The sequence below is a fragment of the Acidithiobacillus albertensis genome, assembly GCF_001931655.1.
Classification (GTDB): domain Bacteria; phylum Pseudomonadota; class Gammaproteobacteria; order Acidithiobacillales; family Acidithiobacillaceae; genus Acidithiobacillus; species Acidithiobacillus thiooxidans.
In genome coordinates this window covers 2,533,984-2,591,654 of sequence record NZ_MOAD01000001.1, presented here as the reverse complement: position 1 = coordinate 2,591,654, position 57,671 = coordinate 2,533,984, and the positions used below count along the sequence as shown (strand labels likewise).

General features: G+C 54.1%; 49 protein-coding genes and 2 riboswitches (1 of these 51 running past the window's edge). Of the genes, 11 read left to right on the top strand and 38 right to left on the bottom strand.

The features are described from left to right. Positions 1-358, bottom strand: partial view of a thioredoxin fold domain-containing protein gene (locus BLW97_RS13320; RefSeq protein WP_226860562.1) — the beginning only. It extends 491 nt beyond the left edge of the window; only the first 358 of its 849 coding nucleotides appear in the window; it begins with the start codon at positions 356-358; the stop codon falls past the left edge of the window. A gap of 154 nt (positions 359-512) precedes the next feature. Then, positions 513-1,211, bottom strand: coding sequence for a DUF4337 domain-containing protein (locus BLW97_RS13315; RefSeq protein WP_242947811.1), 699 nt, complete (start codon positions 1,209-1,211; stop codon positions 513-515). Here BLW97_RS13315 and msrA point away from each other — a divergent pair. Together msrA and msrB are read left to right on the top strand one after the other, a co-directional pair. After that, positions 1,204-1,797: a peptide-methionine (S)-S-oxide reductase MsrA gene (gene msrA, locus BLW97_RS13310; RefSeq protein ID WP_075323400.1), complete on the top strand. Its 594-nt coding sequence runs from the start codon at positions 1,204-1,206 to the stop codon at positions 1,795-1,797. The two genes, BLW97_RS13315 and msrA, sit on opposite strands and share 8 nt — an antisense overlap. Before the next feature lie 3 nt (positions 1,798-1,800). Continuing rightward, positions 1,801-2,229 carry a peptide-methionine (R)-S-oxide reductase MsrB gene (msrB, locus tag BLW97_RS13305; RefSeq protein WP_075323399.1) on the top strand — a complete coding sequence of 143 codons (429 nt, stop codon included), beginning with the start codon at positions 1,801-1,803 and terminating at the stop codon, positions 2,227-2,229. A 46-nt stretch (positions 2,230-2,275) separates the two neighbouring features. Here msrB and BLW97_RS13300 read toward each other — a convergent pair whose 3' ends face one another. From BLW97_RS13300 to BLW97_RS13250, 11 genes are all read right to left on the bottom strand, one after another. Further along, positions 2,276-5,392, bottom strand: coding sequence for an EAL domain-containing protein (locus tag BLW97_RS13300; protein WP_075323398.1), 3,117 nt, complete (start codon positions 5,390-5,392; stop codon positions 2,276-2,278). Between the two features lie 70 nt (positions 5,393-5,462). Then, on the bottom strand, positions 5,463-7,427 hold the full coding sequence (recD, locus tag BLW97_RS13295) for an exodeoxyribonuclease V subunit alpha (RefSeq protein WP_075323397.1): 1,965 nt from the start codon (positions 7,425-7,427) through the stop codon (positions 5,463-5,465). Continuing rightward, on the bottom strand, positions 7,424-11,017 hold the full coding sequence (gene recB / locus BLW97_RS13290; RefSeq protein WP_075323396.1) for an exodeoxyribonuclease V subunit beta: 3,594 nt from the start codon (positions 11,015-11,017) through the stop codon (positions 7,424-7,426). The genes recD and recB overlap by 4 nt, the downstream gene beginning before the upstream one ends. Continuing rightward, positions 11,014-14,475 (bottom strand): exodeoxyribonuclease V subunit gamma, encoded by a 3,462-nt coding sequence (recC, locus tag BLW97_RS13285; RefSeq protein ID WP_075323679.1) that lies wholly within the window; start codon positions 14,473-14,475, stop codon positions 11,014-11,016. The genes recB and recC overlap by 4 nt, the downstream gene beginning before the upstream one ends. After that, positions 14,468-15,274, bottom strand: coding sequence for an HvfC family RiPP maturation protein (locus BLW97_RS13280; RefSeq protein ID WP_075323395.1), 807 nt, complete (start codon positions 15,272-15,274; stop codon positions 14,468-14,470). Before BLW97_RS13280 ends, recC begins: the two co-directional genes overlap by 8 nt. Next, entirely contained in the window at positions 15,261-16,109 is an 849-nt protein-coding gene (locus BLW97_RS13275) for an MbnB/TglH/ChrH family RiPP precursor modification enzyme (protein ID WP_075323394.1), read from the bottom strand. Before BLW97_RS13275 ends, BLW97_RS13280 begins: the two co-directional genes overlap by 14 nt. A gap of 65 nt (positions 16,110-16,174) precedes the next feature. Beyond that, positions 16,175-16,519: a hypothetical protein gene (locus BLW97_RS13270; protein WP_024893067.1), complete on the bottom strand. Its 345-nt coding sequence runs from the start codon at positions 16,517-16,519 to the stop codon at positions 16,175-16,177. Positions 16,520-16,597: 78 nt separating this feature from the next. Beyond that, entirely contained in the window at positions 16,598-17,005 is a 408-nt protein-coding gene (locus tag BLW97_RS13265) for a hypothetical protein (RefSeq protein WP_075323393.1), read from the bottom strand. 31 nt (positions 17,006-17,036) lie between these two features. Further along, positions 17,037-17,582, bottom strand: a complete 546-nt coding sequence (locus BLW97_RS13260; protein ID WP_024893069.1) for a Slp family lipoprotein — start codon at positions 17,580-17,582, stop codon at positions 17,037-17,039. 91 nt (positions 17,583-17,673) lie between these two features. Then, complete coding sequence (locus BLW97_RS13255; protein WP_010639367.1) at positions 17,674-18,042, bottom strand: hypothetical protein; 369 nt, start codon at positions 18,040-18,042, stop codon at positions 17,674-17,676. Between the two features lie 91 nt (positions 18,043-18,133). Further along, entirely contained in the window at positions 18,134-19,051 is a 918-nt protein-coding gene (locus BLW97_RS13250) for a LysR family transcriptional regulator (RefSeq protein WP_075323392.1), read from the bottom strand. A gap of 116 nt (positions 19,052-19,167) precedes the next feature. Here BLW97_RS13250 and BLW97_RS13245 point away from each other — a divergent pair, with 116 nt between their 5' ends. After that, positions 19,168-20,034, top strand: coding sequence for a pirin family protein (locus BLW97_RS13245; protein WP_075323391.1), 867 nt, complete (start codon positions 19,168-19,170; stop codon positions 20,032-20,034). 3 nt (positions 20,035-20,037) lie between these two features. Here the strand turns inward: BLW97_RS13245 and BLW97_RS13240 are convergent, their stop codons facing one another. The 19 genes from BLW97_RS13240 to BLW97_RS13145 all read right to left on the bottom strand — a co-directional run bounded on the left by BLW97_RS13240 (position 20,038) and on the right by BLW97_RS13145 (position 40,321). After that, positions 20,038-20,616 (bottom strand): TMEM175 family protein, encoded by a 579-nt coding sequence (locus BLW97_RS13240; RefSeq protein ID WP_075323390.1) that lies wholly within the window; start codon positions 20,614-20,616, stop codon positions 20,038-20,040. 73 nt (positions 20,617-20,689) lie between these two features. Further along, a complete protein-coding gene (locus BLW97_RS13235) occupies positions 20,690-21,943 on the bottom strand; it encodes an SAM-dependent methyltransferase (RefSeq protein ID WP_075323389.1) in 1,254 nt (417 codons plus the stop codon). Positions 21,944-22,082: 139 nt separating this feature from the next. After that, positions 22,083-24,197, bottom strand: coding sequence for a proton-conducting transporter transmembrane domain-containing protein (locus tag BLW97_RS13230; protein ID WP_075323388.1), 2,115 nt, complete (start codon positions 24,195-24,197; stop codon positions 22,083-22,085). Beyond that, positions 24,197-24,934 (bottom strand): NADH-quinone oxidoreductase subunit NuoB, encoded by a 738-nt coding sequence (nuoB, locus tag BLW97_RS13225; protein WP_065974847.1) that lies wholly within the window; start codon positions 24,932-24,934, stop codon positions 24,197-24,199. Before nuoB ends, BLW97_RS13230 begins: the two co-directional genes overlap by 1 nt. Then, positions 24,934-26,505: an NADH-quinone oxidoreductase subunit D-related protein gene (locus BLW97_RS13220; RefSeq protein ID WP_075323387.1), complete on the bottom strand. Its 1,572-nt coding sequence runs from the start codon at positions 26,503-26,505 to the stop codon at positions 24,934-24,936. The genes nuoB and BLW97_RS13220 overlap by 1 nt, the downstream gene beginning before the upstream one ends. Next, positions 26,502-27,986: a proton-conducting transporter transmembrane domain-containing protein gene (locus tag BLW97_RS13215; protein ID WP_024893076.1), complete on the bottom strand. Its 1,485-nt coding sequence runs from the start codon at positions 27,984-27,986 to the stop codon at positions 26,502-26,504. The genes BLW97_RS13220 and BLW97_RS13215 overlap by 4 nt, the downstream gene beginning before the upstream one ends. Next, positions 27,976-28,656, bottom strand: a complete 681-nt coding sequence (locus BLW97_RS19135; protein ID WP_024893077.1) for a hypothetical protein — start codon at positions 28,654-28,656, stop codon at positions 27,976-27,978. Before BLW97_RS19135 ends, BLW97_RS13215 begins: the two co-directional genes overlap by 11 nt. Continuing rightward, entirely contained in the window at positions 28,653-29,615 is a 963-nt protein-coding gene (locus BLW97_RS13205) for a respiratory chain complex I subunit 1 family protein (protein ID WP_075323386.1), read from the bottom strand. The genes BLW97_RS19135 and BLW97_RS13205 overlap by 4 nt, the downstream gene beginning before the upstream one ends. Then, entirely contained in the window at positions 29,612-29,845 is a 234-nt protein-coding gene (locus tag BLW97_RS13200; protein ID WP_010639347.1) for a hypothetical protein, read from the bottom strand. Before BLW97_RS13200 ends, BLW97_RS13205 begins: the two co-directional genes overlap by 4 nt. Before the next feature lie 354 nt (positions 29,846-30,199). Next, positions 30,200-30,262: riboswitch (Fluoride riboswitch) on the bottom strand. A gap of 68 nt (positions 30,263-30,330) precedes the next feature. Further along, positions 30,331-30,717 carry a HEAT repeat domain-containing protein gene (locus tag BLW97_RS13190; protein ID WP_065974852.1) on the bottom strand — a complete coding sequence of 129 codons (387 nt, stop codon included), beginning with the start codon at positions 30,715-30,717 and terminating at the stop codon, positions 30,331-30,333. Continuing rightward, positions 30,714-31,031, bottom strand: a complete 318-nt coding sequence (locus BLW97_RS13185; protein ID WP_031571589.1) for a DUF190 domain-containing protein — start codon at positions 31,029-31,031, stop codon at positions 30,714-30,716. The genes BLW97_RS13190 and BLW97_RS13185 overlap by 4 nt, the downstream gene beginning before the upstream one ends. A 14-nt stretch (positions 31,032-31,045) precedes the next feature. Next, complete coding sequence (crcB, locus tag BLW97_RS13180; RefSeq protein ID WP_065974853.1) at positions 31,046-31,423, bottom strand: fluoride efflux transporter CrcB; 378 nt, start codon at positions 31,421-31,423, stop codon at positions 31,046-31,048. A gap of 17 nt (positions 31,424-31,440) precedes the next feature. Next, positions 31,441-33,405 carry a proton-conducting transporter transmembrane domain-containing protein gene (locus tag BLW97_RS13175; RefSeq protein WP_075323385.1) on the bottom strand — a complete coding sequence of 655 codons (1,965 nt, stop codon included), beginning with the start codon at positions 33,403-33,405 and terminating at the stop codon, positions 31,441-31,443. Beyond that, positions 33,395-34,186, bottom strand: a complete 792-nt coding sequence (locus tag BLW97_RS13170) for an NADH-quinone oxidoreductase subunit B family protein (protein WP_010639337.1) — start codon at positions 34,184-34,186, stop codon at positions 33,395-33,397. The genes BLW97_RS13175 and BLW97_RS13170 overlap by 11 nt, the downstream gene beginning before the upstream one ends. Positions 34,187-34,195: 9 nt before the next feature. Continuing rightward, complete coding sequence (locus BLW97_RS13165) at positions 34,196-35,689, bottom strand: hydrogenase large subunit (protein ID WP_024893082.1); 1,494 nt, start codon at positions 35,687-35,689, stop codon at positions 34,196-34,198. Beyond that, the gene (locus tag BLW97_RS13160; protein WP_010639333.1) at positions 35,686-37,149 is read right to left on the bottom strand and encodes a proton-conducting transporter transmembrane domain-containing protein; all 1,464 of its coding nucleotides are present in this window, start codon (positions 37,147-37,149) and stop codon (positions 35,686-35,688) included. The genes BLW97_RS13165 and BLW97_RS13160 overlap by 4 nt, the downstream gene beginning before the upstream one ends. Before the next feature lie 3 nt (positions 37,150-37,152). Further along, complete coding sequence (locus BLW97_RS13155) at positions 37,153-37,833, bottom strand: hydrogenase (RefSeq protein WP_010639331.1); 681 nt, start codon at positions 37,831-37,833, stop codon at positions 37,153-37,155. A 9-nt stretch (positions 37,834-37,842) separates the two neighbouring features. After that, positions 37,843-38,784, bottom strand: coding sequence for a respiratory chain complex I subunit 1 family protein (locus tag BLW97_RS13150; protein ID WP_010639329.1), 942 nt, complete (start codon positions 38,782-38,784; stop codon positions 37,843-37,845). A 52-nt stretch (positions 38,785-38,836) separates the two neighbouring features. Next, a riboswitch (Fluoride riboswitch) is annotated at positions 38,837-38,900 on the bottom strand. A 263-nt stretch (positions 38,901-39,163) separates the two neighbouring features. Then, entirely contained in the window at positions 39,164-40,321 is a 1,158-nt protein-coding gene (locus tag BLW97_RS13145; RefSeq protein WP_010637571.1) for a serine hydrolase domain-containing protein, read from the bottom strand. Between the two features lie 230 nt (positions 40,322-40,551). Between BLW97_RS13145 and BLW97_RS13140 the strand changes: the two genes are divergently transcribed. After that, positions 40,552-41,622 carry a linear amide C-N hydrolase gene (locus BLW97_RS13140; RefSeq protein WP_226831536.1) on the top strand — a complete coding sequence of 357 codons (1,071 nt, stop codon included), beginning with the start codon at positions 40,552-40,554 and terminating at the stop codon, positions 41,620-41,622. Positions 41,623-41,650: 28 nt separating this feature from the next. Here BLW97_RS13140 and BLW97_RS13135 read toward each other — a convergent pair whose 3' ends face one another. From BLW97_RS13135 to BLW97_RS13115, 5 genes are all read right to left on the bottom strand, one after another. Further along, a complete protein-coding gene (locus BLW97_RS13135) occupies positions 41,651-42,871 on the bottom strand; it encodes a mannosyltransferase family protein (RefSeq protein WP_075323384.1) in 1,221 nt (406 codons plus the stop codon). A gap of 5 nt (positions 42,872-42,876) precedes the next feature. Continuing rightward, entirely contained in the window at positions 42,877-44,583 is a 1,707-nt protein-coding gene (locus BLW97_RS13130) for an ArnT family glycosyltransferase (RefSeq protein ID WP_010639839.1), read from the bottom strand. Between the two features lie 125 nt (positions 44,584-44,708). Further along, positions 44,709-45,023, bottom strand: a complete 315-nt coding sequence (locus BLW97_RS13125) for a hypothetical protein (RefSeq protein WP_024893090.1) — start codon at positions 45,021-45,023, stop codon at positions 44,709-44,711. Between the two features lie 136 nt (positions 45,024-45,159). Further along, positions 45,160-46,248, bottom strand: a complete 1,089-nt coding sequence (gene cydB / locus BLW97_RS13120) for a cytochrome d ubiquinol oxidase subunit II (protein WP_024893091.1) — start codon at positions 46,246-46,248, stop codon at positions 45,160-45,162. Positions 46,249-46,316: 68 nt separating this feature from the next. Continuing rightward, positions 46,317-47,783 (bottom strand): cytochrome ubiquinol oxidase subunit I, encoded by a 1,467-nt coding sequence (locus tag BLW97_RS13115; protein ID WP_010637564.1) that lies wholly within the window; start codon positions 47,781-47,783, stop codon positions 46,317-46,319. Positions 47,784-48,083: 300 nt separating this feature from the next. Between BLW97_RS13115 and pgi the strand changes: the two genes are divergently transcribed. The 5 genes from pgi to BLW97_RS13095 all read left to right on the top strand — a co-directional run bounded on the left by pgi (position 48,084) and on the right by BLW97_RS13095 (position 54,219). Then, positions 48,084-49,706 carry a glucose-6-phosphate isomerase gene (pgi, locus tag BLW97_RS13110; RefSeq protein ID WP_075323383.1) on the top strand — a complete coding sequence of 541 codons (1,623 nt, stop codon included), beginning with the start codon at positions 48,084-48,086 and terminating at the stop codon, positions 49,704-49,706. Between the two features lie 105 nt (positions 49,707-49,811). Continuing rightward, on the top strand, positions 49,812-50,981 hold the full coding sequence (locus BLW97_RS13105) for a D-alanyl-D-alanine carboxypeptidase family protein (protein WP_075323382.1): 1,170 nt from the start codon (positions 49,812-49,814) through the stop codon (positions 50,979-50,981). Positions 50,982-51,030: 49 nt separating this feature from the next. Next, on the top strand, positions 51,031-53,511 hold the full coding sequence (locus BLW97_RS13100) for a penicillin-binding protein 1A (protein ID WP_075323381.1): 2,481 nt from the start codon (positions 51,031-51,033) through the stop codon (positions 53,509-53,511). A gap of 10 nt (positions 53,512-53,521) precedes the next feature. Continuing rightward, positions 53,522-53,650 carry a hypothetical protein gene (locus BLW97_RS20225; protein ID WP_254892803.1) on the top strand — a complete coding sequence of 43 codons (129 nt, stop codon included), beginning with the start codon at positions 53,522-53,524 and terminating at the stop codon, positions 53,648-53,650. Between the two features lie 113 nt (positions 53,651-53,763). Beyond that, on the top strand, positions 53,764-54,219 hold the full coding sequence (locus BLW97_RS13095; protein WP_075323380.1) for a DUF3617 domain-containing protein: 456 nt from the start codon (positions 53,764-53,766) through the stop codon (positions 54,217-54,219). An 8-nt stretch (positions 54,220-54,227) separates the two neighbouring features. Here the strand turns inward: BLW97_RS13095 and BLW97_RS13090 are convergent, their stop codons facing one another. Then, positions 54,228-55,124: a LysR family transcriptional regulator gene (locus BLW97_RS13090; protein WP_075323379.1), complete on the bottom strand. Its 897-nt coding sequence runs from the start codon at positions 55,122-55,124 to the stop codon at positions 54,228-54,230. Between the two features lie 121 nt (positions 55,125-55,245). Between BLW97_RS13090 and BLW97_RS13085 the strand changes: the two genes are divergently transcribed. After that, complete coding sequence (locus tag BLW97_RS13085; protein ID WP_075323378.1) at positions 55,246-56,433, top strand: TDT family transporter; 1,188 nt, start codon at positions 55,246-55,248, stop codon at positions 56,431-56,433. A gap of 55 nt (positions 56,434-56,488) precedes the next feature. Continuing rightward, the gene (locus BLW97_RS13080; protein WP_077218422.1) at positions 56,489-57,607 is read left to right on the top strand and encodes an OprD family outer membrane porin; all 1,119 of its coding nucleotides are present in this window, start codon (positions 56,489-56,491) and stop codon (positions 57,605-57,607) included. The last annotated feature ends 64 nt before the right edge of the window (positions 57,608-57,671 follow it).

The following is a 57,671-nucleotide window of genomic DNA, read 5'->3' as shown; positions in this document are numbered from 1 at the left end:
CCAAGGCTGCGGGCGCAATTTTTTCGGCAGGTACTTTGGCGGGTTGAGGCAGGTACTTGTCTGCATAATGTCCGGTGATGTTTTCCTGCTGGGCATTTACTACCGGACCCAATAACAGATATTTGTCGGACAGCATCCATAGTATGCCCTGTTGGTGCTGGTCAGTTTCAACGACAATACCCGTCAGGCTGTGGACGGGACCGGGAAAGACTTTGGTGACATGGATTTTATCGTGGAAATTTTGCTGGACCAGGTGTTCCGCCGGTTTCAGATTGGAGGTGGTGACGCTGGCGCAGCCTGCAAGCAAAAAGCCTCCTGTGAGTAATGCTAGGTTGCGAAACTGTCTGTTTAACGTCATTTCTTATCATCCTCAGGCTGATTTGTTGAACATAATGTCACCATCCTAGCAAATACCCTTATCTGTCGCATCCCGATCCGTCAGAACTGATCAATCAGCGTTACTAAGGCAGAGTGCGTTGTTGCAGGGTATGAAATGGCTACCGGGGACCGGATCAAAATAAAAAAATGGCACTCATCCACAGACCAATGCCTCCGGCAGCACTGATCCCTGCTATGGCAAACAACCACTTACGTCTGGTCAGCGCGGTTATGGAAGCCAATGATATGGCAATTTGCAAAAAAATCATGGCAATTTCCAGATTATTATGGGGGCGGTTGAGATGCGCCGACTCCCGGTTGGCCGCTTCAGATTTTTGCTCCATTTCCGTGGCGCTTTGCTGAATGCTGACTTTCTGTTGTTCATATTTTGCAATTTTTTCTTTAAAGCCGACGGCTTTGTCAGGGGCAAGAATAATGGCCAGCTCCATCATGTGCAGCTTGGTGCTGACGGCCTGATAGTAATTCCACTGGTCAGCAGCCTTGGCCTTTTCCAAAACGGCTTCATTTTTTTGGAGTAGTACCTCATTCATCAAGTGGGTCCCCTGATAACTGACAATGGCGCCAAATGCCGCGAGGATAGCGGTAAATATGGCGACCCACTGACTCAGGCTGTGGCGTTCTCCGCCATGGCCTCCGGCAGCATGATGAACCATTTCTTCGTGGGGTGGGTGGCTATGCAGTCCATGTCCGCTCATGACTTCTCCAGCTTGGTCAATCGTTGATTTGCGGCTATGCTCATGAGATTGCCGGTTCAGGTCAAGTGCTTTGTGGTCTTTCCCGGAAATGCATTCAGGAGGGTTATTGATGGTCATGCAAATACCAGCTCCCCAAGGAGAGCAACCAGACGCCACTACGCCCGGAATGGCCGTGCTTGCAGGTGGTTGCTTCTGGTGTACCGAAGCTGTTTACCTTGCTCTGGAAGGGGTCGCCCGGGTGGTTTCGGGTTATACCGGAGGAGCCCGGGAAACAGCCAATTATCGGGCGGTCTGTAGTGGTACGACCGGTCATGCCGAGGCGGTGCAAATTTATTTTGATCCGGCGCGTTTGTCATTTGGCCGGCTGTTGCAGGTTTTTTTCGCCGTGGCCCATGACCCCACCCAACGCAATCGCCAGGGGAATGATGTGGGGACACAATACCGCTCGGCTATTTTTGCCGTAAATGCTGCCCAACGGCAGATGGCTAACGATTATATTGCAGAACTCAATGCGACAGGATTATTCGGGCAACCCATTGTAACTGAAGTAACTCTTCTGGAAAACTTTTATTCTGCGGAGGACTATCATCAGGATTATGCTCGCCGTAATCCTGATCAACCTTATATCTGCGCGGTTGCTTTGCCCAAGGTGGAAAAATTGCGGCATACTTTTCCACAGTATTTACAGACCAAGGAGTCTTAGGAAATGCCCACTTCATCTGCAGGATATGACTTGACCTCCATTGATGCCAATACTCGTGCCGAAATGGCTAAAGATTTACCCGCAGAGGTGCGCCACGTGTTATTTGAGCATGGTACGGAACCGCCGTTTTGTGGAGGCCTGCTCCATGAAAAGGAGGCCGGTAACTACTTGTGTGCGCTTTGTAGTCTGCCCTTGTTTCGCTCGGCCAACAAATTTGAGTCAGGAACCGGCTGGCCCAGCTTTTGGGAGCCTTTCGCCCCAGATCATATCCGTGAATTGACTGACACCAGCTATGGCCGGGTGCGTACGGAAATCCGCTGCGCCCGCTGCGACAGCCATCTGGGGCATGTGTTTCCGGATGGGCCTGAACCCACTGGCCTGCGTTATTGCCTCAATTCCGCCGCCCTCCGGTTTGAACCCGAGGCAGGATGAGTCCGAGAACAACAGGCAAGGGATATTGGAGCAAAAAGCTTCCTGTCTAACTGTCGCTTTCAGGATGAATGCGTGCCCGGTTTTCGGGAAGGTTGTCGTGCGTGGCCGCAAAGTTGTCGGCCATTTTCTTTCTGAGTCGGGTGATTTCTTCAGGGCTATGTTTGCGAGAAATGCAGGCATGGTAGGCTTGATGTGCCGTTGCAAGTGCGGAGTCCGCGAGACCGTGGGCATCCAGATATTTTCCCAAACGACAATTATGCGCGTCATCCAGGCTGGGAAGCTTGCCCAGAATCGCTGGTGCAATCTGATACAGGCTGTCGAATTGCAAATGCGAGGCGTAAGCACCCAACAGGGTTTTAGGCTGATTGTTTTGTGGCTCTGGCGTCCAGGCCTGAAGCCAGGGTAGCAGTGCTTGTTCGGGCATGGGCCGTGCAATGGCGTAGCCCTGAACGCAGTCCACCCCAAGAACAGCCAGAGCATCCAGCGTCTCCGGCGTTTCCGCCCCCTCGACCACATAACGCGAACCCATGGACAAGGCCAATGCGGCAATACTGCCGACAAAAATCAGATCTCCGGGTTGCTCGGGAATCCCCCGGACCAGACACTGGTCGAGTTTGACTTCATCAACGGCAATTTCTTTCAGGCGCAACAGCGAGGCGTAGGCGCTACCCACATCATCCAGGGCAACACGAACCCCCAGTGAACGAATGGTGGCGATTTTTTCCTGAGCCAGTTGCAGGGACAGAAAATCGCCATTTTCGAGAATCTCCAGGGTTAATTGTTCCGGTGCCAGCGCACTGTCGGCCAGAATAGCCTGCAATTCAGGCAGAAAATTGTCTGCAAAGAGGGCGTCCGGAGGGATGTTAACGGCTACTTCCAAAGGATACCCGGCAAGATGAAGCTGTTGTGCTGTCCGCGTGGCAATACGCAGTATTCTGCTGGTGAGCATTTGCGCTGCTCTGCTGTCCAGATGGGGAATAAACGTGTCGGGAAGAATAATCTCAGTGCCTTGCCGCAGGCGGGCGAGGGCTTCAATGCCAATGATGCGACCTGTTGCCAGGTGCAGAATCGGTTGATAATAAGGAATCAGGCCTTCATCCTGCTGCAGCAGTGTCAAATACGGCAGATTGCTTTCTCCAGAAAATACTTCTTCTCCCTGGAAGCTGGCCCAAAAGTGTTCGCGCTCCGTTTTATTGGCTTTGGCGGCATACAACGCCTGATCAGCATGGCGCAGCAGTATTTCGCTATCCCCTTCGTCAAAAGGAAAAATGGTGATGCCCAGGCTTCCGCCAATTTTGACGGTGATGTTACCGGGAAGAACATAGGGTCTTTCCAGCGCCTCGGATATCCGGAACATCACTTTTTCAACATCTTCCATGTTCTGGATGTTTTCCAGAATCAAAGCAAATTCATCACCTCCGACCCGGGCCACAAAATCTGTCTGTCGAAGTGCCTGCCCAAGTCTAGTAGCAACTTTTTGTAATAATACATCCCCGGCGGCATGACCATGCTGATCGTTGACGGGCTTGAAATCATCCAGGTCGAGCATGCAGATACCGAGTAATTTTTCTTCACGCTGGGCACGCTGGATGGCTTCGGGAATTCTGTCTAAAAGGGCCACCCGATTGGGCAATCGGGTGAGCGCATCATGACGCGCCATCCAGCTCTGGGTGATGCGTTCCTGATCAATGCGTTTTTTGAGATCCATTTCATCCAGGCCATAACCAATCAGTTTGCCTACCCGGGCAAGCGTGCCCAGGATTTCCTGGTCAAAAATGTTCTTTTCGCTGCTGGTCACACCGAGAATCGCCCAGATTTGCCCGTTACGCCGAATCGGGATGGTAGCGACGCTGGCCCAGTTTTGTTGTTCCATCAGATTATGTTGGGCACTCAAAGCCGGATCGTTGCGGTAATCATTACGGTATTGCAGGCGTTCAGATTGCCAGGTATCGCGCAAGAGGCTGGGACGATCTGAAAATAGCTGGATACCCAGATTACCGAGAATTCCGCTCCCGGTACCGGCACCAGCAAGGGCCTTGAAACAGCTAGCCTGATCGGGCTTCATGACGTAAGCAGTTTTGAACAGGGTTCCTTCCACAATGTGCTGGCAGGTTTTGCGAAACATCTCGGTTTCGGAGCGGGCCCGGATCAGAATGTCGCCTTCGGCGAGAAAAGCCCGATAGAGGCTATTTAAGCGATCGATGCGTATTTGTTGTTGATGACGACCAATGGCGATGCCCAACATGATGGCAAGGTGTCGTATGAGGTTCTGGCGATTAGGGACACGAAAAAACCCCGGAATTTTGCTGTACAGACCAATAGTGGCATAAGGCTTGCCATTGACCTTGACGGGAATGGTCACATTGGAGCGCCAGCCATATTTTTGGGAGGGTTCCTGCCAGGGGGCTGTGATCGGATCGCTTAGCCAGTCGTCGACATACACAATTTCGCCGCTGCGCCAGGCTTTTCCGGCGGGTCCCTGGCCGTAAGGACTGTCGTCCAGACGAATCTCAACACTGTTCAGGTATTCCTCCAACGCTTCACCACTGACCTGATCGCGGAGCAGGTGAATGCCATCTTCAGAATGGCCGATCCATGCACCATCCAGCCCGGAAATGGTCATCAACTTGTTGATCATCTGCCGCACACTTTCTTCCGGAGTGACCTCGCTGATCAGCAATTGATCAATGTCCTCAAGAATTTTGCGCTCTTCCAGAGCTACGGTTTCCATGCCTTGTAATTGGCGGGCCAGATCGGTGGCGAGTCTTTGCAGCAGATATCCGCGTAATTCGGGGGTGTCTTTAAAAAAGGGATTGAGCAGATCGAGCAGGCTGTCACTGTAAAGGGCCATGCTGTTGATCAGCCACTCACTTTGAATGCCCATTAAGGCATGGATCTTGCCGATTTCCTGTGAGCGCAGCGCAAAATCATCATCATCGTCTGGTAACAGCAGCGACAAGGAATGTTTGCATTGCTCTGCTTTCAGTCGGGAGACTCGTTCATTACCCAGACGCTTTAGTACAATCTCCAATTCGGGGTATTCCGCTACTTTTGCATAAAACTGTTCTACCGCCTGGGCAATGGCAGCCGAAAAATCGGCCTGCCGGTTCTGAAGCAGTGAACTGAGTAACTTACGGGATTTAAGGGGGAATGGACTGGACATGCTTTCCTGTGGGTTTTTCTAGAGTGGGTAGTGGGCCATGAGCAGTCTGTGCGTATTTTAATTTGTTGTGTTAATTAGCTGAATTTTGCAAAGCTGACAACAGGCCGCTCATGCGCAGGGTTCTGCGGGTGATGGCTTGTTCCAGGCCAGCCTTCGTGGCAAACAAGCTGAATTTCTCGCGGGCCCGGGTAACGGCTGTATATAACAGTTCCCGGCGGATCACCGCGCTATCCTGCGGCGGCAGAATCAGCGCCGTGTGCTGGAACTCTGAACCTTGGGATTTGTGTACAGTCATGGCCCAGGCGCTTTCGCTGTATTTGAGGCGGCTTGGGAGAATGGCGCGAGGCAGTGGGTCGTTGCCGGGAAAGTAAACCCGCAACTTGCCTTGCGGATCGGGAAGAGCAATACCGATGTCACCATTGCTAAGTCCCAATTGGGGATCATTGCGGGTAATCAGGGCGGGGCGTCCGGCATACCAGAGCCCTTGGGTTTTGAGGAGGCCGGTTTCCTGCAGATGGTTTTCGATGGCCTGGTTGATTCCGGCAACGCCCCAGGGCCCCTGGCGCAGGGCGCACAGCAGGCGGAATGCACCATATTGTTCGAGAATCTGCTGTACCCAAAGGGCGTGTTCCTCAATATTTTTGCCGCCCCCCCGGCGGATATTTTCCCAGAGTGGCCGGTAGCCTGAGTGGCTGTCCGCCAGTTGCAGAATCTGCGCAATTTCTGGGGATTCGTACCACTCGAGCACGGCTTCCTGGTGGAGTGTCTGGATAGCAAGAGACGTTTGTCCCTGTTGCACGGCGTCAGCGAGCGCGCCAATTCCGGCGTTAAAGCGATGACTGCGTTGCAGTCGCACCACTCCGCTGGCAAGAGGATTGGTAGAGCGGCGGTCTGCCTCCAGCGTGCAGTTGCAAGTCTCTTCCAGCCAGGTGCAGGTTGCACTGTCGTAGGACCCGGTATGATTGCAAAGATCGGCAAGTACCGCGCCCGCCTCGACGGAAGCCAACTGATCCTGATCTCCCAGCAAAATCAGTTGGGCATGTTCGGGCAGGGCACGCAACAGGGCGGCCATCATTTCCTGATGAATCATGGAGGCTTCATCGACGATCAGCACATCCAGATCCAGGGGGTGCTGGCGGTCATGGCGAAACCGTCGGGTTCCGGGACGTGCGCCGAGCAGGTTGTGCAGGGTGCGCGCCGGACCGATGCGCGCAAAGGTGGTCGCCAGATCCTCTTGACCCAGCGGCGGCAATTGGGCAATAGCGTTGTGCAGGGATTCATTAATGCGCACGGCGGCCTTGCCGGTAGGTGCGGCGAGCACAATCCGCAATGAACTACTGTTGTGCTGCGCCATGAGCAGGGCCATCAGGCGCGCTGCTGTGTAGGTTTTGCCCGTACCCGGGCCACCCGTGATGATGGTGAAGCGGCCACGCATGGCCAGCGCACAGGCAATTTTCTGCCAGGGAAGATTTTCCGGCGAACCTGAAGTGTCTGCGGGGAAAAGCTGTGCCAGCAGCGGTTTGAGTGTGTCTGCCGGGACGGGATTGAGCGCCCTGCGACTGACCTGTTCTGTTAGTGTCCGGGCGATGCACTGGGCATCGCGCCAGTAGCGCCGCAAATACAGGCAGCCCTGATCCAGCACCAGGGGCGTTTCGCTGTCGTCGTCCTGAGGTTTTGGTTGAGTGCGGTCGATCTGCTCCACCACCCGGCAAGTGCTGAGAATATCCATCCATTGTTGCGGCTGGGACCATGCGGCGAGGATATGGCGAATTTCCGTGATCAGTTCTGGTGCTCCGCTGAGAAAGCGATCGGGCTCATGCAGAAAAAGTTCGAGCTGCAAACAGGTATGTCCTTCGCCTTCCAGGCGGGCGAGCAGGGCTGCCGCCAGCGGCAAGAGGGCCGGTGCCTGGGGTTCCAAGCTGAGCAGAAACCGCGCAAAACTCAGATCGAGGGCTCTCAACCATTGCGCTTCCGTCCAGTCTTGCAAAAGCTGGAGAATGGCTTCGGGATTGGTATGACAAGTAGCCTGACTCATGATGCGCGTTCTCCGGACGCAAACAACTGGTCCATCTCTTCAATCAGTGCCAGATTGGCGGGCAGATGAAGGATTCCGCGTTGCGGTCCTTCCAGTCCGCGCAAATAGAACAGGAGGGTACCCCCCAAATGTGCTTGCGGATCATAATTCCGGCCCAGACGCTGCTGCAGCAAACGGTGCAGGGCCAGTTGATAGAGACTGGCCTGCAGTTCATAACGATGTTGCAGGGTCTGCTGCTGCATGGCCTGTTCATGATAATCCTGATCCTCGCTGCCGAGGACATTGGATTTGTAATCCATGACAAAATATTGACCGGCATCAGCAAATACCAGATCCATGAAGCCGCGCATCATGCCGTGGACAACACGATCCGGCAGGCGCGGCCGCTGCATTCCGGGAAGCATCTGGTCAGTGCAGAGCTGGTCCAGTTCCCGGCTGCGCAGTGCGGCACCGGGAAACCAGAAAGCCATTTCACTCTGATAGTGCTGCAGGTTTTCTAGGCTCAGGCCGGATGCCGTGAGGGGCGTCCGGACGATGGCTTGCAGCCATTCCAGGGTGCCTTCTGCCCAGTCGGACAGACCCGCCTGTTCACAGGCCCGGGCGATACGTGAGGTGCTGCCCTTTTGCACAACAGTGGCGAACCCTTGCCCCGCGAGCGCTTGCAGTTGGTCATGGAGGAAAGTTCCGGCACGCATTCCCTGTGGGTATTGGTGCCAGCTGGCCCCTTGGCGGGCACTTCGTGCACTGGGCAGGGCAGATGAGGCCAGATCACGCACCAGCAGGGAAAAACTGCCTACTCCCCAGGTTTTATCGAAGTGACCATGATAATCGGGAATCCGGCTTTGCGTATTGCTGGTGCTGGCGACCAAGGGGGTAACCGGGATTTCCGTAGACAGGGGGTGGATCTGGAGGTTTTCCCTGAGTGCGGCATTTTTCTGGAGGCGGTTGAGCAGCTCGGGCAAGGCCATATGGTGGTGCTGATGCCCCAATAAATAGGCGATGGCGCTGTGGTCAAAAATGGGCGATTTAGCGGTGCTGGGTGCCGCCAGTCCCAGGAAGAGGGCATATTCCGCACGGGTCAGCGCCACGTACAGCAGGCGTAAATCTTCCTGCAGGCGGGCGCGTTCCGTCGCCTCTGAGTCGCCCCGCTCCCAAATAATGCGCGCTGCGCCATCCCCTTCGACCTGAACCTGATAATCCTCAGCCTTGTCTTTCCGGTAAGTGGCAATAAACGGCAGAAAAACCAGAGGGTATTGCAAGCCTTTGGCGGCGTGGATGGTGACGACCCGAATCAGCTCGGCATCACTTTCCAGGCGAAGAATGTGGGCATCACTCTGATCATGGCCAGCGGCGATGGCCTCGCGGAGAAAATGAATCAGCGCCTCAGGTCCTTCGCGGGTGGCGCTGGCGCTTTGCAGGAGTTCGCCAAGCTGAAGGAGATTGGTCAGGCGCCGTTCTCCATCAGGGTGGCGCAACAGCTTACGGGCTATGGCAAAGTGATGAATGCTGTGATGCAACATGGTCAAAACGCCCTGACGCCGCCATCTGCGTGACAAGTCCTGAAAATTGCCCCGTTGTTCTTCCCAGGCATTTTCATCCCGATTGAAAGCATCCAGATCCTGATGGGACAAGTCGAGCAGCGGCAGGGCCAGAGCGACGCACAGGCGTTGGGTGTTTTCCGGATCGGCAACGGCTTCCAGCCAGAGCAGCAGTTGCTGTGCTTCGGGGCTGTCATATACAGATTGTTTTTCCGCGAGGAAAACACTGCGTACGCGCCGCCGTTGCAGGGCTTCGCGGATACAGGCAGCCTCATGACGGTCACGCACGAGAATGGCGATGTCTCTCCCGCTTACCCGTCGTATTTGTTTAGCGTTTTCCTGGCGAAAACCGGTTTCAGGATCAGCGAGTATCTGGACAATGCATTCTGCTGCCTGTTCGGCGGCATGGTACAAATAATCCGCTTTGTTGAGAGATTCTGCAGCGGACCAGATGGTCAGGGCGGGCCCGGGTTGCCTGTCGAGTTGCCAGTAGGCGTTTTTGCCTTTGGCCTGGACGGGCCAGTAGGGCAAAGGATTGTCTGCACCCGCTTTGGCATAGGCAAATGCGCCTTCGGATAGTTCTGCTTCGGCTTCGGCATAGAGCGCATTGAGCGCGGCTACCAGTGGCTTGCTGGAGCGGAAATTGGTGTCGAGCTGGTAGTGCCGGCCTGCAGTCAGGCGTCGTGCCTGCAGATAACTCTGGATGTCGGCGCCGCGAAAACGATAAATGGATTGCTTGGGATCACCAATGAGCAGCAGGAGGCGCTCGGGGGTGTTGCTTGCCGTGGCGTAAATGGCGTCGAAAATCCGGTATTGCAGGCTGGAGGTATCCTGAAATTCATCGACCATGGCCACCGGATACTGATTTTGCAGACGGCTTTTGAGTTGTTCGGCCCGGGCCGGATCACCCAGCGCGTCGGCGAGGCGACGTTGATAATCGTGAAAGCTGACCTGATGATGCATGGCTTTGAGGGTTTCCAGGCGTTGCTGAATCCAGGCGGCAGCATGGCTTTGAATATCATGATGAATTTTTTGGAGTTGCGCTTTGGGGGTCTCCAGTTCGTCAAGAACGGCTTCCAGTATCCGGGCCGAAGACGGTACTTCGATAGATCGACCTTTGTTGCAGTTTTTCTGGAGGCTGCTGGCGCGGAGTAACTGACATTTCTCCAGATTGGCGGGCAGGATTTGTTCGGGGCTATCCAGCCAGTCCTGCAAGGCTTCGAAAACCGCTTCCATGGCTTCGGGTTTGTATTTTCCGCCATTGAGCGGGTTGTCTGCCTTCGGACCATTCAGAATCTGGAGGATGTAGCTACGCAAGTCTGCCTGCTGATCAGACCAACGTTGTTTTAACATTTTAATCTGCTGTTGCAGCGCCGTTATGGATTGCGACAGCAGTGCCTGCAGAGGCCGGGAAGGCTGGCCAAAAGTCGCACCATTACCAAGCAACGGAACGATTTTACTCTGGACCTGATCGGGATCAGCAAACACCGCCAGCACCGGCTCCAGCAGGTGTTCCGGGAGTGGATATATTTCCTGCCGCCAGAAGTCGCGGATGGCATCGGCGCGGAGATCATTGTCGTCCTGCAGCAGGCTTTCGCGCAGATCACTGCCGGTCAGAAAGGCGTGTTCGCGCAGGCTGCGTTGGCACCAGGCATCAATGGTGAAAATGGCACTTTGGTCCATGGCATCGGCGGCCAGAGATAGTCGCCAGGCGGCATGCTGACGTGCGGCTGGCTCTGCATAGTCCTCTGACAAGGTCTGCAAAAATGGATCAGCTGGCTGCTGCTCCGGATCACGAAAATACGCGGCAGCCTCCTGCAGACGCTGGCGGATCCGTTCTTTCAGTTCCTGGGTCGCGGCCCGGGTGAAGGTCATCACCAGAATGTTTTCGGGGAGTAGCGGCATCAGAATAGGCTGACCGACCTGCCCATGACCGAGAATCAGGCGCAGGTACAATGCCGCAATGGTCCAGGTTTTTCCGGTGCCAGCACTGGCTTCGATGAGACGACTGCCCCAGAGTGGCATCTCCAGAGGGTTTAGCGCCGTACTCATGCGTGTGGCTCCACTTCCAGTTTTTCCAGCCAGTCGGCAAAGGGCCGGTACAGGGCTTCGGCATATTCCTGAAAGCCCCACTGGCGAGGCCCACAGCGCTGGCTGCTCAGGCGGGCAAAATCCGGATAGTCCCGGGCCAGGCCGGGGTAACGCTGTACTTCTCCGTCGCTATGCTGATTCCCTTCATAGATTGCAGCGGGGTTGGCGTTGTGGAATGCGGCCACTGCTGTTTTCAGGGTGACGGGCAGGGGCTGGAGGAGGCTTTCTCCCCAGAAATCCAGCAGTTCTTTGAGAATGTCGGAGGCATTTGCAATGGGCTGGGTGCTGTGGATCACGGCATCCTTGCCCAGCACAATGGCGCGGCTGGCAATACCCAAATCTGCGGCCAATAATTGCTGTATCCAAATATCCGCCATTTTGTCAGCCTGAATCTGGTTTTTATCATGGAGCAGGCGACTGGCACGGCACTGCAGAAAAGCCCGATGCTGGTCGGCATCCAGATACAAAGGCGGCAGCCAGTCATCCAGCAACACATGCCCCGCTTCATGATAAAGCGCATGGCGTTGATGGTCGGGCTGCCAGCTTTGCATCAGGGTTTGCCAGACGCTGAGAATGGGCACGGCGCTGCTGCGCAAGGTTTCCGCCTGCCGCTGTCCCAGAATCCCGAAGGCATATTGACCACTGCGCAATTGTGCGGCGATTTTTTGCGTCACAATGGGCAGCAGATTTTCCGTCGATTCCACAGTTGTTGCCGCTTCCAGTACGTCGTTAAGCAGACTGTATTGATCCAGTCCATTCAGGACAAAAGTTTCATTGTCTTCGCTGTCAGCCGGCGCATCCCCAAAAAATGTATCGAGACGCTGCCGGTAAAAGGCGCGTGCCGGACAACGGAAAAATTCGATGAAATCTCTCAGGGTTCTGGTCGCTGTTTCCGGAACGGCAAGTGCCGGAACGGGCTGGGCCAGATCAGATCGGGCTTCTTCTTCCGGATCAGGGAACCATTCGCGCGCCCATGTGCGGTATTTTTGTGGATGCTCCAGATATTTCCGGCTGAAAGCCTGCAGCGGGTGTTCCAGGGTGATGCGGCGGAGCAGTCGGTTTTTTTCGGGCGCGGGGTCGTCGGCGGGATATTTATCCGGCCAGCCCCTGGCGATGGCATCGCGTAACTGGCTGATCATTAAGGCTGGTTGGCGCGGCTGGTTATTGCGCGGGTCCCGACCCGTCCAGCTGATATACAGGATTTGCCGTGCCGCCAGCAGGGCTTCCAGCATCAGGTAATGATCATCATCCCGGCGTGAACGGTCACCCGGACGACTCATGTCCGCCAGGGCCATCAAATCATAATCCGGGCGCGGATTGCGACGCGGATAGTCTTCCTCGTTCATGCCCAACAGGCAGATCATGGCGTAGGGAACCGCCCGCATGGGTAGCAATGTGCAGAAGGTGACTCCACCACCGAGAAAATGACGATGTAATTCCGGCAGGTTGAGCATGTCCAGCCAGTTGGCGCGAAATACTGCCAGGGGCAGCTCTTCGGCAAAATCCGCCAGGGCACAATCTTCCAGCCACTGCTGCAGGGCGGCGTCCAGTTGTTGCATGATTTCAGCGTCATCTGCGTCTTCGGCACTGAAAAAATCGGCGAGCAACAACCGGGCCGCTTCAGCCCAGGCCTGCGGACTCCGCGCCGTACTCAGAGCGTGTTGCCAGTTTTCCAGACGTTCCAGCATCTGATTGAGAGGACCCAGCAGTGCTGCGTCGAGCCCACCGACCTCGCCGTAGGCCTCGATATGGGCGAAGTGACTGTCATGGCCATTGGCATAACCGAGATTCAGCCGCTGCAGGGCAAAAGCGCCGGTATTTTGCGCGCCGCAGTAGGACATACCCAATGCGTGGCGATGTTCTGCCGATAAACCCCAGCGCCACCCGGATTCTTCAAGCCAGGATTCGAGCAGGAGCAGATCACCGGTTTCCAAGCCAAAACGTCGACGGAAGGCCGGGCAATGCAGCAGATCACGGATTTCACTTTGCTGACAGCGCTGTTCCGGTAATTGCAGCAACCAGTCCAGTGCCTGCAGCAGGGGGGATTCTTCCCGGGCCTGCAAATCCACAATATGGTAAGGAATATAGCGTGCATCTTCGCGATCGTACTGATCAAAAGTGGCACGAATCAGCGGCGCAAAGCGGCTGATTTCCGGGACCATCACAATGATATCCCGAGGCTGCATGGAACCGGTGGCGAGATGGTCCAGTAGCTGGTCATGGAGAACCTGCAACTCGCGCAGGGCGCTGTGGGCGACGTGAAAAACGATGGAATGGTCGGTTTCGCAGACCGGCTGACAGTGTTCCGGAGTAATGACTTCCTGCTCGCGGATCAGTACCTGCAGTTGTCTGAGCAGGGTCTCGCCCCGGTCTTCGCTAAACAGGTCAATACGCGGGATGGCCAGCGCGCTTTGTCTGGCCCGGGTATCATCCCATTGCTCCAGCATGTTCAGAAAATCCCGACCCTGGCGACCCCATTGGGCGAGTAACACATTACATTCACTGTGCAGGTTTTCGGGAGCTATCTGGCTCAGGTCCCGATCCTGGCGCAGGGGCTGGCGACGGCGTTCGCGGCGGAGCAGTTCCCGCCCTGAAATGATGTCTCCCCAATAAAAACGGCAGGGATTGGGTACTGCGAGAATTATCTGCATGCTTTGCCCCAGTGCCGCCAGAGCGCTCAGGCTCTGTTCGGGCAGGGTGGCCGCCCCGAACAGGATGACCCGGCGGGGCAGGGCCGGACGCGGTGTTACTCCGTTTGTCATGGCCTTTATGAAAGCCTGGTGCACTTCGGCCCGGCCCATGATAGCGCTTTGATTCTGTAGCAGCAGATCCTGCTGGACAGCCTGCCAGAGTCGAGACTGCCAACGCTGATCTGCCGGTATGCTGGCGGTTTGTCCCTGCGCGTTGCGCAACGTATCCCGGCCCTCAGCCCAGTCCTGCAGCCAGTCACTGCGATAAACCTGATATTGATCAAAAAGATCGGCAATTTGCGCGGCCATCTGCCAGCGGCGTTCCATGGCAGTACTGCCGTTGCCGTTGTGATAATGCTGCAGGGGGGCAAAATCATGGGTGGATAGCAGCTGCGGAAGCAGCCGTATCAGTCGCCAGGTAAGTGCCTGTTTATCAAGAGGAGAACGACTGGCGACCTGCTCCCGGCCCAGTACCCGGACGTAACTGTCCCAGAGAAAACGTCCCGGCAGCATGACCTTGACGGCCGCACAAATCCCTTCGTGCTCTGCCAGGGTCCACTGCAGCCATTCGGCAATGCCGTTACTCTGGACCAGAAAAATTTCTTCTTCGAGAGGCTGCAGCGGGTGATTGCGCAGCCATTCGAGGACGGCATCACGAAGCCATTCCAGACGGTCGCCCTGGAGGACAATAAAACCAGGCTCCAGGGAGCCGGCCAATGTTTCAGTCATGTAAGGTCCGGCAGTCATTGCTGTTCACCAAGTCGATCATCTGCAGATCCAGCATCTGGCGCAGGAGCCCCTGCATTTGCTCGGCAACTGTTTGGGCATTCCCGTCAATCTTCCCGTGGTCTTGCCAATGCTGGAAGATGGCGCTTCCAGATTGCGGGTCTGCATCCAGACTGACCAGTATTTGCAGGCTCAAGGCATCAGGCTCCAGCATCTGGACAGCGTCGACCCGATCCCGATAAAGGTACAGGGAAACCGGATTCGGGTCGAGAACGGGGGCTGCGGAGAATGTTGGCCGCAATATCAGTTGCTGGACAGGATAGGCATACTGAACCAGCGCATGAACCGCGTTCAGCCGTAGCGGGGTGGTCCAGGGATCCTGCGCCTCTGATCCGCTGTGCTCGGGGAGTGTGTCGGTCTGGGCAACACCCAGAGCCAGTTCCAGCCATTCCAGGTGCGCCAGTTCCAGAGCATAAGGCAGATCCTGCTGAAGACGTTGCGAATTTTGACTCAGATAAGCCATAAACTCATCGGGAATCTGTCGAAAAAACGGACTGCGACAGGCATGTTCAGCAATGAACTCATCTCGCCGGAGCAGATATCGGGCTTCACCCAGGCAGCGAATCCACAGAGGAAAACAGGCACGCAGGGCGGCATCAAAATTACCCACCAGCAGTTCCCGGTAAAGATCTACCGCCTGGGCATCCATAAATCCTGGACAGGGTTGCTGGGCCGGGTTGCGCAGATGGGCAGTCAGTATCCTGAGCCGGTCCTGTTCATTGGGCGTATCAGAAATCTGCATGAGCTGCTGTTTGCGGTGCAATTTTTCGGGCCTCGCGCAATAAATCCGTCAGGGGTGGGATTTGGTTATCCCATTCCAGCAGAGTGGGCTTGGGGCCAAATTGCTCCCGACTGTGTTGCAGCAGTTTCCATACGGCAGGGTCCACAGCAGCATCGTGGGTATCAATCAGCCAGCCGTTCACATGCTGCTGGTGTCCGGCGATGTGTTGATAAACGATGCGTTCTACGGGCAAACACTGCATAAATTCCAAAGCATCGTAGTGATGATTGCAACTGTTCACATACAGGTTGTTGAGGTCCAATAACAGCTTGCAGCCAGATTTTGCCAGCAGCCCCAAAAGAAAGTCCTGCTCGCTCATGGTGCTGTGTGCATAATCACCATAGTAGGCCGTGTTTTCGATAATCAAGGGCATTTTCAGGAAATCCTGGACCTGCATCACCCGCTGCGCGACATATTCCAGCATTTCTTCCGTCAGCGGCAGGGGCAATAAATCGTAAAGTTGACCCCGGTCAGAGCAAAAAGCCAGATGCTCGCTGTAGTGCTGAATGCCGTGCTCTTGCATGAAGTCGCCCACGGCTTCCAGGAGATTCATGTCAAGCGGTTCCGGTCCGCCGATGGATAGGGAAAGACCATGACAAATAAAAGGATAGATATCCGTCAACTGACGGAGCTGCTGTTCCGGGCGGCCACCAAAGCCAATCCAGTTTTCCGGAGCCAGTTCAAAAAAATGGATATCACTCTGGGCATGGGCCAGTAAGTCGTCCAGAAACTCCCTGCGCAGTCCAAGGCCAATGGCATTATCAGGCAGGTTGGCGGCGGCATGTGCTCCCGTCATTTATGCGGCTTCAGGCAGCGCTGAGTGGGCTGACGTGGGCTTCATAAACGACGGAGGCACTACAATCAGGAATGCGTGATCGGCATGTGCATTTTTTCCATGGTTTTTTTGCCGCATTTTCCGTCATGGGCCTTGATAGCAGATTTGCTGACGCAATTTGCCTCCTTCGCCTTGGCGTTATTTGCAGTTTTGGGGGCCATCTTGTTCATATATTTTGAGCAATTGCCTTCCTGTTGACCCTTGCCCATCATCTGCGAGCAATTTCCTTCATTTTTGGCGCTACTGCCCATCATGGCAACTGGCTGCAGAGTTGCCGTGCCCGTGGTAGCGGCAATGGCGGTTGCCGGCAATGCCGCCATGGACAAAGCAAAAGCGGAACCGAGCGCAACAGAAACATAGGTTTTTTTCATGACAAATCCTCAGCAAAGTGGGTTTTTAGGGAGCAGGCCATGGTGACGCCCACCCGCAGTTTGACTAAGAGCAATCTCTCACAGCACATGAAATCCTGCAACTTTTTGGTGAATAAAGGTAATCTGAATCAGAACCTGCTGACCGTTGGCCATGGTCAGGCGCCATATTCCGCTCCGGTATTTTCCTTCGTTCAGGTTGGTCACATAATTCGCCGTCCAGTGTTTTTGCAGGTCCAATTTTTCATCAAGCCGGGCAGCCATTTCCTTAAAGCTTTGCGCTGAGGCTGCTGTCGTGAACTGGGTATCTGCATTTTCTGTCCATAGGTTGAAATCCTTGTGAACCAGGGCTGTCATCAGGCGATCAAATTGTTTCTGGCTGTGATCAGGCGCCGAAATGCTGCAGTCGCCGGAGCTGGCCGCCCATGCACTTTGAAAGATAAACGGCGAGCTGCTGCACAACACTATCAGTAAAGCTCTTTTCAGCATCCTGTTTTCCTTTATGTTACAAAGAAGAGGCTTACCAGCGACCCCGAGGCCAATATCCCCAACCGGGTCCGTACCAACCAGGAAAGAAACCAAAGCCGGTGCCGACAAAAACCTGTTGCTCCACCTGTGCACGGGGCGGTTCTATAGGCCACAAATACACGGTATTCGCTGCCAGTTTGGGATAAGTATAACTGAACTGACCTACATCATGGTGCTCAGTGCCGGTAATCATTCCGATAAAAGTGACCTCACGGTCGGGACGATAAAGCATGGGATCATAAAAACCGGGTGCGCAGGCCACAAAGCGACCAATATGCGCCTCACCTTCTTCCGACCGGGGTCTGCCATCATTGCGCAGGGGTTCACCCAGTACGGTAAAGCAGGTTTGCTGCGTTTCGGGTCGGGTTTCAATGATTTTGCCACCCCAGCGAACTTGATGACCATTGAAATTGCCGCTTTGTGCGGCGACAGGGGTGATGTTTGGGAAAGTACCGCTGACCGGGGTGACCGTGGCGCAACCGGAAAGGCAGGCGGCACTGATCAGGGTGGTCCAGAAAGCCAGGCGTTGTTTCGTCATGATTTTGCTCCGCAAAAATGAGACTGACCCGCATATTGAACGAAATAACCTCGGACTGGTTCCAAGCCTGCCCAAGCTCTTGAATTTTAGCTTAACGGGAAGTTCCCGGTCTACCGCCGGTGCTTTTGCTTCGACTCCCCCAGTAGCTCACAACAAACAGAATGACGGCCATGACCAGTTCCTGCGCAGCCGGGATCAGCCAACCTCTGGGCCAGGACTGAAACAAAACCATGGCAATGGTCAGCACACCGAGGAGAATCATGACTCCGGCAAGTCGTGACAACACCATAAACACATTTTTAGCGGTGAATACGCCGATGCCGCGATGAACGCCGATTCCGCGCAGAAAGCCGTCCAGTTTTTGCGGTGAAATCAGATAAACCAGTGCCAGGACCAGAAAGGCAAGGATGCCCAGTGCAATGATGACCCCAATGATACTCATGATATTGACCATGGGCATGACAACACCTCCATGTGGATTGTTCCTGAACAGTATAACCCATCTGACCATATCCCGAGCCAAAAGTTGGCTCCAATTGCAATCGCGTCGACTAAAAATGTGGACTGTCTTCCTGCAGTTCGGCAAAACGCGCTGCGAGAAAATCTATCAGGGCGCGTACGGCAGGGAGCAGCCCCCGTCGCGAAGGAAATACGGCGTGGATAAGCTCCGGATGTGGGACCCACGCTGGCAATATGCGCATCAAAGTGCCTGTCGTCAAAGCTTCGCGCACCATCAGTAGCGGCAGCTGGACAACTCCCGCCCCGGCTATGGCTGCATCCCGCAGGGCAATCATGTCCGTAGTGACGAAGCGGGGCTGATGCGTCCGGATGACGACGGCATTTTGCGGTCCGAACAACTCCCAATGATGATTTTGCTGGAGGCTTCCCAGACCCATGCTCGGTAATTTTACCAGATCGTCGGGTTGCTGGATGCGTCTTGCCTGAAGCCCCAGGGTGGGGCTGACCACCAGGCATTGACTGCGCTCGGCCAGAATACGCTGGATGAGTTCACTATCAGGCAATGGCGGTGGCCTGACCCGGATGGCGACATCCACACCTTCACCCAGTAAATCTACCCGCCGGTTGCTGGCTTCGAGCAGTAAGGTGACCCGAGGATACTGCGCCATGAAATCCGCGAGCATGGTGCTGACCTGCAAATGCAGCAGGGCTACCGGACAGGTGAGCCGCAATACGCCGGCGGGTTCCGCCTTGACGGAATCAATGGCCTCTTGAGCCCCTTCGGCTTCCACCAGCATGGCCTTACAGTGGGTATAGTAGATTTGCCCGATTTCCGTCACGGTGAAATGGCGCGTAGAGCGTTGGATCAGGCGCACACCCAGGCGCTCTTCCAGCCCGGCGACGCGACGGCTGAGTTTGGATTTCGGCAGGTTGATGGCACGTGCCGCCGGAGCGAAACCCCCATGTTCTACTGCCTGGACGTAATAATAGAGGTCGTTCAGGTCTTCCATGGATGCATTGTCCTATATATGAGACTCTGATAAGCGAATTTAGCCACTACTCATGTTTTGGATCAATATCTATATTAACAGCGTAGCCAGTATGGACGCTTTTCAAGGAGATCAGCATGAAAAAAATATTGGATATTTATGATGCACCGCCTTCCCATTGGGTCGGAGATGGCTTTCCGGTCAGTTCGCTGCTTTCTTATCATCAACACGGCAAAATGTTGAGTCCTTTTCTGCTGCTGGATCATGCCGGGCCTATGCATTTTACTCCCAGTAAACAGCCGCGTGGCGTAGGTACCCATCCCCATCGGGGTTTTGAGACGGTCACCATTGTGTATAAGGGCGAGGTCGCCCACAAGGATTCAACCGGTCGTGGTGGAATAATTGGCCCCGGTGATGTGCAATGGATGACTGCGGGCTCAGGGATTTTGCATGAGGAGTTCCATTCGCCAGCATTTACGGCAGCTGGGGGCGAGCTGGAGATGGTGCAGCTCTGGGTGAATCTTCCGGCGCGAAACAAAATGACGACGCCTGCTTATCAGGCCATTGTGGATGAAGATATTCCCCAAGTGAGTTTGCCGGAACAGGCTGGATCATTACGGGTGATTGCGGGTGAATATGCTGGAGAAAAAGGCCCGGCCCATACTTTTTCACCGCTACAGGTCTGGGATATTCGTCTGCAGGCCGGGGGGCGCAGTCAATGGACCTTGCCTGAAGGATGGAATGTGGCGCTGGTGCTGTTGCAAGGAGAATTGACGGTGAACGGTGAAAATGTGCTACGGGCCGCGCAGATGCTGGTGCTGGATGCTGCGGCTCAGGATTTTTCCATCGAAGCCCACAGTGATGTGCTGCTTTTGCTGCTCAGTGGCGAACCGCTGGATGAGCCTATTGTCGGATACGGTCCATTTGTCATGAACACGGAAGCGGAAATTCAACAGGCCATTGCAGATTTCAGAAGTGGCCGTTTCGGGCAGATGGAACAATGAATATCATTCTTTGCTATCGATAAGCAGGTTTTCGATGCGGCGATCTGGAATCAACCATAAAAAAGCGAGTCCCAGATAAATAAGTTTGGCTCCTGTGGGTGACCATTGGGCCGAAATGATGCCTATGAAATAGAAGATGGGTGAGACTTTTCCTTTCCAGTCCCGACCAATGGCGCGCCGCAAGGTCGGTGCTCCGGCTGCGATAATGCGTTGCTGAAGGATGAAATAGGCAATGGCAGCCATGAAAAGGACCACGCCGTATAATTCTGTAGGTGCTGTGGCGAAATGGTTTTCACCCATCCAACTGGTGACGAAGGGAAAAAGTGATAACCAGAACAGCAGATGCAAATTGGCCCAGAGAATGCTGCCGGTGATTTTCCCACTGGCTTGCAGCATGTTGTGATGGTTGTTCCAGTAAATACCGACGTAAATAAAGCTCATTATGTAGCTGAGAAATACGGGCAGCACGGGTAACAGTGCTGCCATATTTTCCCCGTGAGGGACCTTCATTTCGATGACCATGATGGTGATGATGATGGCAATGACACCATCACTGAAGGCTTCCAAACGGTTTCTGCCCATGCTTCCTCCCTGACTGCCTGTAGTTAGTCAGGGCATATTAAGCATGATTATTCTGTCAGGGAATATTTCGGGCTTACAAATCCCCCCAATCCGGTTCAGCCAGACGGTATTGATCATTTTCATATTGATAGCGCCGTTCCCAGGGGCGCGGAGTGAGTTCCTCCCCGGTCTGCTTGATAGCCAGCACCTGATGCAATGCCGACCAGTTGCGCCAGAAGGCATAAGCGCAACCTGCCATATAAATGGCCCAGATCCGATAGCGCTTGTCTCCAACCATGGCTGTAGCTTCATCCTTATGAGCTTCCAGGCGGTCTACCCAATGAATCAAAGTCTGGGCATAGTGTGGACGCAGATTTTCGACATCAATCACCTCAAGATTCTGTCCGGCCATATCCCGGACGAGGCGCCAGAGGTGAGGAATTTCACCATCGGGAAACACGTATTTATCCATGAAATCGCTGCCGGAATGATGCCCCGCCTCATCGTCCTGCTGGCTGGCGGTAATGCCATGATTCATGACCCAACCGCCTTCCTTGAGTACCCGGTTGATGACCTCAAAATACTCGGGTAACTTGGCCCGACCCACGTGCTCGAACATGCCCACGGATGACACCTTGTCAAAATAATCGCGTTCGGGAATATCGCGGTAGTCCTGCAGACGAATTTCTACCCGATCGGCGAGGCCTTCCTTTTCAATGCGCTCTTTGGCAAAGGCAAACTGTTCTTCACTGAGGGTAACGCCCACCCCCTGAATGCCATAGTGTTTGGCGGCCCAGGTCAGCAGGCCGCCCCAGCCACAGCCAATATCCAGGAGTTTTTCACCTGGCTGCAGATGGAGTTTGCGGCAGATGTGATCCAGTTTCTGCTCCTGGGCAACATCAATATCTTCTTTGCCGGTTTTGAAATAGCCACAGGAGTACACCATGTTGCGATCCAGCCAAAGCCTGTAGAAGTCATTGGAAACATCGTAATGATAGTGAATGGCTTCCCTGTCCTTGGCTTTGCTGTGTAAGGCCTTGTGGAGAATGCCGGTTTTGGGTTTTTTGGCCGGAAATGCGTCGCTGAGACCTTCGGCAACAGCAAGAATGTCCTGGTAGCGTCCTTCAATGCCGATAGTGCCTTCCACATAGCCTTCGCCCAGTACATCCAGAGCGCTGCCGGTGAGGAGCTGGGTAATGACGCTCGCTGATTTGAGCTGCATGGTGACCAGTGTGGGTTCATCGAAAGCATATTCGTGACCATCCCAAAAAATGACCCGTAAGGGCAGCGCCTTGCCATTGAGGCCTTTTTTGACATGATCCAGAAAGGTGGTTCGCAAGTCTTTCACGTAACAACTCCTTTAATTAGCAAGTGAAATAGTTACAAGTCTTCTCCCGGGATCGAAACCCCTCTGACTTGATTATAGAACAATCAATTTCCGTCCATTTTGCACACGGTGCGAATTCGGGCGACGGAATGCACCCCATTTAACGGCTTCCTGCACCGGCAACAATGACCAGCACCACAACCATGGCGATCAGGATGTAGCTGGCATAGGTATTTACGTGTCCTTTATGCATTCTGGCGAGGCGACTCGCGATGTACAGGGCCACGCGAATGCTGGGCTGGATGACCAGGCGTTCGGAGATATTGGTAATGACCTGATGATAACTGCGGGTCAGCACAAAGGCGCCGTGGTGTTCTTCGTTTTCTTCGATCAAGGGGTGAAAAAATCCCTGAAACACCACGCGTACCGGTGCAGCAAAGGTGGTGGCGGTGTAGGTCATTTCCGGACGCAGGCGGGTCAGTCCGGCATCCCACAAAGTATTTCGGGTGACCCGGCGCTGGCGTATTACGCGTACCAGAATCCACACGCTGCCGAGCATCAATACCAGTACCACAAAAGTGAGTAAGGTGGACATGGCGTAGACCACAGGGGCAGAGGTTTGATCAAGATGCATCACGACCAGACTGCGCAAGGGCAGAAATGCTGCGCCCAGGTTGGCCCCGATGGGGTCCAGGGCATGGCGGACAGCCATGGGAACCTGACTGGGAATATGGAAGAAATCAGGGACCAGAGAAGCCGTGGGATTCGTCCCCAGCAGGGTGGCCGCCAATCTGGACAAGACCGGGATGACCAGGGTGGCTGCCAGCCCCAGCAGCAAAGCCAGCAGTGCCAACAATCCCATGGGCAGCACGACGGTGAGAGGCGCTTTTTTGGCATTGGCAGCCTGGGGGGAGCGCGGCAGCCCCATCAAGGCACTACCGGGGAGCATGATAAAGCAGGTCAGGGCGAGCCCGGAGGTCAGTGCCAGCAGGGCCCCGGAGAGCGCGAAAGTGATGCGCACGGGTATATCCGGTATTTCGACGACGCGTAGCAGGGATTCCAGCAATAACCATTCGCTGACAAAACCGTTAAAAGGCGGGAGTGCGGCAATGGCAAAAGCACCGACAAGAAAAAAGCTGCCCAGAGCCGGCAGGCGTTTCATCAGCCCACCCAGTTCATCCAGGTTATGCGTGCCGGTGCTGGCGTCAATGCCACCCGCGCCCAGAAACAGCAGGGTCTTGAAGGTGGAATGATTAATCATGTGATAGAGACCTGCCACCATGCTGGCCCCGCCGAGCAGGGGATGCCCATAGGCGGCGAAGGTCAGGCCGGCGCCAATACCAGCGGTAGCAATTCCCATATTTTCCACCGAACTCTGCGCCAGCAGACGTTTCATGTCTTTTTCAACGAGCGCATAGATAATGCCGATGAGTGCAGTGAGCGCGCCGCTGCTGAGAATAATCAGGCCGAGATGTGGTTGATGCAGCGCGATGGGGGCGTCAATGCGCAAAAAAGCATACAGTCCCAGATTGAGCGTTGCACCGGAGAGAATGGGTGAGGTGGAGCGCGGTGCGGTACCATGGGCTGCAGGTAACCAGACATTGAGGGGAATGATGCCGGCTTTCATGCCAAATCCGAAAAATGCCAATAATCCCGCGACCATCAATAAGGTGGGAGACATTTCCGGAACCGCATGGTCAATTCCGCTCAGTTGTGGAGTGCCTGCGGCAGAGGCGAGCAGCAGCAGGCTCACCAGACCGGCCAGACTACCCAATTCAGAAAGCGCGAGGGTGAGCAGTCCTGCTGCCACCGGTTTGCTTTGCCGGGTTTCAAAGGTGATGAGACCCCAAATAGCCAGTGCAGCCAGTTCCCAGCAAAAAATGAACGCAACAATACTGCCGGCCAGGAAAAAACCGATCATGCTGGCTAAGGTCAGCATGGCGATGGCCAGAAAAAGACCACGTCGTGCCGCTGAATACAGGTTGGCATCGCGCGTCACAAAGGGAATGGCAACGGCAAAAACACTGGAGGTGATGAGTATGAGCAGCCCCCCCAGTGGCGTTTGCACAAAATCAAACGGGCCGATGATGGGCAGGCTGAGGGTGATCAGTGGCAGGCTCTGCCCTGCGGCAATGGCCATGACGCCCTGGATACCCGCCAGCACGCAGGCGCTGGTCATCAGCAACCAGGCCAGCAGGGCCGGAATCCGGCGGCCAGGAATCAGCGCCAGTAATGGACCAGCGGCAAAAAGCAGGTAAGCAATGATGTAAAGCATCAGGGCTGTTCCTCCAGAGCGGCAGGTGCCACGCGCCCGACCAGGCTGAGTAAGCCATGAATAATGGCGAGAGGCGGTGGCGGGCAGCCAGGCAACCACAAATCCACCGGGACAATTTTTTCCAGTCCGCCTGCACAGGCAAAGCTTTCACCAAATACCCCGCCATTGATGGCGCAGGTCCCCATGCCCATGACCCGTTTGGGTTCAGGCATGGCCGCGTAAGCCTTGCTGATGGCCGTGCGCATGGCGTCGGTAATCGGACCGGCAACCAGCAGGACATCGGCATCGCGGGGTGTTGCGGTCACGAAAATACCGAGGCGATGGAGGTTGTAGGGAGGCGCATCAATCAGGCGGACTTCATTGACACAGGCTCCGCAGGCCCCGGCATCTACGTACAGCACCTGAAGAGAGCGCGTAAAGCGTGATCCCAGAGCAGGCTGGGCAGAAGCGCTGGGAGCCCCCCAACTGAAATCTGTGCTCCACGGCAGGGCATTATCGCCCTGGCGGCAGCGTTGGCAATGAATACAGTGGGTAAAATCGACGGCGACGCCATCCCTCCCCTCCTGACTAACAGCTTTCAGTGCCCGGGTGGGGCAAGCTGCAGCAATTTCCTCAGCATGCTCAGTCTGTCCGGCGCGGGGGCGCCCCGGCGTAATGCCGGCGCTGTCTTCCGCACCATCCGGCCAAGCGGTCGTGGTGATTCCCCGTTGCAATCCATAATATGGCCAAAAGCTCATCAGCGATCGTTCTCCGCAATGGACAGGCCCCAGGTGGCCAGAATGATGGGAAAATCCTGAAATGCCGCCCCTTCAATGGCTCTTTCAAAAGCATGCCAGTTGCGAAAACCCGGAGTGCCAAGGCGCAGGCGGGTGATCGTGCCGTCCCCGGTGCAGCGTAGCCAGTGAAAGGTGGCACCGGAAGGCGCTTCCACCCAGGATAGGGCATGGCCTTCCTGAATCGGGCAAGGGCTTTGCACGGGCCCTTCTGCCATAAAAGGCAGCAACTCCAGAATGATTTTTACACTGATCCGGCTTTCGGCAAAAAATATGCGCAGTCTCGCGTAGCCATCGCCTTCCTGTTCTACAGGAACATCCGGTGACAGGAATAAGTATTGGCCGTAAGGCAAATGGCGGCGCAAATCAATGCTTCTGCCGGAAGCCCGGGCAATGGGGCCGACTACGCCATATATCCGCGCCAATTCATTACTCAGGGTCCCCATTTCCTCGATGCGGTCGAGAAAGCTGGAACTGCCTTCCAGATGTTTTTCCAGCTGCTGCATGCGTTGGTCCAGTTCTGGCAGCGTTTGTCTGAGCAGTTTGATCTTGCTTTCATCCAGGTCTTCCCGAAGACCGCCGGGCGTCAATACCCCAAAAAAATAACGATGTCCGCAGAGTCGGGCACTGAGGCGCAGCAAGTCTTCGACAATTCCCTGGGCTAGTGCCTTGGCTACAGACAGTGCCGTGGACCCGGCAATTTCCGCAATATTCGCAGCGTGGTGACGGATACGTTCCAGTTCTGCAAACACGATTCTCAATTGTTGGGCGCGGGTGGGTACCTGACAGGCAGCGATCTGCTCCAGCGCCTGACAGTAAGCCCAAGCATGCGCGAAGGCGGAAGCGCCGGCAAAGCGTTCAGCCAGGAGCAAGCCCTGATCCACCGTGCGACCTTCGGCGATTTTTTCGACACCGCGATATTTGTAAAACAGGCGGGTATGTAAGTAGCGAATCTGTTCACCGGGGGTTTCCAGCAGCCAAAGGCCGGATTCGTTGAAATCTCCCCAGACGGGACCGACGGGAAAGACCATGGCCCCTTCTTCCTGCAAAAGACGGGGGGGTGCCCAGTCCGCTCCAGAGCCATGCAGATCGGGACGATGTTTTCCGTCAAAACTTCGGCGCATGGGATCGAGGCCTTCCGGCCAGTCATCATCATGCAAGACAAAATCGCCCAGAAAGGGATGCCCGCTGAAACGCAGGCCATATAAATCCCAGGCCTCCCGTTCATGCCAGTCAGCGGCATGCACCGTATCACTGATAGCCGGTAATTCTGTGCCCGCCGGAGCCTCTACTTTGAGCTCAATCAGATTGCCGGTGGCGGGCAGATAAAAAAGATAATGCACGCTCAGTGCATCTGCACTTTCTTCAACCAGAAGGGTGGCAAATTCAGCCTCTTCCTCTTCCATCAGATGGCGGGTCAGTGCCGGTAGCTGTTCTGCAGAACAAAGCAACTGCAGCCATTGTTCGGAACGCTTCTGCATCTGCACGTTGGGAATACTCTGCAGCCATTCCTGCAGTGTCTTTGGAATGCTCATGCGGGGACCTCCAGCATGAGCGCCGCTTCATGCACCAGATGGAGCAAGGGTGCCGGGAGATAAAAGCCAAAAACAAACATCGGAATGAAGGCTATGGCCATGGCCGCCAGACTGCTGCGCGGAATCTTGATGGTCGGCGCGGTGTGTTGTTCCGGGATATTGTCCGGGGCACCAAAAGCAATCCGCGTAGCCTGATAGGCAAGGGCAATAAAAGCGATAACAATAAATGCGGTTAACAGGCCGGTTGGCAGATACTGACCACTGCTGTAACCCGTATAGAGAATTTCGAATTCCGACAAAAAGAGGGCAAAGGGTGGCGCGCCGGCAATGGCCAGAGTACCGAGCACCAAGGCCCAGCCTGCAGCGGGAGAACGACTGATCAAACCCCTTACTTTGGCAATTTCCTGGGTTCCAAAAATAATCCCCGCCAAACCCGCTGCAAAAAAGCAGAAGGACTTGGTAAAACCATGGGCAAATAGCTGATAGACTGTTCCTTGTTCATGCACAGCGGCACCAATTCCGCAGGCGGTGAGGATGATGCCCATGTGTTCGATGGTGGAATAGGCAAACATTCTCTTGAAGTCGTGCACCTGCAGTAACATGAATGCAGCGCTGCCCACCGTAATGAGACCGGCAGTCATATACCACGCGGCCGGGTCATGAATACCCGGATTTGCTGCCAGCGCTGGATAGATGCGGAGCAGCATATACAGGGCAGCACTGGTTTCCACTCCGGATAGAACCGCACAAACAGAAGCGGGAGCCTGGCTGTGCGCATCCGGGAGCCAGGTGTGCATGGGCACCAGACCCGTTTTGGCGCCAAAACCAATCAGCCACAGGACAAAAGCCAGGAGCAGGAGAGGGGCGGACATATGCGGCGCGGCGCGCAGCAAGCCATTCCAGGTGGGTGCCTGGCCGGCTGCATGCGTTCCGTAGTACAGCATCAGGACGCCGAGTAAAGCAATCATGGCACCCATGCTGGTCAATGCGACATATTTCCAGGCCGCTTCCAGCGCTTCCGCGCGATCCTCATAAGCTACCAGAAAAGCAGAGAATACCGTGGTTAACTCAATGGCAATCCACATCAATGCGAGGTTGGCAACCAGTGGAACGGCCAGAATCACCAGAGCGAATACATTCATCAACGGAAAATATTGACGATAGCGTGGTTCGGCTTCGTCGCTGGCCTGTTCTTGCTTTCTGGCCCATAAATACCCTATGGCATAGAGGGACGACGTGAAATAAACAAAACAGACTGGGAGTAAATACAGGGCACCCAACGCGTCCAGGGCAAACAGGCCATCGCTGGCATGGATCGGACCCTGGGCTTCGACATGCCAGGCTGCGCTGATCCCTAAAAGCAGGGTGATGAAAGCCGCAAGGACACTGAAGTAAGGTGCTGCCCGCCGATTGAGCAGCGCCAGCAGGGCGCCGGACAGGGGCACCAATAAAATAAGGACGGGCAACCAGTCAGCGTTCATGGAGTTTATCCAGTGTACCCACCCGGGTAGACCCTGTGACCCGGCGAATACTGCGAATGAGCAAACCGATGACCAGGGCGACAATCGGCACATCGACGGCTGCTGCAATTTCGGCAATAACCGTCAGGTTGTGCACAATGGCTATGGATCCAAAAAAGGCGCCGTTTTCCATGATGAGTAAACCCATCAATTGCGCAACACTTTCCCGGCGCACGGCGACCGTAAAGGCCCCCCAAAGCACCATGATCAATCCGGTCGGCAGATTGATGGCCGCAAAAGGCACACCATGCAGGGTCGGTAGTACTGGCGCTACCGCAAACCAGCCAACCAGAGCGAGCATGGCGGCAACCAGAACCGAGGCGGGTATTCCCATGGCCTGATCTACTTCGCGGCGACCATATACCTCTTCGCCGGCTGCCCAGCGCAGTACCAATGGAACGGCAATGACTTTGGTCGTGAAGGTGATCAGCGCCACCCAGAGCAGGTTGACCGCTTGCAGGGCGTAAGCCAGTGCCAGAGCAGATGCGGTCAGAGCGCTGGCTTGCCACATGAAAAAGCGCAGGGAGGCCAGCATCTGCCGGGACACCATGACTCCCAGTCCGAATATCACAAAAAGAGCCGCTATCGAGCCGTCAATGCTCAGCATGATGGCGCTGACCGGGGCCATCATGTGATGCCTACCAGGCGGATGCTGACCGCAAAAAGACAAATGACAAAGGCTACGGCCAGGAATTCAGAAATACGGAACAGTCTTAACTTGGCGAGGGTAGTTTCAACCAGCGCCAGAATAACCACAAAAGCCAGCAATTTCAGGAGCACCAGTCCCATGGCAGAGAGCACGGCGGTCCACTGGGTTGTGGCGGCCAGACCCCAGGGCGTGACGAGCACATTCACAAAAATCAGGGCCAATACCATGAGCTTGCTGGCACCCCCCCATTTCATGAGGGCCGCGCTGCTTCCCGAATATTCCAGTCCCTTGGAATGACCAATCATGGCAATTTCCACTTTTCCTGCTGGACTGTCTACCGGAATGCGTCCTTCATCAGCCAGAATCAACAGGAAAAAAGCGAGAATGACCATGAGGTGTGTGGGTTGCAGCATGTTGCTCCAGGAAGCACCCCAGGTGGCAGTCACAAAGTAAGGAATGGTGCTGTTGGCCACATAGGACACACTGAAAAACACCATGATAAAAACCGGTTCTGCCAGAAAACCCACCATATGCGTTCGGCTGGCCCCTACAGCAGCATATATATTGCCCGTATCCATGCCTGCCAGGGCTATGAAAAAACCGGAAACAGCCATGAGGAAGCCTACGGCCACCATATCACCCATGAAGGCAAAAAACAGAGGATAAGCCGTTAAAGCGGGAATCAGCAGAACCACGAAAATGGGCATCACAAAAGCAACAATCGGGGCGAAGCGAAATACCCAGGTGGATTGTTCTGAAACCACTTCATCCTTGCCGAACAGTTTCCAGATGTCGCGATAAGTCTGCCAGATGCTGACCCCGCTTTTACCCTGAATATTTTCTTCGATACGGTGCAGTACACCTTCTACCAGAGGAGAAAACACTAAAATAAAAGCCACCTGCCCGAGATTCAGGACGAGGTGCGTCCAGATGGGAGTCATGACAAGCCTACCTTGTAGCCCAACAACGCCAGAATATCACCGATTCCCATAAGTCCCAGCGCCCATTTCCAGCGGGCCCCCTGCACCCATAGCCCCAGAGTGAGGCCAACGCCCATCAGCGTCATGTTTGCAGCAACCAGGGGGAGATAAATCAGGCGTGGGAACAACACCGCGACGCTGAGGGGAATGGCAGCGCCTACAAAACTGCTCGCTGTGGCGACACTGGCCATGAAGAACCCATTCAATATCGTCAATGACATTGTGCCACGAACAGGGATGCTGATAGTGTCCGATAAATTCACAGCCAGTAGTCGGAGGTTTTTTATGAAACCGGAGTTTGGGAATTGCAGGGATAACATGGGCGGTACCATTATTGCAAATCCAGAGATCTACTCCGACTTTAGGATATTCTTCGGTCTTTCTTAAGACTCTGTCGGTGAGACTTTCGACGGATTGTTTGAGCGCAACGATTTGACCCATAGTCAGATCCCCGCAACCCTATATGTTGTTTTAATTGTTAGGATGGATAATTTTGTTAATTTAAAAATAATCAAATTGCCTCCCACATGCCAAATGATATTTGGAGTCATGTAGAAGTCATCAGCCACAATGGCGGTTATTTGGTGGACTTCATCACCATGTCAATTATTTTATTATTATGCAGTTAATCCGTCAAGTTTTCTCCCTGTTTTATTTTCTGTTTCTTTATATATTTTTAAGATATTCGGTCAAGCTTTTCTTGTGCCGAAACACGTACTGCATGGGCCGGATGTTTACTGAGCTTCTCGAGTGCCCGGTTTTTTTCAGGCCCTGCAGGCAAATGATCAATAGCATTGAGAATAGCCATGCCCTGAACCACATCAACGGGATAATCCAGGGCACACTCAGCCAGAGGGCCGGCAGCCTCTGGATGTTGTTGATTGGCGAGACTGAGTATGGCCCCCATTCTTACTTCCGAATGGGGATTTTTGAGTGCCCAGATCAAACGATCATAATAAGGGGTTTGCCGTTCCCAGGCCTCAATGTTGCGCCCACAAGCCGGACAATTCTCTACTCCGATCGGAATTTCAGCAAAGCAGAGCGGGCAGTAATGATGATTCATGCGCAGCCGCAGTCAGCTTCCCAGCGCAGAATGTGATTGCCGGGTACCAGTTCGAGCAGGTGGGGCATGACCGCATCGACGGTCTCCGGCTCGTCGAAAAACTCCAGTACCAAGGGCAGATGCACATTCAGGCGCAATACATCATCGGCATGAACTACGCCCTTGCTGCCAAAGCCGGCAATACCCCGGAATGCGGTGACCCCATGCACCTTGTACTGATCGTGGAGCATACGAAATATCTCCTCCATCAAATTGTGGCCATCGTGTTTATCGCCTTCTTTGATGTAAATACGGACTACGGAAACGCTGGTCATGATTTTCACCTCTCTTAAATACTGCGGGATACCCAGGCACCGGCAAATGCCGCTGCCACACACAGGAACAGTGAAGAAAACATATAGAGCAAACCTTTCAGTGCTTCGCCGTTTTCAAAAAGAACCAGAGTCTCCAGGGAGAAGGTCGAGAAGGTGGTATAAGCGCCAAGGCCCCCGGTAAGCATACCTGTACGTAATTCCGGACTGAGAGAAATACGTTCGAGAGTTTCAAAAAAAAGGAAACCCATGATGAAGCAGCCCATGACGTTGATACTCAGGGTTGCCCAGGGAAAACCCCGTCCGAATACCGTTTGTACCAGCAGAGTCTGTCCATATCGTGCCCAGGCACCCAAAACGGCAAATACGGCGATGAAGCCGAAAGTGGCAAACATTGTTACTCCTTACTTAATTAAATATAAAAAACACTCGCAAAAATAATGATGAGCAGTACTCCGATATAGGCCAGATAGGCGTTCAGTGAACCATTTTGTAAGGCCAGTCCCAGGCGATCACTCATGATTTGCACAAAGCGCACTACAGGACGGAATAACCAGGGACCGAATACCGGGGCCTGACTGTAATCAAAATGCAGTTCACGAACGAAATAACTTCTTTCACTGTGGCTTTTCCGGGTATTGGTGCTGGGGCGGTAGACAAAGCTGTAGAATTCACGCAAAGCATTGGAAAAAGCCAAAGCCGTGACCGCATTATTGGCCGGTATCTGGCGTAATCCGTGACCCCAGACCGGCACCCGTTTGCGCCCCTGACGAAGATGACTCCAGCCCAGCATGGCTAATGGAATCAGGGATAGTAGCAGTCCCATCAGCAGCAGCAGCGGAGGTGAAATAAACGCAAAATGAAAACGCAGCGGAATCAGAATCGGTCCTTTCACCATGCTGGCCAGAGCGGCGGGAACAGCGGGCCAGTTATCGTCGGCGAGAAAGCCGAGGGTCCAGGGCAGTGCTGCAGCATACCCCAGAACCAGCAGGCCTAAAGCGAGAATGGGCCAGCGTCCGGTAATGCGGTGTTGATTTTCCTCGCGACCCAGTAAACCCAGACCGAAGACCTTGATCATGGTGGCCAGGGCGATGGCGGCAGTCAGTGCCAACCCCGCTCCACCCAAAGCCAGGGTGACTCTGGCGGCAGAACTGGTCAGATGAAAATCCTGAAAGACCGTCTGAAATAAATACCATTCTCCCGCAAACCCGGCAGTAGGCGGCATGGCGGCCAGACTCATTGCGCCCAGCAGTGCGCCGATGCCCAGGGTCCAGGGCGCGAGTGCCAGCACCCGGCTCTGGGCTATGTTGTAATCGCCGCGCACACTGGCGACCCGGTCGGCACTCAGCATCATGCTGCCTTTGGCCAGGCTGTGACCGCCCAGATGAATGAGACCTACGGTCCAGGCCAGGGTACTGAGCATATTCAGACCGTCAGCCCGGAACAGGGAGGCGGCGCCCAGCGCGACGACCGCTAATCCGGCGTTTTCAGCCGTGGAAAAAGCCAGCAGGCGGCGCCAGTCTTCCTGCTGAAAGGCATATAAAATAGCCAGAATGGCGGTGATGGTGCCCAATGCAACCAGTAAAATACCGGTGCCGGTGGCGCTGCTCCGGGGTAACCAGTCAAGCATGGCCCGGCCCAGGGCAAAATAGGCCACATTGAGGATGATGCCGGATAATAATGCCCCCGATGCGCCACTGCCACTACTGTAGGCACCGGGATACCACTCGTAGAAGGGCAAAATACCCAGCTTGGCACCGAAGCCAATGATGAACAGAATGGCAATGCCAAAGGCCGCTGATCCATAAGTTGCCCAGGATCCCGCCCAGGCAGTGAATTCAGTATTCTCGGCTCCCAGTAAGAGCAGGCACAGCAACAAAGCTACGGCGCCAATCTCGAGCAGTGCCAGCATATACAAATTGGATTGACCGCTTTTTTCACGATTCTGCAGCCCATCGGCAAGCAGCATGATGGCGCCGCCAAAACTCAAAAATTCCCAGGCAATCAGAAAGGCGATCCCTTCCTGTAAACCGGCAACGCCGAGACTTCCCAGTAAAGCCAGCCCTGCCCCGGACATCCAGATGCCGGGATTTTTGGCGCGGCTGGGGGAAAGGAAGGCGGCCAACGCGGCGAGCCCGCCCCAGAAGACCAGCCAGGCGGCAGCCGCCTGCAGGTGCCAGGTCACGGGAATGGGTCCCAGGGACCAAAGCTGTCCAGTGTCAGGGCCAGATCCTGCTAGCAGACTGAGGACGCTGCCCACCAGTATCGCCACGGTGCCGAAAATGAGGGCAATCCGTGCGCCGGAACTCAGACGCAGCAGACCGAGAATAATGGCGAGAACAAAAAGCAGTGCGCCCAGCAGGAAACTATTGAGCATATTGGCCTCCTGTTACTTTTTGCGGCATGCGTTCTACCAGAAGCAGCAGGGCATGAATGAGTGCTGCCGGATTGGGTGGACAGCCCGGCAGCCAGATGTCCACCGGGAGAATGCCTTCCAGTCCGGATCCACCGGCATAACCCTCATCCATGGGCGCGCCTGAGACGGCACAGGTGCCGGTAGCCATGACACTACGTGGTTCGGGCATGGCTTCCCAGGTGGCCAGCAGTACGTCGTGCATGGGTGCGGTTACGGGTCCCGTGACCATCAGCAGGTCGGCAAAACGCGGTGAGGGCGTAAAGAAAATGCCCAGTCGGTGCAAATTATAAAAGGGATTGTCCAGCGCACTGATTTCGGACTCACAGGCATTACAGGAACCGGCGTCCACATGGCGAATGTGCAGACTGCGGCGCTGGCTGGCCGCAATGCGTTTGCGAAGGTCTGCGGCCTCAGCACTTTCCAGTGCCGCTGACCAAATGAGATCACTGCGCTGACGCACGCCAAAAGCCCAGTCGTAGGAACTTTGCATGGCCCCCTCCGGGCATTCCTCCACGCAACGCTGGCAGACAATACAACGCCCATAATCAATCACAGGTTCGCCATCCACCTGATGAATAGCCTGAGTGGGGCAGCTCTCCACACAAAGATCACAACCGCTGCGGCAGGCCGCGATATCCAGGCGCGGCATTCCCAATACCCCTTCCTGACCATCGGGCCCACTTTGGGGCCAGCGGGTAGCGGCTTTACCGGCTTTAAGTCCTGTCCAGGTCCATAATGGCATGATTTTCTCCTAGCGGTCGCAACCGGCAATGGTGAGGCCGAAGCTCGCTTCGTTAATGGCGTAATCCATCATGTTGGTACCGTGTACCGTCAGTGGAAACACCCGCCAGTTGGAAAACGAGGGTGATTTGATCTTGACTCGTTGCAGGCGTCCATCCTCAATGCGGACGGCGTAAATCAGCGTGCCTCGCGGGGTTTCGGCCCAGCCCAGGCCCTGCTGTGCTCCGCCTGGCACGTCGAATTCCGCATGCACAGGACCGGCTTTGAGACGACCCGAAGCCTGTACCAGCAGGGCAATGGCTTCCCGCAGAGCTTCCCCACGAACATCACTGCGGGCCATGGCATCACCTTTCTGGCGCACTGGTACGTTGAAACGTAATTTGTGGTAAGCCGCATAAGGATGGTCCCGGCGCAGATCACGATCGAGCCCGGAAGCGCGGGCGACGGGACCTGTAGCCCCCTGATCAAAAGCGGCACTTTGCGAAAGTACGCCGGTGCCCATCAGACGATCCAGGTGGGTCGCCGTTTGCTGCAACCGATCCAGATAAGCCTCGCCTTCATCAATGATGGGCTCCAGGGCATGGGCCAAATGCTCGGCCTGCAAGTCCCGGCGGAGCCCACCCACCCGCAGCAGGCTGCGCAAATAGCGGGAACCCGTTAATTCTCCGGCCAGTTGTTTGACTTTTTCTTCCATCAGGAAGCCGGTGGCGGCACCGACTTTGAGGGTCGTGGTTTTGGAAAGCTGTCCAAAATAGTGGAAATGGTTATAGAGACGCTCCAGTTCCACGATTATCACCCGCAGCAGTTGCGCCCGGGGCGGGACTTCAATGCCCCAGGCATTTTCAACGGCCTGACAATAGGCGAGAGCATGGCAGGCACTGCCCACTCCGGAAACCCGCTCGGCCAGGTAAACACTGCGCTGCGCGTCCTGGCCGGCAAAACGGGCTTCCATGCCCCGGTGCTTGAAAAACAAGCGCGGATGGTAGTGAAGAATGGCCTCACCAATATAGGAATAGTGAAATTCAGCGGTTTCCACCACATCAGCACGCACCGGCCCCCAGTACAAATCCTGCACCTGATCCCCCTGCACTTCGGGCATGGTGGGGGGCTGGTAAAGGCCGCTCAGGTGACCTGAACGGCCGTTTATGCCGAGTGGCGGCTGGGAGATGCTGAAACCTTCGTGAATAATCAGGGGGAAGGGTTCGGGGTGCCCGGTAAAATGCAGACCGCCCAGGTCCTGCATTTCCCGCTCATACCAGCCCAGGAGCGGAACAAGCGCCGCGAGCGAAGGAATGGTATCCGTGCCGCGTAATTCCAGCAGGACAAATTCGGGATTGTCCTTCTGGCTCAACAAATAACGCACGACGCATTGCTGCCCTTCCCATTCATGCCAGGCCATGAGGAAACGCATCTGCTGATCCAGGCATTCCTGAGCGACTGCTGCAAGCTGCCCCGCAGTGACAGAGCGAATGCTGCAATTATTCATGGGACTTTGCATATTCATGGCTGCACCATAAAGGCCTGTTGGAAAAATCCCCACAAGCCACTGGGCCACCAAAGTCCCAGTACCAGCACAGGAATCAGGGCCAGCCACATGGGTAGGCTATTCCACAGGGATAACTTGAGCGTGGGCACTTCATCGGGTTCCGGTTCCGGGCCCCAGATCATGCGCCGAAAATGATTCATGAAGGCAATAAATATGAGAATGAGCAGAATGGCCATCACCCAGACTGCCCAGGGGTTGGGGCTGAGAATGCCACCCCGCAAAATGGTCAGCTCCGATAAAAACAAGCCGAAGGGCGGGGCTCCGGTAATAGCCACAGCACCCAGTAACCAGAGGGCGCCCGTCACCGGATAGTAGCGCAGTACCTGACGCATTTTACTCATGGACTTGGTGCCGTAAGCACGCATCATGTTGCCCGCCCCGAAAAACATCAGGGATTTATTCATGGAGTGGTTGATCATGTGATACATGGCCCCGGCAAAGGCAATGGGGCCACCAAAGCCGAAACCAATGGCCAGTACCCCCATATGTTCCAGGGAGGAATAGGCCAGCATGCGCTTGGCGCCATCCTGACGAACGATAAACAGGCCTGCCACAAAAAGGGATATTACGCCCAGTACCAGTAGTGCAGTGTGCCCCATGAGGCTGTAACCGCCACTGTCGACAATGGATAAAAACCGATAAATCCCCAGCAGGGCAATGTTGAGCAAAGCACCGGAAAGCATGGCGGACACCGGGGCCGGGCCTTCGCTATGGGCATCAGGTAGCCAGGTATGCATGGGGGCGAGACCCACCTTGGTGCCAAAACCCACTAGAGTCAGGAGAAAAGCCAAAAACAAAAGGGTTTCGGGAACCTTGGGGGCGACTTCACGGAGATTGGCCCAGGTCAGCGCATAAGTCGGGCCAAGCACGAAGGTGCCACCCCAGTAAAAAAGGATAATACCCAACAGGGCCAGGGCCAGCCCCGCAGAAACGACGATCAGATACTTCCAGGCCGCTTCGATGCATTCGGCTTCTTTCTCGAAACCCACCAGAAAAGCGCTGACAATGGTCGTGAAATCAATGGCAATCCAGAAAATACCGGGATTGTTCATCAACGGCGCAATGAGCATGGTCAAGGCAAAACCCGCCTGCAGGGCATAGTATTTGTGCAGTCGGGGTTTTTCTTCGGGCAGCAGGCGCATGTAGCCAATGGCGTAAATGGACGCCAGCAGATAAACCAGGCCCACGCAAAACAGCACCCAGGCCCCCAGAGGGGTCAATAAAATGTATTGCTCTCCGGTGACCAGAGCCTTATCGGGAACGGCCACGAGAATTGCTAGAGTCAGGCCGAAAACTGCTATGGAAGTCAGCAGGTTGAGATATTCGGCCAGATGCGGCCGACGCAGGGCGAGCATCAGAATGATGGCGACGGCGGGGATGATCCAGAGTGCGGCAATCAGTGCATCAAAATTCACCATGGCTTAACCCACCAGCTTTTGCAGGCCACGACTGCTGGTTGTACCGGCATGGGTCTGGAGGAATCGGACCAGCATGCCGAAGGCCATGACGATTGTCAGCAAATCAAAGATGATCACCAGCTCAAGCAGGGCGGGCATACCCGGAACCAGAATCTGTGAGCCCAGAAATATTCCGTTTTCGATGACCAGCAGGCCAAGAATGTGGCTGATAGCCTCCGAACGCAAAATCATCATCAAAAAGCCGATGAGTTTCAGGCTGAACATGCAGGTCAGGGCCAGCACGGCAATATTGTCGGTCAGATGCAGGGCAACACCGAGTTGGCGGGATACCTCATAGGAAAAAATCACCAGTGCGGCACCGAGAATCATGCTGGAAGAAGGCTTCAGCAGGGGGGTGAATTCGCGCTGAATATCCAGTCGGTTGACCAGTCGGAGGACCAGATAGGGTAAAAAGGTACCCCGAAACAAGGCCGTCAATGCCGCAATAATATACAGCTCGGGATAATGTCCATAGTAGCCAATGGATGCAGAAATGGCCGCAATGGTCCAGGATTCCGCCGCGAAAGCATAAACATGATTTTTCAGCCAGTGTGAAGCGAGCATGACAAAAGATAAAACCAGCGCGAGGATCGCCAGCAGGCTGAATAATGAGGTGGCCAGCGGACCGAGATGAAATATCAGCATGGGTCGCTCCTATAGTTGGTCGGCAACAATGGCCAATACGGCAAAAAGAAAAGACAGCGCCAGGGGCTCCTGATAGCGATAAAAGCGCAGACGGGACTGCATGGTATCGACGCCCACCATAAGCAGGCCGATCACGCCGTATTTGGCCAGGATGATCAGCAGGGCCAGGAGGACTGACGGAAAGCTGCCAGTGGTGGACAAACCCCAGGGAAACAGAAATACATTGAGAAAAATCGTGTAAAAAATGAACTGTTTCATCCAGCTTGCCCATTTCAGCAGAGCCAGCAGGGGGCCGGAATATTCCAGGATGCGCGCCTCATCAATCATGTAGATTTCATAGGGGATCGTGGAATGAATGGGCAAGCGGTCAGTTTCTACGGTAAGTAGAATGAAAAAAGCCAGAATCAGGAAAATATGGGCGGGACTCCAGTAGGCTACCGGATTTTTGGCCAATAGATGATTGGCGACAAAAGGCAGCATGGAATGGTCCAGAAAAGTGATGCCTACAAATACCAGGATCAGCGTCGGTTCGGCGAGAATGCCGAGCATGACGGCGCGGCTGGAACCTAAACCACCGAAGGGTTGGCCGGTGTCCAGGCCGGCCAGCAGGATAAAAAAGCTGCCCAGGGTCAGAATCAGCCCGCCACCCAGTATGTCGCCCATGTCCGAAAGCGGAAGGGGAAAGTTGGTCAGCACCGGAATGAGCATCGGCACGATGAGCATGGCGGTGAACGCAACTACGGGTGCCCAGAAGAAAACCCAGGTGGCAGATTCGGGTACCAGCAACGACTTGTTGAACAGTTTCCAGAGATCGCGATAGGGCTGGAAAATGGAAGGCCCTTGACCGCGCTGAACACGCTCCTCCACGGTGGTGATGAAGCCATGCAGCAGTGGTGCTAGAAACATCACGGTGAGCACTTGCCCACACTGCAGGACGATGTCGTCGAGCATACCTTCCCCTTATAAGTTTGACTTATGACCTAAAGACCCGACTTTTCAGTCGGGATCAGTAGGAGTCATTAGCCTATAAAGGCGGTTATTGGGCGGAATCCATCGCCATAATTTGTGTTGATGATAAGCAGAGACTGAAATCGGGTCAAGAGCATTTTATCCTAAAAACGGCAGTTGCCGTGGGTGCTTTGCAGCGACTTTTGTTCTGAGCCGTTGTTGTTCTTGGCGAAATCCAGCGCCCGTCAGGAGAGCTGTTTGAGCCCGTAGGGCGAGTTCTCTCCTGACAGCAGGATGAGCCCTAGAACAACAGGCGAGGAACAACGGAGCAAAAAGCACCCACGGCAACTGCCGTTTTTAGATTTATGCAAGACGCCATCATTCAGGGCTGTCCGTCGGACTGATAAATGGCATGAGGACTGATGAAGCGGCTCAGGCGCTGTGCGAGACTGGCGGCAAGCGGGACGCCCTTATCCAGCGCCTCGGAGTTCAACAGGATAACAATGGTATCTTTAGTTTTGGGAGCGTAGATGGCTATGGATTCGAATCCGGCCTGATAACTGGCATTGCCAACCCAACCATGATTGACAAACGATCCCCAGCGATACTCTACGGAAGTCGTTGTTTGGCCAGATGCCGGGGACTGCGGATACGCTGCCAGTATGTGATTATATTCAGTCAGGTTCGCATTGATTCTTGCCCAGTCGCGCAGATCAGAGGCGGTTGCGGTCATTGCCCCGGCTGCCCAGAACTGCGAAGGATTCCAGGCGACGGGTTGCAGGTTTTGGGTAGTACTATTGCGGGCATATCCACGAACCTGCAGAAAAGGATCTGCGAAGCTGGTGGAAAAAGTCGTGCTGTTTAAGCGGTTAGGCTGCAGGACTTGTTCGGTGATGACCCGGGACAAGGGCTTGCCGGTGACCTTCTCAATAATCAGACCCAATAAAATCGTGTTGGTGCTGGAATAGTCAAAACGACTACCCGGCTTGAACAACAGTGGATGGGTGAAGCTGTAATGCAGGAGCTGATCGGGCAGCAGGCGGGCTTCCGGATTTTTCTGAATGGCGTCCAGATAGGCGGCCTGTTTGCTGAAATCCACCAGGCCGCTGCGCATTTGGGCAAGGTCTGCGACAGTCATGTGCTCGCCATCAGGGACACCACTTACGTATCGGGAAACGGGCGCGCTGAGTTGAATTTTATCGGCCTTGGCAAGATCCAGAACCGCTCTCACTGTGAAGGCGGTGCTGAGTTGTCCAATAGGCATATTCATGCGTACGCTCATAGCGGTTTTTTCGGCTGAATTTGCTGTCCCGAAAGCTTGCAGATAGACAGGTCGCCCTGATTGCCAGATGCCGACGATAGCACCCGGAACCTCTGCCTTTTGAAGATGTTCGGCGATAAATTGGGTATACATGCTGGCGGTGTTGTGAAAACCGGAAACACCGGATAAACCGGAAAGCGCTGAAGCCTGAGCCGAAACACCAGCTGCCACACAGGAAAGTACAAGGGTAGACAAGAGAATGTGCTTTGGAGAAATCATGCTGTTCTGGTCCTTATGCAAGATGAATTGCCATTTCCATGCCTGCTGGTGAAAGCTGCAGTTTCATGGGGCAAGGCGCGGGCTTAGGATAACGCCCCCGGATATTTCAAACAAATCCTGACTCCAGATGAGCATTAAGAACTGAACCTGCTATTATCACGGCAAAATCCTGGGTTCTTCAGGTTGTTGAGAACAGATTAAATGACACATTCAGTTATAAAAAGGTGGAAATGATGAAGCTAAAGAGGCAATGGGTCCTGTTGGGTGTGGTCGCGGCGGTATTTGCGGCGGGTTCTGCAGATGCCTGTACCCGGGTGGTTTATCACGGCAAGGACGGGCTGGTCATCACCGGACGGACCATGGATTGGAAAGATCCCATGCATTCGCGCTTGTGGATTTTTCCAAAGGGTCTTGAACATGAAGGTGGTGCAGGACGCAATTCTGTGCATTGGGTATCGCGTTATGGCAGCGTGGTGGTGACTTCATTGAATGCCGCAGTCAGCGATGGCATGAACCAAAAAGGGCTGGTTGCCAATATGCTCTGGTTGGCGGGCAGCAAGTATCCTGATGATTGCGGCAAGGAACCCCGTTTGAGTATTGCCGCCTGGGCCCAGTATTTCCTGGATAATTTTTCTTCGGTCAAGGAAGCTGTGGCCTCCATCAAGGCACATCCTCTGTGTGTGGTATCTGACAAGATTCCCGGCACAGATCGTTATACAACCTTGCACCTGTCTATTTCCGATGCCAATGGGAACAGTGCCATTTTTGAGTATATCGACGGTAAGCTGGTGATTCATGAAGGCCGTGAATACCAGGTCATGACCAATGATCCCGAATATTCCCAGCAATTGGCTATTGAAAAGTACTGGAACCAGATTGGCGGAACCACTTTCCTGCCGGGAACCAATCGTGCCGCTGATCGTTTTGCACGGGCAGCATTTTACATTCATGCCATTCCCAAAACGGCGAACCAGTCCGTGGGCGCGGCTGAAGTGATGAGTGTTTTGCAGAATGTATCTGTGCCCATGGGTATTTCAACACCCGGACAACCCAATATTTCCTCAACGCGCTGGCGGGTGGTCGCGGATCAGACGGGCCTCAAATACTACTATAACTCCGTCAGCAGCATGGATACCTTCTGGGTTAATCTGCATCAGGCTGATCTCAAAAAGGGCGCTCCCATTTTGCAGTTGCCCATGGGCCAAGGCCAGGTTTATTCCGGCGATGTCACAGCGGATTTCAAGCCGGTCGGCAAACCTTTTGAATTTGTGACGGTATCCCCGGAAAAAACGCAACCATGATACCTTGCAACAACGGATAAAACCGGATTTAGAATGCCCAGTGCCCGGAAATGAAAAAGGCTGCCTGCAAGACAAGGGCAGCCATTTCCGCGCCCAGAAACGGAAGCACCCAGGTTTTACGGACGGAGCTTTGATATATCCAGCCAGCCGCCAGAAACAAGGGCAGATTGACATAAAGCAGGCGGTAAGTGGAAACCGGTCCCTGTGCCGCTCCCTGAAACCATAAGTAAGCAAAAACCAGAGGAATGCTGATGACGAGTAAGGCCCATTGACGTTTCCACCATAAAATCCCCAGAGCAAAAAAATTACCCAGCAAGATCAGAGCATTCATGAAAAAGTATACACTGCGGGCAGGGTTCAGCACTGTCGGTTCCAGCAGTAATGCATGGACTAGCGGCGTATAGTCTCCTCCCCACAAGGGAAATAGTTCGACAATATTTCTCAGTTTGTCCAGAGGCGATAAATGGCCAATATAAGGACCATGGGCCACTACAAAAGCAAAAGGGGTCTGGAATAAATACCATTGGTAGGCCATGAATACACCCAGCCCGCTGCAGGCGATTATTCCCAGGCTTAACCCCTTGAATAGGGAGATGAGCGCAAGGTTTTGCCTGTCCGCCCAAACGCGCCCCAGTAAAACCAGCCATATTCCGAAAGCGAAAAAAACCATCAAAGGTCCGGAAGCCGTGCCGATTCCCGCCCAGAAAGCGGCCTGAAATGGACGTTGTTGACGAAGCGCAATCAGTGTGGCGATGGCCAGACAATTCATCAAGGATGTCGGATAGACGCTGATGAAAAAAGCGGCAGCAGGATACAGTGCGTAACTCAGCGTGGCAAAAGCGGCGCTATCGGGTTTCAGCCAGTCCTTGGCAAGGCGCTGAAATAACAGCACCGAGAGTAATCCAAAAAAAAGAGCCAAGCCTATGCCAATGGCGGGAATATTGAAAGGCAGGATGAAACTGAGGCCTTTGCAGAGAGCCGGATATAAGGGGAAAAAGATGATGTTTTGACCAAAATCGGCATGCGGTATGTAGCTGTAACCGTGCGTGGCAATGTCCACATACCATTTGGCATCCCAGTTGATCAAAGCCTTGGCAATGGTCCCGGAAACGGGATCCAGACCACGGCTGAACAAATAATAACCCAACCAGGTTCCGCCATAGATGGCCAGGGCACTGAGAAAAATGCTGCGGAGCAGCCAGAGCCTGTGCTTATCGGTCTTGTGTGCAGAAGGGGATGATTCCGGCATACGCTTTATTCTGTTGTTACAGGATCAGGCAGCAGGGGATCAGGCCGGGTGCCCTTGGCATGCGGGAGGTGTTTGATTTGTAACAGGCTGATATTTTCGTGACTATATATTTCATAAGCGGTTGTGAGGTTTTGTGCTTGATAACCCTTTGGAATAGCGGCTGTTACGGCAGAAACATCGCGAGAGGGACAAACCAGATAAAGCGGGTTTTCACCCAGAACAGTCCGTAATTCTGTTAATGACGACAGGTGACGAATGGGCATGTCTCCGCGCCCGGCATAAAACAGGAAGCTCGGCTGAAACCAGTCCCAGGAGGCCAGATGATAAGGATGCTTGCCCTGAATGGCAGCAATTTCCTGTCCCATTGCTCTGGAGGGTTTGAGCGCATTGATCGGTGGAAGAATGACAAATACCAGAAGACCACTGAGGACAATACTGCCCACTCCCAGACTAGCCCATGCGGCTGACCAATGCTTTTTCCAAATCAGGAGCATGGCGAAAACTGCTGCAAGCATGTAGGGAAACCCGACTTCAACCATTCCAGGAAGATGCGCTTCGCGCAGGGGTAAAACCCAGGCAGCAAAAATGCTCAGCGCGAGCCCTACCAGAAACAATGTGCCGAAGGATAGAGCCAACCCCCGGGTTTGCGGTAACCGGGATTGGGCGCGGATTTTTTCAAACCAGAAGGCAAGAAGGATAAATAAAGGTGGATAGGCCTCCCAGACATAATTGGGAAGTTTGGTCGCGGAGAGGGTAAAAAAGGCGATCCAGGTGCCTGCCCATATCAGTAGAAACAGTGGTATGGCCTGGTTTTGCAAAAAGTGGCGTCGCTTCAGCCAAAGATCATGCAGCACTTGCGGTAAAAATATGGACCAGGGCAGCATGCCCAGAAAAGTACTGATGAGATAATAAAACCAGGGACCCCGGTGGCCTTGCATACTGTCATCAAAGCGCCCGATATTCTGCTCAAAAATAAAAAGGCGATCCCAATTCCAGTGGGTTTCAATACCTACCGCCAGATACCAGGGCAGCATGATTATCAAAAAAAGTGGAATGCCGGTTGTCAGTCGCCCCTCTTTCCATAGTAGGGGTAACTGCTGACGCAATAACAGAAACAAGACAATAATGAGTCCCGGCAATAGAAACCCGATGGGTCCTTTATCCAGGGTGGCCAGGGCCATGGCGGCATAGGCCCAATGGAATTCGCGGGTACGAATTTCTGGATAAATATATCCACGCAGATAACTCAATAACGCAATGGTGACCAATAATATCAGCAGTGGATCGGGGGTGGCACTGCGAAAAATAATGGTACTGTGCAGTGCGGTGGCAGTCAGTAACCCACTGAGCAGGGCGATGGACTCCCCGTAGAGACGGCGCAGGGCGATAATCAAATACAGAACCAATAACGCCCCGACCAGGGCTGAGCCAATCCGTAATCCCCAGGAATTCATACCCAGTAAACGGACTCCCGACCACATCAACCAGTAATTCAGGGCAGGCTTGTCCGGCATCAAGCGGTCATTATAAGTCGGGACGACGAGGTTGTCGGCGGCAATCTGATCTTTCAGACTTTGCGCGTAAATGGGTTCATCAATATCCCAGAGGCTGGTGTTGCCAGTACCCCAGGCAAAAAAGAGGAACGCCAGGAAGAAAAGAGCGATGGCCTTGATCCTGAAGCCGCGCTGAAGATTCTGCTGCGCTGCAGTCATCTCGATTTTCTGCCGGGACAGTGCCCGGTCAAAGCGTTTGCAATCAAGGAAAGAAGTTCCGGAAGGGACAATACCCGATTATACCCTCAGCATCGGGGTAAACCAAAGTGAACAACCAATGATTTTCAGGAGGCGTCCAACAGATCGGGCGCGCAATGACGCAGGGTTTCCTTGAGCATGACAAAATAGCGCTGGTAGCGCGTGAGTTCATGATCCATCAGCAGCATCTGATCCATCATGGCATCGGGCCTTTCTTCAGGCAGGCGCTGCATGATTTCCTGCCATTGACTGTTGATGAACTGGTGGCGCTCCTCCAGAGCATTCAGTAAATCATCCAGATCAGGATTTTTTACGGAATGCGTGGAGGGATGAAGTTCGGCGGCGAGTCCGAGTAATTGCGTTGATTTTATGGGGACTGTTTTCAAGGAGCGTGCTTTCATGAGGTTGACCTTGTTGAATTAAAATTTTTTCGTTTAACTGCAGCTTTTATGACTGTTGTAGAGCGGAAAAAGTTGCGCTTGGTTACAAAAAAACCGGCCGCGCCGAAGCAGCGACCGGTTTTTCAGCAAGCCACTATCAGTGGGCGCCGTAGACGCTTTTTTTAGTGAAGCGACCCCGGAAGACCCAGATTTGATACCAGTTGTACATGATCATGACCGGCACAAAACCGGTCATGAACAAGGTAAACACCGCCATAGAATTGGCGGGGTTGGAGGCCGCCTGTACAGTCCATGTACCCGGGACAATATAGGGAAACATGGTTGCCCACATGGCCGCCCAGAGTAGAACTACTACCCCTTCGCCCCAAAGCAGCGCAATAAAATCATGTTGCATGGAGTGGTTGGTCATGGATTTGAAAGCGAAGAACAGGACGATGACAAACCAGATGGCCCAGATCCACCAATTGGGACCGGTCCACTTGGCAGCGGCCCAAGGGAAAATGGCATAAGACCAAACCAGGGTGATAACAATCGCTATTAACGCCAGATAGGAGAACAGGTTGGTCCAGGACTTGGCGCGTTCATGAATCACGTCGCCCGGTAAAAAGCGGGCACAGAGAAACAATCCTCCCGCCAGACCGGCGGCAATTACCGCACCAAAACCCGTCCAGATGGAAAATGGGGTCAGGAAGTTCATGGCCCCACCCGCATAGTGCATCACGGGGGTTGTGAAACCCCGATCAGCGATGCCACTCATGGCAATGCCGGATTTCATGGGGAAACCCTGTAATACGGCACCTAGCGAGACACCAGCGAAAAATGGCGCGACCAGACTGCCGATGGCGAAAGCCCAGCCCCACAAACGTTTGCTACTGCGGGCATGAATGTGAAATTCAAAAGCCACAGCGCGGGAGATGATACCCCACAGTGCCAACATCAGGGGAATCATCAAGAAGTTGAAGGCGGACCCGTAAACCAGAGGGAAAGCACCAAACAAGACACCGCCAGCGACTACCAGCCAGGTCTCGTTGCCATCCCAGAAGCCCGCCATGGATGCCATGATGGCGCCACGCTCTTCTTCGTCCTTGGAGAACAGGGCAAAAATACCGGCGCCGAGATCAGCCCCGTCCAAAGCGATATACAGCAAAAACATCAGCCCAAGTATCATCCACCACCAGGTGGAGAGGGCAGATACGATACGAACAATATCTGAACTAAGTTCCATACTCATTACTCCGGTGACTTAATTAATTGAGGAGGGAGGAATAGATTCCTCCCTCTGATCCGGGTCTGTTAACGATCCGAGTGCATCATGGGCTTGTGGGCGAAAGTCGGTGCAACATGCCCGCCCCCCGCTTGCGCAGCATCATGATCTTCACTGTGATGCTGAAACAAGGTATCTGAGTGTGGAATGTCATTGACACCCTTCTGGATGACGCGTGTGAAGAAGTACCAAGCGCCGGACCAGACCACCAGCTCAAAAATGATATAACCGACAAACCAGACGATTTCCTGAGTAACACCCATGTTGCTGACCCCTTCGTAAGTCCGCATCATGCCGAATACCACCCAGGGCTGGCGACCGATTTCCCGAACCCACCAACCACCCCAAATAGCGAGGAAAGGCAGGAACCCAGAGAAAACCACTGCACGCAAGAACCACGGATGTTTACGTAATTCCGAGGCATTCATTTTGCCCCGCATGCGCAACCAGTTACCCCAAATAGCGACGAAGAACAAAGCGAAACCAATGGCTACCATCACCCGGAAGGCATAGAAGGGTACCCAAACATCAGGGCGCTCATTTACCGGATATTGGTCCATACCCTTAACAACACCATTCCAAGTATGAGTTTCCAGCAAGCTGAGAACGTGTGGAATCTGAATGGAGAACAGATTTTTACCCGCCTCTACATCAGGAATTGCAATAAGATTCCATGAAGTATTTGGCTTGCCATCGGGCAGGTAGGTGTGAAAATGTCCCTCCATAGCCGCCAGGGAAGTAGGTTGGGTATCCGCTACGTCTTTACCGGCACTGTCCCCGATGTAAATCTGCAGAGGAGCCACAATCAACAGGGCCAATAAAGTAGGTTTCAAAAGTTTAATGAAGAGGTCCGCATTACGATTCTTGAGGACGAACCATGCACTCACCGATGCGAATACAAACAACGCCAACTCTACAGTGGCCACCCACATGTGAGGAAAGCCCCAGACGAAGTTGTCATTGATAATAGCGTGCCACCAGTTGGTCACCTGGAACAATCCATCTTTCAGTACAACGCCATCCGGTGTCTGCATCCATGAGTTGGCTACCAGAATCCACATGGCCGACAAGCTGGAAGAAATGCCGACGTTGAAAGTGGCAAACAAATGCATGCCCTTGCTGATCTTGCCCCAGCCGAACACCATCAGGCCGATGAAGCCGGCTTCATACATGAAGGCGGTTATGGTTTCAAAGCCGAGGATATTGCCGAAGAAGGGTCCGACGGCCTGAGAGAAAGGGCCATAAAGAATACCAAAGGCCATTTCCATGGTGACGCCGGTAGCGACCCCTGCGCCAAAATTGATGATGAAGATTTTTTCAAAAAAACGGTTAAGCTTGTACCAACGCTCATCACCGCTTTTCAACCAGGCAAGCTCCATGAAAAAGAGCAGCCAGGACATGCCGATGGTCATCGGCGTCCAGAGAATGTGCATGGAGGTGATCCAGGCAAAATCCAGACGGCTCAAAAGCACCGGTAATGAATTTTCGATAATCATGATGATACTCCCTTAGCTTTTTATGCTATTGCTGACTACTGGTTCATCATCAGCAAATGACGTGCCATGCTTCAGGTATCTATGAACACCAGCTTTATCAGCGTCTTGTAATATAGTGGATGACCATTGTGTGCATAACAACCATAACTGGGTGGTTTAAATGAACCGAGTGCTATAAAATAACCCGGTATAAAAATACCTGCTTAAATTATTATTGCGGGAAATTGCTGGCATGACCTAATCTTTAAGCGGATATATTCGATCGGTTTATCCTGTTTGCTTTGACCAAGGAGTCGCCTCATGTCTGCAGCCCCTCTGACCGCTTCACCCGCATGGCAACATTTACAGGCACACCGCAAGAGCTGGGAAGATGTCACCCTGCGTCAACTTTTTCGGGAAGACCCTCATCGCGCCGGGCATTTTTCGGCAGAAGCCTGCGGGATTTATCTGGATTACTCCAAACATTTGCTGCGTCGGGAAACCTTGAATCTGCTTTTTGATCTTGCCCGCAGTCGTGATCTGGAAGCGCGCCGAGACGCCATGTTTGCCGGGGAAAAAATCAACCATACCGAGGGTAGGGCCGCATTTCATGCTGCTTTGCGGGCACCCAGGGGTACGGTCATGCGCACCGGGGGGGTGGACGTTGTCCCTGAAGTGCATCAGGTGCTGGAGCATATGGCCCGTTTTACCCGGGCCATTCATGAACAGTCCTGGCGGGGGGCCACTGGCCAGCCGATTCGGCAGATTGTGAATATTGGCATTGGCGGTTCTTACCTGGGCCCGGAAATGGCCTGGAAAGCCCTGCGTGCCTACCGGCATCCCGATGTTCATCTGCATTTTGTGGCTAACGTGGATGGCGCGACGCTCAGCGATGTGACGGCGCATCTGGATCCTGCAGAAACTCTGTTCATTATTTCATCCAAGACGTTTACCACGCTGGAAACCATGACCAATGCCCATGCCGCCCGGCACTGGATTACCTCTGCTTTGGGCGAAGACGCAGTTTCCCGGCATTTTGTGGCGGTTTCCACCAATGCGGAAGCCGTCAAGGCCTTTGGTATGGATACTGAACATATGTTCGGCTTCTGGGACTGGGTGGGGGGGCGCTATTCCATGGATTCGGCTATTGGCTTGTCCACCATGCTCGGCGTGGGGGTGCAGCATTTTCAGGAAATGCTCGCCGGTTTTCATGCCATGGATACGCATTTCCGGAATGCGCCGCTGGAACAGAATCTGCCGGTGTTACTGGGCCTTATGTCCATCTGGTACAACAATTTCTGGGGAGCGCAAACCCAGGCTATTTTACCCTATGCTTATGATCTGGCGCGTTTTCCGGCCTATTTACAGCAGCTACAAATGGAAAGTAATGGTAAAAGTGTGGATGAAGCCGGGCAACTGCTGTCCGTAGATAGCGGTCCCATTATCTGGGGCGAGCCGGGAACCGATGGACAACATTCTTTTTATCAGCTGATTCATCAGGGTACGCGATTGATTCCCTGCGATTTCATTGGTTTTTGTCATCCCCTCAGTGCTTCAGCAGAACCGCATGAATTGTTGATGGCGAATCTGATTGCCCAGGCAGAGGCTTTGGCTTTTGGCAAAACGGCGGAGGAATTGCGTGCTGAGGGTGTTTCCGAAGCGCAAGTTCCCTTCCGCACGTTTGCCGGAAACCGTCCGAGTAGCGTGCTTCTCGTGGATGCCCTGAGTCCGCATAGTCTGGGTACACTGGTTGCTTTGTATGAACACAGCGTATTCACTCAGGGGATCATCTGGGGCATTGACTCTTTTGATCAGTGGGGTGTGGAATTGGGTAAGGTGCTGGCTCAGCGCATTGTTTCTGATATGCAGGGTAAAACCCAACATCCCCATGATGGGTCCACATCGACCCTGCTGGAACGCTATTTGCGGCGACGTGGCCACTAGATTTTTCGGGAATGACCAGGTCCCGTGCAACGGGGCGGGAACTTTTACCCAGCTATGGTTTTCCAATGAGGAATTATTAGCCGGATTGAAGAGCCGCCCAACAACATGAAACTGCCCATTGTTCTGGCCATTACGGCCGTATTTTCCTGGGGGAGCGTCGCCTGTGCGGCTGTTCCGCCTCTACCTCCCATGCCTACTTTGCCGCCGCCACCACCCATGCCGGCGCCCCAATTGACGGGGATTCAGTCTGCCGTTTTGCTGGACATCAACAGTGGTCAGATTCTGATGGCCGAAAATGATGAAAAGCCGGTTAATCCTTCGGGCCTGGTCAAGCTGATGACCGCCTACCTGATGTATCAGGCGGAAAAGCAGGGTCTGGTACAGCCAGGCGAAAATGTACATGTGTCCAATGACGCCTGGCATGCCCAGGGTTCCCGCATGTTTATTCAACCGGGAATGCCAGTGACCATGACGCAGCTCACCCATGGACTCCTGATTGACGGCGGGAATGATGCCGCCATTGCCATTGCCGAGACGGTGGCCGGCAGCGTAGGCGGTTTTGTGGATTTGATGAACCATGACGCAGCGGCCATGGGCTTGCAGCACACCCATTTCACCAATCCCGATGGTCTTCCACAGCCGGGACAAACCAGCACCGCGCTGGACCTTGCCCGCTTGTCAGCGCGTTTGATTCAAAGTTATCCGCAAGTGATGCAGGTTGCCGGTAAGGTTTCCTATACCTATAACCACATCACCCAGTACAACTATAATCCCTTGGCCGGGCAGAATGGTGTGAGTGGCCTGGGAGTGGGTTTGGCGGGTAAAAACAGCTGGAATCTGGCGGTCAGCGCAACTCGGAATGGTCGTACATTGGTGGCCGTTGTTTTGGGTGCGCCTTCGCGCAGTGCTGCGGGCAGTGATGCCAGCGCCTTGCTCCACTATGGCTGGAACGGTTGGCAGAATGTGTCTCTCTACAAGGCGGGGGCAACCGTTACCCAAATCCATAACGGCGACTGGAGCCCGGCAACAGTGCAGGGGGTGACGGCAGGACCGGTCGTGGTTTCCGAACCCAAGCAGCAGAAAACCCGGTTGCAAACCCGCTTCGTACCGACTCCCAACCTGAAGACCCCCCTCGCAGCGGGGGCTGAAATTGGTACCCTGCAAATTTCCTGGCACGGTCATGTCCTGAAAACGGTTCCTGTTCAAACCCGAAGTGCGGTGAAGCCGGCGGGCTGGTTTACCCGCCTGATTCACGAGGGCGAGTCATGGTTATGACTGGTAACAAGAGCACCTGCTTTATAGCCCTTCGGATCTGGGGCTGATTTTGGCTGCGCGTGGAATTTCTTCCCGGCGCCGCTGGGTGTTCTGGACGCTTGTCGTGCTCCTGCTGGTTGCCCTGAATATTGTGGTGGGGATCGGGGTTTGGACCTGGCGGATATGGCAGGAATTACCACCCGTCGTGCAACTCGAAAACTGGCACCCTCAGGAGCCGCTGCGTATTTATGCGGACAATGACCACCTGCTGCAGGTGGTCGGGCCGCAACTGCGCTATGCCCTGCCTCTGAAGCAAATTCCCAAGACGCTGCAAGATGCTTTTATTTCTGCCGAAAATTCAAAATTCTATAGTCATAATCCGATTTATTATCCGGTCAGCTTTCCGGGCATTATCCGCGCGGCATTTGTGGATCTGGTGCATATGGCTCCCGTGCAGGGGGCCAGCACCATCACCGAACAGGTGGCCCGCAATTTTTATTTGACCCCCAAAAAAACCATTACCCGTAAGGTCGCGGAAATTCTGCTGGCTTATAAACTGGGCGCGCGTCTGCATCGTCCGCAAATTCTGGATTTGTACCTCAACAAGATTTATCTGGGCGAGGGGGCTTACGGGGTACAGGCAGCGGCGAAAACTTACTACGGCAAAACCGTCAATCAGCTGACTGTTGGCGAGATGGCGACCCTGGCGGGCCTGCCGGCGGCACCCTCGGATTTCAATCCGATTGCCTCACCCGCTTCGGCAAAAACCCGTCGCGATTATGTATTGCGGCACATGGCGCATTACGGATACATCACCAAGGCGCAGGAAGAAGCGGCTCTGGCAGAACCCATCAAAGCCCATTATCACGCTCCGGCCAGCAACATAGCTCCCTATGCCACCGACTGGATTCGTAACTGGCTGGAAAAACATTTTGGGGCTGATTTTACCTACCGCACCGGTCTGCGGGTTTACACCAGCATCAACCCCACTGACCAGCGTGCTGCTGATCGGGATATTGCCGTGGGTCTGGAAAACTACGGGATGGGTCTGGACAGCATGGACCCCAAGGCCTGGCATGGTCCAATTGCCCAGTTATCGACGGCAGCCATGGAAGCCGCACTGCAGGGACAGCGGCCCAGCCAGTTACCCAACCATAATCCGGCCAATTTGCACTGGGGAGTCGTAGTCAAATCTACGCCGGAAATGGCGACGGTTTCCTTCGAAGGCCGTCATCTGGTATATCTGAGCTTGCGCGACGTCGCCTGGGCACGGTCTGCTCCCAAGGGTAATCCCCCCACCGCCGTCAATCAGGTGCTGCAACCCGGTGATTTGATCTGGTTGCGGCGTTATGTGGTCGCCGCCACTTCAGGAACAGGCAATCCGGTCTGGGGCACCAAGGTTTGGCACAATATTCCTCACAGTGGTTGGCAGTTGGCGCAGATTCCCCATGTGCAGGGTGCCCTGGTGTCGCTTGCCAGCCGCTCAGGGGCCATCCTGGCTTTATCGGGGGGCTTTAGCTATGAACTCAGCCATTTTGACCGGGCTCTATACGCCTTCCGGCAACCGGGATCGGGTTTCAAACCTTTTGTGTATTCTTCGGCCATGGACGCACCGACCTATCTGGCCAGCGGGCGCAAACATTATCTTACCCCGGTTTCCCTCATTGCCGACACGCCGCTGGTGATTCATCTCGGTAACGGACAGGTTTATGCGCCGACCAACTACAGTCGTACTTTTTCGAATATTCCCTTTCCAGTTTGGGAGGATCTGGCGGATTCCCATAATGTGCCGAGTGTTCGCCTGTTGATGCATGTCGGTATTCCTTACGCCAAGCGCTATGTGGAGCGTTTTGGTATTCCGGCAAAACAGATACCCGCTTCCCCATCCATGGTATTGGGGTCCGGAGACTTTACCCCCCTGCAAATCGCGCGCGGCTATGCCGTGTTTTCCAGCGGCGGTTTTCTGCCGCATCCCTATTTGATTCGGAAAATTGTCACTGCGCACGGCACCACGGTTTCACTGATGGATTGTCCCCTGGGGTATCGTCCGCCACCCAAACAGACGGTCATTCCGCCGGGGGTGGCTTTTCTGATGACGCGAATGATGGAGCGGGTTATCCGGGTCGGTACAGGGGTCGCCGCGCAGATCTTGCACCGTCATGATCTCGCCGGGAAAACCGGTACCACCAATCATGAGGATAATGCCTGGTTCAATGGCTTTAATCCCGATATTACGACATCCGTTTGGGTGGGCTATGACAATAATCAGTCCATGGGGACCTGGGCGGCGGGGGCTCGCGAAGCCTTGCCTATCTGGATTCGCTATATGCATACGGCGCTGGCGCAGTATCCGGATGTGGGTTTCTTCCAACCACCGGATGTGGTGACGGCACGTTATAACCCCAAAACGGGTGACCTTGCGCCTCAGGGCGATCCAGGGCATCAGTATCCCATGGGATATTTTTTGTCCGGTTACCTGCCACCCAAGCCCAAACCCAAGATCAGTGCGGAAACCCAGAGTTTTATTCACGCATTGATGCATATTTTCTAGGAGACGGAGAATGAAGCAGTGGTTGGCCCTGATAATTATCGCCCTGTGTTTCTGGGGAGCTTTTGAAGTCAGTCACCACTGGCTGGTGCAGCATCCCGACCATCCTGACCAGCGCACCTTAAAGGTCATTTCTCATTAGGTAAAGGCTGTTACGCAGAGGTGTTTTTAATATCGTAGCCACGCATATTTGTGTTACATTTCTGGCCGTCCAGAAAATTTTTTGAGTCTGCAGATATTATCAAGGGAAGCCTTATGCGCCGTTTAGGAATCGCCATTTTATTACTGGCTGGAGCCAGTTCCGTTTCTGCCTTGGCTGCCGATGCGCCCATGCAGCCGGGGCTCTGGATGATGCATGTTTCTGGTACAACGAAAGTCTCTTCGCCGCCAGTCAGCACGCCCATGGAACGCAGTATGCAAATTTGTGTGAAAGCCCATCAAAAACCGGAATCCGTTTTTCTGCCTGCGGGAAGTGATCGCTGTACCGGCAGTCATAAAGTTTTGCCCGATGGCAAAACCCAATGGACTTTTCACTGTCAGGCACCGGGGGCCTCCATGACCCAGGTAGGTTGGTTTCAGACCAGCGCCCGTCATCTGAATTCGCACTGGGTCATTACTGCTATTGTGTATAGCGAGGCTCATTACGAAACAGTGACTGATATGCAAATGCAGGGCACTTACCTCAGTGCCCACTGTGGAAAAGTCAAATAAGTCGCTAGTTAAACAGCAGGCTGGCGCAGCAACTCCAGAAAAGCTCTGCTGCTGTGGCTGGCTTCCTTGCGATATAGCACCGAGAGGCGATGACGAATTTGCGGTTCCGTATTCAGGGTGATCAGCCCCGGACGCTGCCCACCACTGTCATTCAGTGCTGAAACAAAGCTTACCCCCAAACCGCAACGTACAGCATCACGAATAGCCGCGAGACCACTCAACTCATAACGGATTTCCGGATAAATTCCGGCATCTTTGAGGGCTTGCAGAGCATGCTCGCGAATGCCTGACCCTTCTTCTCTCCATACCAGTGCGGTGGACCCCAATTCCTGCAAAGGTAATGGTTTTTGCGCCATCTGCAGCCAGTGCGGGTTTTCCGGTGCCAGCAGGACAATAGTGGTTTCCCGGAGGGTTTCCTGAACCCACTCGCTCTGTGCAGGCGAGGCCAGATCATCTTCTACAAAAACCAGATCAGCCTGATCGCGCATGGCCCTGGCGGCGCGGCTGTTGGTGGCTATGAGGCGCAGAGACACCCCTGGATATTGTTGCTGGAACCGGGCAATGGCTTGAGGTAGCAGGGTTTCCGCATTGCTGTGGCTGGCGAGAATGGATAGCGAGCCACGCAGCATTTTTTCGGTGTCCTGACAGAGATGGCGGGCGTCTTCCAGGGCATTTTCGATTTGTTCGGCAATGCGTAACAGCGCCATCCCCATGGCCGTAGGGGTGATACCGTGGCGATTTCGCTGATAGAGCGGTTCTCCGACAATTTCCTGGAGGTTTTTGAGACGGTGAGAGACTGCGGGCTGGGTCATGAACAGACTTTCTGCCGCCGCATGGAGATTGCCATGGCGCGCCGCCTGGGCCCAGACCAGCAACAAAACAGGATCAATACGCTGATGCAGCATAAAAGGGCTCCAGTATTTTAGAAATTACCTGTGATTATTATAACTATGAAAAATTAGCATTAGATGAATATCCTGTCCAGGTGCAAGCTAGCTACAAATTCATTGCATCGGAAAAATCGTCATGAAAATCCTTGCTGAAGTTCCAGGAAATGATCCCAGGGAAATCATCCGTCATTTCACCCCCAACTGGTTCGCCGCCAATATGGGTACGGGCATTTTGGCGCTCATGATCGCCGAGTTTCCCTATGGCGACTGGGGTCAGAAAATCTTTGCACAGGGTTTATGGACCATTAACGTATTATTTTTCGCACTGTTTGCCCTGCTGTTTCTTGGGCGGGCGGCGTTTTATCCCGCCAGCTTTCGCCGCCTCTTTCATCATCCGGTGCAGTCCCTTTTCATTGGTGCCATCCCCATGGGTTTCGCCACCATCGTCAATGGCATGCTGATTATCTGGCCGGTCACGGCGTTGTCCCTGCAAATCACCAATGTCATGTGGTGGGTGGATGTGGCTTTGGCGCTGTTTTCGGTGCTCCTGGTGCCGTACTTCATGTTTACCGCCCAGGAACACAGCGTTGAAAAAATGACGGCTGCCTGGCTGTTGCCCATTGTTCCCCCGGAAGTCACGGCGGCCAGTGGCGGGTTATTGGCGCAGCATTTGTCCCCCGCGTTGGGAAGCACTGTCATTTACGTGAGTTATCTGCTCTGGGCTGTTTCGGTGCTGCTGGCCATGGGGATTCTGGCGATCCTGCTTTTACGCCTGACCCTGCACAAGCTCCCCCATCAGGATATGGCGGTGTCCGCCTGGCTGCCTTTGGGACCCTTGGGAACCGGTGCCATGGCGATGATTACTCTGGGTTTGGCTGACCAGAAAGTCTTTGCGGGAACAGCCCTTGCTGGAATGGCTGATTTTGGCTTCATGGCAGGCCTCTTTGTCGCCCTGATTCTCTGGGGATTCGGGCTGTGGTGGATGCTGATGGCGGTGTTTTTTACCCTGCGTTATCTGGGCGAAGGTCTGCCTTTCAATATGGGCTGGTGGGGCTTCACCTTTCCCCTGGGCGTCTTTAACGCAGCCACCTACCTGCTCGCCAGGGAGACCAACTGGAGCGTGTTTTTACCCTTGGGAGCGCTGTTCACCATTGCTTTGGCCTTTTTCTGGGTCATTGTGACCCAACGCAGCTTTAAGGGCATGTGGAGTGGGCGCCTGTTTCGTGCGCCCTGCCTTTCCGCCGAAACAGGATTGCCGGAAGCCTGTGCTATCCAAAGTACGCCGCTTCTGACGGAAAACGACCTCAGTGAAATGAGGGATTAGAAAGATCTGAAATGGTTGTTCAGTTACTTTATCGAAATAAAAGGAGATATAAATCATGAAATATCCAATGATCGCTGCTGCTGTAGGCGCTTTGCTCATGGGACCTCTAGTGGCCCAGGCCGATACTATGCCCCATGCGGAGCATTACCAGACGATTCAACAGTTTCTGGAAGCCGGCAAGGTCACCGGGAATATCCGTTCCTACTACTTCAATCAGCTTTATGGCGGCAGCCCATTACCCAATAAGTATGCCTATTCACTGGGCGGCATGTTGAAAGTGCAAACGGCGCCGCTCTATGGCTTGAGCGCCGGTGTGGCTTTTTATACGGCCAATAGTCTGGGTGCCAATGATCTGAATGCTCCCGGTTATACCCATCTGGATGCGCTCTTGATGGGGGAAAAGGACAGCCTGAATGTGCTGGGTCAAGCCTATTTGCAGTATCAGGATCACTGGCTGAAAGTAAAAGCCGGCGATATGTTACTGCATACTCCCTGGATGAATCCGTCGGATGCTTTCATGATTCCAAGCACCTTCCAGGCGGTCACCGTGCAGGCCAATCCTATTCACAACCTGCAACTGATCGGGATTCGCGAGTTTCGCTTCAAAAACCGGATACAGGAAAATTACTACCGAGAAACCCTGCTGAATCAAAATCCCATTTATCCCGACATGCCGGATCATATGGATGGCACACTGGCTTTCGGGGTGAAGGCGCATTGGCAGGGCTTGAAATCCAGCGCCTGGTTCTACAAGTTTTATGATTTGGCGAATCTGTTTTACGGTACTGTCCATTATGGAGTGTCCGGCTTGCCCTATGGCTTGAAGCCCTTCGCCGACTTTCAGTATGCGCGGGAATGGGCGGACGGCGCGCAATACGCGGGTCCCGTCAACGCGACCGTGTTTGGTGGCATGGTAGGTCTGCAAACGCCTTTGGGCCAGGTTTTTGCGGCTTATGATGATATTCCCGGTCGCAGTCCGTTTTCCATGGGTGGCCGGACTTTGTATAACGGCGGATTTGTTTCTCCCTATACCCAACAGTACAGTGCCGATCCACTGTACACCAGCATCATGGATTATGGGCTGGTCTCCCGAGTTCGACAGTTCATCGGCAAAAATCGTCAATTTCGTAACGCCGCCCCAGCATTCATAGGGGTTTCAGCGCCTATTTTCTAAAAATGCTGTGGTGGCACGTTTTATCACTTTTGATCTTTTATTGACATGCCTATGAACGCTGATA

Excerpts from the sequence above, each read along its gene's own strand:
- BLW97_RS13245 (WP_075323391.1), top strand. The coding sequence starts at position 19,168 with ATGAAAAAAATATTGGATATTTATGATGCACCGCCTTCCCATTGGGTC.
- recC (WP_075323679.1), bottom strand. The coding sequence starts at position 14,475 with ATGACTGAAACATTGGCCGGCTCCCTGGAGCCTGGTTTTATTGTCCTC.
- BLW97_RS13230 (WP_075323388.1), bottom strand. The coding sequence starts at position 24,197 with ATGCTTTACATCATTGCTTACCTGCTTTTTGCCGCTGGTCCATTACTG.
- recD (WP_075323397.1), bottom strand. The coding sequence starts at position 7,427 with ATGAGTCAGGCTACTTGTCATACCAATCCCGAAGCCATTCTCCAGCTT.
- BLW97_RS13175 (WP_075323385.1), bottom strand. The coding sequence starts at position 33,405 with ATGCTCAATAGTTTCCTGCTGGGCGCACTGCTTTTTGTTCTCGCCATT.
- BLW97_RS13155 (WP_010639331.1), bottom strand. The coding sequence starts at position 37,833 with ATGCTGATATTTCATCTCGGTCCGCTGGCCACCTCATTATTCAGCCTG.
- nuoB (WP_065974847.1), bottom strand. The coding sequence starts at position 24,934 with ATGAGCTTTTGGCCATATTATGGATTGCAACGGGGAATCACCACGACC.
- BLW97_RS13160 (WP_010639333.1), bottom strand. The coding sequence starts at position 37,149 with ATGGTGAATTTTGATGCACTGATTGCCGCACTCTGGATCATCCCCGCC.
- BLW97_RS13220 (WP_075323387.1), bottom strand. The coding sequence starts at position 26,505 with ATGAGCATTCCAAAGACACTGCAGGAATGGCTGCAGAGTATTCCCAAC.
- BLW97_RS19135 (WP_024893077.1), bottom strand. The coding sequence starts at position 28,656 with ATGATGGCCCCGGTCAGCGCCATCATGCTGAGCATTGACGGCTCGATA.
- BLW97_RS13150 (WP_010639329.1), bottom strand. The coding sequence starts at position 38,784 with ATGCTCGACGACATCGTCCTGCAGTGTGGGCAAGTGCTCACCGTGATG.
- BLW97_RS13085 (WP_075323378.1), top strand. The coding sequence starts at position 55,246 with ATGAAAATCCTTGCTGAAGTTCCAGGAAATGATCCCAGGGAAATCATC.
- msrA (WP_075323400.1), top strand. The coding sequence starts at position 1,204 with ATGGTCATGCAAATACCAGCTCCCCAAGGAGAGCAACCAGACGCCACT.
- recB (WP_075323396.1), bottom strand. The coding sequence starts at position 11,017 with ATGAGTACGGCGCTAAACCCTCTGGAGATGCCACTCTGGGGCAGTCGT.
- BLW97_RS13260 (WP_024893069.1), bottom strand. The coding sequence starts at position 17,582 with ATGACGAAACAACGCCTGGCTTTCTGGACCACCCTGATCAGTGCCGCC.
- BLW97_RS13145 (WP_010637571.1), bottom strand. The coding sequence starts at position 40,321 with ATGATTTCTCCAAAGCACATTCTCTTGTCTACCCTTGTACTTTCCTGT.
- BLW97_RS13125 (WP_024893090.1), bottom strand. The coding sequence starts at position 45,023 with ATGAAAGCACGCTCCTTGAAAACAGTCCCCATAAAATCAACGCAATTA.
- BLW97_RS13115 (WP_010637564.1), bottom strand. The coding sequence starts at position 47,783 with ATGATTATCGAAAATTCATTACCGGTGCTTTTGAGCCGTCTGGATTTT.
- BLW97_RS13215 (WP_024893076.1), bottom strand. The coding sequence starts at position 27,986 with ATGAACGCTGACTGGTTGCCCGTCCTTATTTTATTGGTGCCCCTGTCC.
- BLW97_RS20225 (WP_254892803.1), top strand. The coding sequence starts at position 53,522 with ATGAAGCAGTGGTTGGCCCTGATAATTATCGCCCTGTGTTTCTGGGGA.
- BLW97_RS13280 (WP_075323395.1), bottom strand. The coding sequence starts at position 15,274 with ATGCAGATTTCTGATACGCCCAATGAACAGGACCGGCTCAGGATACTG.
- BLW97_RS13270 (WP_024893067.1), bottom strand. The coding sequence starts at position 16,519 with ATGAAAAAAACCTATGTTTCTGTTGCGCTCGGTTCCGCTTTTGCTTTG.
- BLW97_RS13205 (WP_075323386.1), bottom strand. The coding sequence starts at position 29,615 with ATGACTCCCATCTGGACGCACCTCGTCCTGAATCTCGGGCAGGTGGCT.
- BLW97_RS13240 (WP_075323390.1), bottom strand. The coding sequence starts at position 20,616 with ATGGGCAGAAACCGTTTGGAAGCCTTCAGTGATGGTGTCATTGCCATC.
- BLW97_RS13275 (WP_075323394.1), bottom strand. The coding sequence starts at position 16,109 with ATGACGGGAGCACATGCCGCCGCCAACCTGCCTGATAATGCCATTGGC.
- BLW97_RS13315 (WP_242947811.1), bottom strand. The coding sequence starts at position 1,211 with ATGACCATCAATAACCCTCCTGAATGCATTTCCGGGAAAGACCACAAA.
- BLW97_RS13185 (WP_031571589.1), bottom strand. The coding sequence starts at position 31,031 with ATGACCAGCGTTTCCGTAGTCCGTATTTACATCAAAGAAGGCGATAAA.
- BLW97_RS13250 (WP_075323392.1), bottom strand. The coding sequence starts at position 19,051 with ATGGAAGACCTGAACGACCTCTATTATTACGTCCAGGCAGTAGAACAT.
- BLW97_RS13135 (WP_075323384.1), bottom strand. The coding sequence starts at position 42,871 with ATGCCGGAATCATCCCCTTCTGCACACAAGACCGATAAGCACAGGCTC.
- BLW97_RS13095 (WP_075323380.1), top strand. The coding sequence starts at position 53,764 with ATGCGCCGTTTAGGAATCGCCATTTTATTACTGGCTGGAGCCAGTTCC.
- BLW97_RS13105 (WP_075323382.1), top strand. The coding sequence starts at position 49,812 with ATGAAACTGCCCATTGTTCTGGCCATTACGGCCGTATTTTCCTGGGGG.
- BLW97_RS13300 (WP_075323398.1), bottom strand. The coding sequence starts at position 5,392 with ATGTCCAGTCCATTCCCCCTTAAATCCCGTAAGTTACTCAGTTCACTG.
- BLW97_RS13140 (WP_226831536.1), top strand. The coding sequence starts at position 40,552 with ATGATGAAGCTAAAGAGGCAATGGGTCCTGTTGGGTGTGGTCGCGGCG.
- BLW97_RS13090 (WP_075323379.1), bottom strand. The coding sequence starts at position 55,124 with ATGCTGCATCAGCGTATTGATCCTGTTTTGTTGCTGGTCTGGGCCCAG.
- BLW97_RS13170 (WP_010639337.1), bottom strand. The coding sequence starts at position 34,186 with ATGCCATTATGGACCTGGACAGGACTTAAAGCCGGTAAAGCCGCTACC.
- pgi (WP_075323383.1), top strand. The coding sequence starts at position 48,084 with ATGTCTGCAGCCCCTCTGACCGCTTCACCCGCATGGCAACATTTACAG.
- BLW97_RS13165 (WP_024893082.1), bottom strand. The coding sequence starts at position 35,689 with ATGAATATGCAAAGTCCCATGAATAATTGCAGCATTCGCTCTGTCACT.
- crcB (WP_065974853.1), bottom strand. The coding sequence starts at position 31,423 with ATGTTTGCCACTTTCGGCTTCATCGCCGTATTTGCCGTTTTGGGTGCC.
- BLW97_RS13200 (WP_010639347.1), bottom strand. The coding sequence starts at position 29,845 with ATGGCCAGTGTCGCCACAGCGAGCAGTTTTGTAGGCGCTGCCATTCCC.
- msrB (WP_075323399.1), top strand. The coding sequence starts at position 1,801 with ATGCCCACTTCATCTGCAGGATATGACTTGACCTCCATTGATGCCAAT.
- BLW97_RS13265 (WP_075323393.1), bottom strand. The coding sequence starts at position 17,005 with ATGCTGAAAAGAGCTTTACTGATAGTGTTGTGCAGCAGCTCGCCGTTT.
- BLW97_RS13190 (WP_065974852.1), bottom strand. The coding sequence starts at position 30,717 with ATGAATCATCATTACTGCCCGCTCTGCTTTGCTGAAATTCCGATCGGA.
- BLW97_RS13080 (WP_077218422.1), top strand. The coding sequence starts at position 56,489 with ATGAAATATCCAATGATCGCTGCTGCTGTAGGCGCTTTGCTCATGGGA.
- BLW97_RS13130 (WP_010639839.1), bottom strand. The coding sequence starts at position 44,583 with ATGACTGCAGCGCAGCAGAATCTTCAGCGCGGCTTCAGGATCAAGGCC.
- cydB (WP_024893091.1), bottom strand. The coding sequence starts at position 46,248 with ATGGAACTTAGTTCAGATATTGTTCGTATCGTATCTGCCCTCTCCACC.
- BLW97_RS13255 (WP_010639367.1), bottom strand. The coding sequence starts at position 18,042 with ATGCCCATGGTCAATATCATGAGTATCATTGGGGTCATCATTGCACTG.